Here is a 45,296-nt window from a genome sequence, read left to right as displayed (position 1 = left end):
CATGGATAGCCTCGGCTTCAAGACCGCAAAGGCATTTAGCCTCAGAGTTAGGTTTAAGAGTCAGTGTAATAAGTGATGCTGTCTGGTGAGACTTTACTATTTTAAAGCCTTCCCAGAATGAAGATAGGAAAGTATGATTCGGCATGAAAACGGTAGTTTGTGTATGATTTTTGTTTGGCGACTAAACCATATCACTTACTACCGTTTTTGTTTTTAGTTCCCGCTAATCCGCGATGAACCTTTTTTTATCTATGCCATTGAGGTTTTGTACTTACGCTCTCTGGCTTAGAGTGATGGAGACTAGGCTTGTTGCTTAGTCAGCTCTGCCGCTTCTTCTGCTTCAACGGCTGGTGTTGTTGGCTCACATTTATCAACGAACCAACCCATGTAAGAGGTCACGATAGTCACGATGATACAGATGAAGCTTAGCCACATGAATGGTGCGTACGACAGCGTCGCAACGCCTAGAATACTCGCCATGTAGATACCGTTGTCACTCCAAGGCACCATACCTGATGTCAAAGTACCACCGAACTCAGCGTTACGAGATAAGTTCTTACGCTTGTAACCTAGACGGTCGTAGTTCTTAGCACAGATTTTTGGTGTCAGGATCAGTGATACGTACATTGCAGAGCCAAACACGTTACCCATGAAAGCCGTACCGATTGTGCTAGTTGCTAGCGAACCTGCGCTGTTTACACGGCGTTCGAATACCTTCGCAATTGTCTCTAGCACGCCGACTTTATCTAGCAAGCCACCAAAGCCTAAACCAAATACGATAACCGCAACCGAACCCAGCATTGAAGACATGCCACCGCGGTTTAGGATTGAGTCAATGAAGTCCACGCCAGATGAGATAGAGAATGGTGCCCATGCAGTGTTGAATGCTGTTAGGAAGTCGATCTCTTGAATCATAACTGCCCAAATAATACCTAGCAGAGAACCAAAGCTGATTACCGGGAATGAAGGCATACGGAAAGCTAGTAGGCCTAATACGATCAGTACTGGAACAAATGAATATGGCGTGATGTAGAACTGAACTTCCATCGCTTTGATAACAGATTCTACTTGGCTCATGTCAACGTTACCGGCGTAGTGGAAGCCAAACGCGGTAAACATGATGCCAGTAATAACGTAGCTGATTAATGCTACAGGCAGCATGCCTTTGATATGTTCAACCACTTCTACGTTAGACATAGAAGAAGCCAAGATTACTGAATCAGAAAGTGGAGACATCTTGTCGCCGAAGTAACAACCTGACAGTACTGCACCTGCAGTAATTGGCGCTGGGACACCTAGACCTTGACCAATGCCCATCATCGCAATACCCGCTGTACCAGCAGCACCCCAAGAGGTACCAGTAGCCAACGCTGTTAGAGAACAGATGATCATGGTCGCCAAAAGGAAGATAGAAGGGTGGATAGCTTTTAGACCATAGTAAATGATGGTCGGTACGATCCCGCCAGAGATCCAAGTACCAACAAGAGCGCCAACGGCTAAAAGTATTAAAACTGCGCCTAAACCGTTAGATATTCCTTTTAGTGCTGCTTTTTCTAAGTCTTTGTATTGGTGTCCAAGACGAATACCAAGCACCATGATAATGAACCAACCAATGTACAAGGCAAGTTGGATTGGAAGGTCAAGCTTTGCTGTAAAGGAAAAAGCAAGGGATAGAAATAGTCCTAACGCGATGAATACCTGCATCAGGTTCGGTAGGCGAGTTTTACTCTGCTTCATAAAAGCCTCTTGTGATTTCGAGCATTTATAGTGCTTCATTATATTGTGGGGTACGAAATGGACACTACAGTAATTAGATTATTATATCGAAAAAATACGTCTAAGTTGTGATATTTGACTGCATATCGGACATGTTATGGTTTCATAATCTAAATTTTTGTTAAATTCATGATTGTTACATGTTTAATTCTGTTGCACGTTGTTTCCGTTTTGTGAAATAAAATGCCAATTAACCATGATTTAATAGAGGTAATTACTGTTTGTGATCGGGGTTTGATTGTTAGATTTAGCGCCATAAATAGCTGAATTTAACGGGGTTGGCGTTTCTATCAATAGAGTGGAGGCCGAATCTCTGTATTGAGATAACTTTGCGATTCATCGCGTTCACTTAAAAGAAACGAAAAAGTTACACTTTTTGACAAAAAGCGCTTGAGTTCTGTTTCTGAAAAACTTATAGATGGGGGAGAGCAATTTTTAATTTATACATGGAGAGTGAGAGATGAGAGTAGGTCTAGTTGGTTGGCGCGGTATGGTCGGTTCTGTACTGATGCAACGTATGGTTGAAGAGAAAGATTTCGACCTGATTGAGCCTGTTTATTACAGTACATCTCAGATTGGTATTCCTGCCCCTGTGCTAGGTGGTAAAGATGCGGGTCTACTTCAAGATGCTTTTGATATTGATAGCTTAAAGCAGCTTGATGCGGTTATTACTTGTCAAGGTGGCGATTACACATCAAAAGTTTACCCAGCGCTACGTCAAGCGGGTTGGAAAGGTTACTGGATTGATGCCGCTTCAACTTTACGTATGGATGCTGATTCAATCATCACTCTTGATCCTGTTAACTTGGCTCAAATCCAGCAGGGCATTCATAGCGGTACTAATACTTTTGTTGGCGGTAACTGTACAGTGAGCTTAATGCTTATGGCACTGGGCGGCCTATATGAGAAGGGCATGGTTGAATGGATGAGTGCCATGACTTACCAGGCGGCTTCTGGCGCGGGTGCTAAGAACATGCGTGAGCTTATCTCGCAAATGGGTGTGATTAACGATAGCGTGAGCTCTGAGTTAGCAAATCCTGCAAGTTCGATTCTTGATATTGATAAGAAAGTTGCTGATACCATTCGTTCATCGTCATTCCCAACAGATCAGTTTGGTGCCCCGCTGGCGGGTTCATTGATTCCTTGGATCGATGTGAAGCGTGAAAATGGTCAGAGTAAAGAAGAGTGGAAAGCGGGCGTTGAAGCGAACAAGATTCTTGGCCTAGATGGTCAGCCTATTCCAATTGATGGTACTTGTGTACGTATCGGCGCAATGCGTTGTCACGCTCAAGCACTAACGATCAAGCTTAAGCAAGACGTCCCAATGGATGAGATTGAAGAGATCATCGCAACTCACAACGATTGGGTTAAAGTGATTCCTAACGACCGTGACATTACGGCGCAAGAACTGACTCCAGCTAAAGTAACAGGCACTATGTCTGTACCAGTAGGCCGTCTACGTAAGATGTCTATGGGTAACGACTTCCTAAATGCCTTCACGGTTGGTGACCAACTGCTTTGGGGTGCTGCAGAACCACTACGTCGTACTCTGCGTATCATCCTAGCTGAGAAAGCGTAATCGAAAGCTCTTTCTATTCAAAAGTTAAAGCAGGCGCCACTGTTTGTGAATGCTTAGCTTCGTGAGAGACAAAAGCCGGTGTTAATACATCGGCTTTTTTGATCGCGGAAGGTTGATTAATTTCACTCGTAACTTCACTTAACTCTTCTTGTTGGAATGGGACAAGGAAGAGCTCCCCAATTCGTTCCTCACTCTTGAGGATGACGTTTTTCTTCTAATTTAAATTGCGTCATTCCCGATAGCGACGGAGGAGCGTAGTCGGGAATCTAGCTTTTGCTCAGTGAACCAACAACAAAAAGGGTGACGGTAAACGCCACCCTTTCTAGTCCCTTAATATCTCATTATCCGGTTCTCGAAACTGCTCTTAAATCCCTTCGCATCTCGCCACTCGAATCTCGTATCTACTCTTATATCCTTTCGCATCTCGCTACTCGAATCCCTTATCTGCTCTTAGCTCTCTTCAGTCACGACACGTTTGTCAGGGTCAGCTAGTTCACTGGCACAGTGCTTACAGTAGATGGCGTCAGGGTCGTGTCCTGAACGGTTGCAGTTCGGACATTTGACTAACTCCTTGTGAGAGTTCATTTCACTACTTAGCTCGGCGGTGATGATCCCAGTAGGTACCGCAAGGATAGAGTAACCCAGTAACATTGTGAGAGATGCGATAGCCTTACCAATCGCTGTTTGCGGCACCATATCCCCGTAGCCAACGGTGGTGATGGTGACGATTGCCCAGTAGATACTGTGGGGAATACTGGTGAATCCGTTTTCTGGCCCTTCAATCACAAATATCAAAGCGCCAAAGATAACGACTAAGATGCCGACTGTACTAAAGAAGATCAGAATCTTTCGTCTTGCCATCAATAGCGAACGCAACAGGATATTTGAATCTTGTAGATAGCGAACCAACTTCAGAATTCGGAAGATACGCATGACACGCAGCAATCTCACAACGCCCATAAACGAAGCTCCTGGGAAGAAGATCGCTAGGTAAGTAGGTAGAATCGCTAACAGATCAACAATCCCATAAAAGCTGGTGGCGTAAGATTTCGGTTTTGGAGAACAATAGAGCCTTAATAGATATTCGATAGTGAATAGGGCGGTGAAAGTGTACTCGATGTAACGAAGTTCTTGAGACCACTCTGTCATTACATTTGGAATGGACTCTAGAATAAGAACCAGAAGCGAAGCCAAGATTGCAATGATCAGTGATATATCAAACGCACGTCCGGCAGGTGTATGGGTACCAAAAATGATAACGTACAAATGATGCTTGAGTGGCTTGCGTGACATAAGGGGAGGTTCGTCTTCTATTAAATGCGTTAACCGTCATTATACAAGCTTCATAATAACGAGGCGAGTGAAAGCCAAATTGCTTTACTCGCCTCAGATGTGTTCCACATTAAATAGCCGCAGTTAAGTAACTATGTGCTGTTTGTGGTTATGCTAATCCCGGGAATAGGTTACGCAAGCCATTCGCAATGAACTCGATGCCAAGTGCACCAAGAATCAAGCCCATGATACGGGTGATAACGTTAATCCCGGTTTGACCTAAAAAGCGTACGATAACAGGCGCTGAACGGAACAGAAGCCAAGAGCAAGTTGCGAATGCGATAATGCTGATACCAATACCGATAGTATCGATTGCCGCTGGGTAACGCGATCCATAGACAATGGTCGAACTGATTGCACCTGGACCCGCCATTAAAGGCATAGCTAAAGGAACAACACCTATTTGTTCTTTACTGATGTACTCAGATTTTTCCTGCTTATTCTGCTTATCTTCACCTAACTTACCGCTCATCATCGAAAACGCGATGCTCAGTAACAGCAGTCCACCCGCAACACGGAATGAATCTAATGAAATGCTAAACATGTCGAGGAGCAACTGACCCGCAACTAGCGACACAATCAAGATAACAGCAACGGCAATATTGGCCTGAAAGGCTGTCCTGTTTCTCTCTTCTGGCGGCATATGAGCAGTAAGAGAAACAAACACAGGCATGATGCCGATTGGGTTTACGGCTGCAACAAGCCCAAGGAAGAATTGCATAAAGATTGCGAGTTCTAAACCTTGCATGGGAGCGATCTCCAAGTAACGTAAAGTAGGAAAGTGGGTTTGATCTGACCTCGGTCAGAGTGCGTAATGTAAGGGACAAATTCAATGAGAGCGAATGAAAAAAACTAACCTGAAAAGGGGGCTGTTTTTTAGAAAAACTAATTGAGTGTCATGTCTGTAATATCATTGTTACAAGGTGTCTTCTCGTGTTTCGTGTTGTAACTTAATTTGAACGTAATGTTATCTCACGCACGCTTTTAATAAAAATTATGACAGTTTCTAGCTCGTTGCAACGGTATGGATATACTCTCAGTAGCACAGTTTTAGCCGTATACATGTAAGTGAACTGATTAAAAATGAAACTTTTTTACAGTTTATGACACGAAGTAGAAAATAATTATCTGACTGCTTGTTTTTTGCTCGATAGTAAAGTGTGATTTAAATTCATATAAATCATTAGTTTATGGTTATTTTTGCGATTGCCTTACCACTAATTGGGTAATTCTTTTTGGGTAACTGATCTGGGTCAATTTTTTTCACACACTGAAATAATATACTCAGCCCTGAAAGCAATTTACTAAGAACGCTGTTTTAAAGGGTTTAAGGCAAGCAGCGAATTTAATAAAAAGTTTTTAATATTTATTATTTTAGGAGATCCACCATGCCTGTAACTAACTTAGCGGAACTTGATGCTCTAGTAGCTCGCGTTAAAGCAGCACAAGAAGAGTTTGCAACATTCTCTCAAGAGAAAGTTGATGCTATCTTCCGCGCAGCTTCTCTGGCAGCGAACCACGCTCGTATCCCACTAGCACAACAAGCAGTTGCTGAATCTGGAATGGGTATTGTTGAAGATAAAGTTATCAAGAACCACTTTGCTTCTGAATTTATCTACAACAAATACAAAGACGAAAAAACATGTGGCGTCCTAGAAGAAGATGACAACCTAGGCACAATGACTATCGCTGAGCCTGTAGGTATCATCTGTGGTATCGTTCCAACAACGAACCCAACTTCTACAGCAATCTTCAAATCTCTAATCTCTCTTAAAACACGTAACGGCATCATCTTCTCGCCACACCCACGTGCAAAGAACTCTACTAACGACGCAGCGAAACTGGTTCTAGACGCAGCGGTAGCAGCGGGTGCTCCAAAAGACATCATCGGTTGGATCGACCAACCATCTGTAGAGCTTTCTAACGCGCTTATGAAGCACGACGGTATCGCACTTATCCTTGCAACTGGTGGTCCAGGCATGGTTAAAGCAGCATACTCTTCTGGTAAGCCTGCAATCGGTGTTGGTGCTGGTAACGTGCCTGTAGTTATCGATGAAACAGCTGACATCAAACGTGCTGTAGCATCTATCCTAATGTCTAAAACATTCGATAACGGTGTTGTATGTGCTTCTGAGCAAGCTGCAATCGTTGTTAGCGATGTATATGAAGAAGTTAAAGAGCGTTTCGCTTCTCACAAAGCTCACGTTCTATCTAAAGCTGACGCTGACAAAGTACGTAAAGTACTTCTTATCGACGGTAACCTAAACGCTAAAATCGTAGGTCAACCTGCTCCAGCAATCGCTGAAATGGCTGGTGTTAAAGTTCCTGCTGATACAAAAGTACTTGTAGGTGAAGGTCTTGGTAAAGTTTCTTACGATGACGAGTTCGCTCATGAGAAACTGTCTCCAACTCTAGGTCTATTCCGTGCAGACGACTTCGAAGACGCTGTTGCTCAAGCGGTAACTATGGTTGAAATCGGTGGTATCGGTCACACATCTGGTCTTTACACTAACCAAGATACAAACGCAGACCGCATCCGTTACTTCGGTGACAAGATGAAGACTGCTCGTATCCTAATCAACATCCCGACTACTCATGGTGGTATCGGTGACCTGTACAACTTCAACGTTGCACCTTCTCTAACTCTAGGTTGTGGTTCATGGGGTGGTAACTCTATCTCTGAGAACGTAGGTCCTAAGCACCTTATCAACAAGAAAACTGTAGCGAAGCGAGCTGAAAACATGTTGTGGCACAAACTACCTAAGTCTATCTACTTCCGTCGTGGTAGCCTTCCAATCGCAATGAGCGACCTAGAAGGTAAGAAACGCGCATTCCTAGTAACTGACCGTTTCCTATTCAACAACGGTTACGCTGATGACGTAGTTAGCCTGCTTAAAGCACAAGGCATTGAAGTTCAAACTTTCTTCGACGTAGAAGCGGATCCAACACTATCTGTTGTTGAGAAAGGCGCTGAAGCAATGAAGAGCTTCCAACCTGACGTAATCCTAGCTCTAGGTGGTGGTTCACCAATGGATGCTGCGAAGATCATGTGGGTTATGTACGAGCACCCAGAAACTCACTTCGAAGAACTAGCAATGCGCTTTATGGATATCCGTAAACGTATCTACAAGTTCCCTAAAATGGGTAAGAAAGCTGAGCTTGTATGTATCACTACAACTTCAGGTACGGGTTCAGAAGTTACTCCATTCGCGGTTGTTACTGACGACAAGACTGGTGCTAAGTACCCACTAGCTGACTACGAAATCACGCCAAACATGGCTATCGTTGATGCTAACCTAGTAATGAACATGCCTAAGTCTCTAACAGCATTCGGTGGTTACGATGCAGTAACTCACGCTCTAGAAGCTTACGTATCTGTTCTTGCTAACGAATACTCTGATGGTCAAGCTCTACAAGCACTTAAGATGCTTAAAGAGTACCTACCATCAAGCTACGCGAATGGTGCAAACGACCCAATCGCTCGTGAGAAAGTACACAACGCAGCAACTATCGCTGGTGTAGCATTCGCGAACGCATTCCTAGGTGTTTGTCACTCTATGGCGCACAAGATTGGTGCTGAGTTCCACCTACCACACGGTTTGGCGAACGCACTACTAATCTCTAACGTTGTACGTTACAACGCGAACGATAACCCAACTAAGCAAACTGCGTTCTCTCAATACGACCGCCCACAAGCACGTCGTCGTTACGCTGAAGTAGCTGACCACCTAGGCCTAAGCCAAGAAGATGACCGTACTGCTCAGAAGATTGAACGTCTACTAGCATGGCTAGAAGAGTTGAAACTGAACCTAGATATCCCAACGTCTATCCAAGCGGCAGGTGTATCTGAAGCAGACTTCATCGCTAAGCTAGAAGAGCTAGCTGTAGAAGCGTTCGATGACCAGTGTACAGGTGCTAACCCACGTTACCCTCTAATCACTGAGCTGAAAGAAGTGCTACTAGCGTCTTACTACGGTAAAGCATTTGTTGAAGGTGAAACTTTCGAAGGTACTACAGTTATCCTTAAGAAAGCTGACCAAAAACCAGCTGAAGCGAAAGCAGCGCCAAAAGCTAAAAAAGAAAAAGCTAACGCATAAGTAAGACGTTAGTTATGAGATAAGTTTTCGCTAGCACGATACTTATCTATCGGGAAAAGATTAAAGCCCCAGTCGAGAGACTGGGGCTTTTTTTTGATCTTTGTTTTAAACTGGTACTGACTGTTTAGGGATTTAAACTTCGGCCGCAACCACGCGACCGCTAAAGTAATCGTTAGATATGATGTACTCGGCAGTTCTGGTGAGCTCGTCTTGAAGCTGGGCCCAGTGGCAACGGTTTAACTTTCCATCGGCATTGTGAATAGCGGGAACGACCCCCCCAACACGGATGTTAAATGGAGTTAACTCTTTGGCCCAACTGTGGGTAAAACCGGTAATCATAGAGTTGGCACTCTCTAAGCCTGACACATCATGAAAGTCATCGTGCGATATGACATTCACTATCACTCCTTCTTTGTCCTCTGCACGTAACCTTTCGGCACTGATTTGACCAAAGGCGAAGAGGGTGGATGCCATATTGGATAGGTCGTTGATAAAGCCACCAACCGGCTGATCGCCGATTAGACTAGGCATTGGAGAACTCACCCAATTATTCACCAATACGTCGGGTGTGGTATTGAAGGTGGTTTGGATGAAATCGAACACGTTCAGAATCGCTTGGCTGTCGTTGCTCTCAAGCGGGTAATGGTAAACAGAGTCAGAGAATCGGGCGCATTGTAAATAGGCTGATTGAAGGGCTTCCGTGTCGTTATCGCAGAGAATGACGGTGGCCCCAAGGTTTACAAAGTGGTTCGCTATCGTCCCTCCTAGGCGCGAGCCAGCAGATGTTACCAATATGATTGAGCTTTTTATTTCCATCCCAGTACCTAAGCAAATCGTCCGTGTCGGGTAAGGATGGGTCAAAATTCATACAATGGGTGTGAATTGGTTCAAACTAAGGTATGTGAATTGATAACTTTTTATGAACTTAGTGGAACGTCACATTTTGTAGTAACTTCAAGTAGTAATCGACATGTGTTGATTGAAGGGTGCCTAAGGCTGGTGGTTCATATAACTCTCGTGAATCATTCGAATAGCGCGAATTGAACAAAGCAGATAGAGATACAGAGATAAAGTGAGACTGAAGCTATACTTGAGCCTGAATTTGATATTTACGCTGAGCAGTAGATAACTCATTGTAAAGCGTCGCTGACGGAAGATCTGGGTGGTTTTTGTTGGCTAGCTTACGACGGTCGTGACCTGAAAGGTTTTGATAAACCTCTTCAGGCAAGTCACCAGTGTCTTCAGGCATAAATGCCAGAGCTTCAGGTTTTAAGTAATGGCAGAGTTTAGCGCTCACCAAGCTTGATTGGTGAAAGTGATTAGACTGTTGTGCTGAAATCTCATAAGACGATTTGTTTGAACGCAGTTGTTGTGGTTCGGCTACACCAAACTGTTTACGTAGGCGATCTTCCGTTGTCTCTGTAACTTCAATGGTGTCGATGGGCGTGCAATCTCGAACATCATTCGAAAACATAGATAACAGCAACGCGAAATCTGCACGGCGACCTTGCTCAACCGCTTGGCTGATCCCGATGCCGAACTTCAGTTCGTTGATGATTCCTGCTTTATCTAAAGTATGTACTTGCATGATGCCTCTCATTTGATACACCTTTAACGGCATAGAGTCGGCAAACTTTAGTCTTTAATTACAGGTAAGTAGGGAATTTATTTAGGGTGGGTAAGTGATCCTGAAAAATACTGAGTTAGCGGCTTTATATTCGAGTTACTCATGCTGCAGATACAAAAAAGCTCACGCCTAGGCATGAGCTTTTAATAGATAACTCGCTAAAAATAGCGTAGCTTAAGTAATAGATTACTTAGCTAGGTTCTCTTCTACGAAAGACCAGTTTACTAGGTTCCAGAATGCAGCCATGTAGTCAGGACGAACATTACGGAAATCGATGTAGTAAGCGTGTTCCCATAGGTCAACAGTTAGAAGTGGAGTAACACCTTCTTCTGTTAGAGGAGTAGCAGCGTTAGAAGTGTTAACGATGTCTAGAGAACCGTCAGCTTTCTTAACTAACCAAGTCCAAGAAGAACCGAAGTTGTTGATTGCTGAATCAGTGAATTTTGCTTTGAATTCTTCGAAAGAACCGAATGCAGCGTTGATAGCTTCTGCAACAGCGCCAGTTGGTTCGCCGCCTGATTGAGGAGCTAGACAGTGCCAGTAGAACGTGTGGTTCCAGATTTGAGCAGCGTTATTGAAAACACCACCAGTAGAAGTCTTGATGATCTCTTCTAGTGTTTTGCCTTCAAACTCAGTACCTGGGATAAGACCGTTTAGCTTAACAACGTAAGTGTTGTGGTGCTTACCGTGGTGGAAATCTAGCGTTTCTGCTGAGATGTGTGGTTCTAGCGCGTCTTTCGCGTAAGGAAGAGCTGGTAGTTCAAATGCCATTGCTCAATTCTCCATTGATATGAAAGAGTTAACTCTTTCGATTGCTTCCAGTGATATTATTATTCATGGCTCGCTATGCTGCCAACCATGGTCAATTTGCTGACTTGGTTTCTAGTTTAGCAAGTTTTTACTTTATTAAAAGCATATTTCATCACTTTTATGTGAATTGTTAGTCTAGCTTGTTAACCATTTTTTTTATATGGTTTTTATTCTTTTGGTTTGGGGTAGAATAAAGGCAATAAAAGCCGTAATCCATTAACGAGGAAGCAATGGAAACTATCGATAAAATCAAACAGCAAATTGAAGAAAACACTATTCTACTGTACATGAAAGGTTCTCCTAAGCTACCTAGCTGTGGTTTCTCTTCTCAAGCGTCTCAAGCTCTAATGGCATGTGGCGAAAAATTTGCTTACGTAGATATTCTACAAAACCCTGATATCCGTGCAGAGCTACCAGCTTACGCACAATGGCCAACTTTCCCACAGCTTTGGGTTGAAGGTGAGCTAATCGGTGGTTGTGACATCATTCTTGAGATGTTCCAAAAAGGCGAACTTCAGCCAATCATCAAAGAAGCAGCAGCGAAAGTTGCTGGCGATGACGCTGAGTAAGTTCTAGCCTTTTCGCTGAACAGTAAAATGAGGGGCCTTAATTAGGCTCCTTTTTTGTTGGAATTGATTGAGAGTCGACTCGATAAGGAACGAACAATGAACGTAAAACTTCATTATGTACATGATCCAATGTGCAGCTGGTGCTGGGGATACAAGCCAACACTGGAGTTACTAAAACAACAACTGCCTGCGAGCATTGAGTTTAACTATGTAGTGGGTGGCTTGGCTCCAGATTCTGATGAACCAATGTCAGAAGAGATGAAAGGCAAGTTGCAAGCTATCTGGAAGCAGATCGAAGCCAAATTAGGAACAGAGTTCAACCATGAATTTTGGACTGAGTGCCAACCGGTACGAAGCACTTACCCTGCGTGTCGTGCTGTTATTGCTGCGGGTTTCCAAGACCACTACGAGCAGATGCTTGAAGCGATTCAACACGCATACTACTTGCGTGCAATGCTGCCGCACAGCGAAGAGACACATAAGCAATTGGCTGAAGAGCTAGGCATGAATGTGCAGCAATTCGAGAACGATCTTGCAGGTAAGCTACTTGAGGGAGAGCTAGAAGACCAATTGAGCTTCAAACATGCGATGGGTGTGCATTCTTACCCAACTCTAATGCTTGAAGTTGACGGTATCTTTACTGAAGTTGACTTGGATTACCACTCATCAGAAACGACACTTAAGTCGATTAGAGAAGTTCTAGTAAAGAGCGCTCCTAGCGCTTAATTGACGATACTGAATCGTATTATTCAAACTACTTCAAAGGCTTGCTCGTAAGAGTAAGCCTTTTCTTTTATCCGAGGTATGTGGATTCACGAGGTAACCTGTCGGAGAAATCTCGGATACAAAAAAGACCGCACTAGGCGGTCTTTTTAAATTTTGAACATTGATTCTGACTATAGAACCCAGCTATAAGCTACAGAACCATAGCTGCAATCCAACCGAATACGATCAGTGGGATGTTGTAGTGTAGGAACGTCGGTACAACGGTTTCCCATACGTGCTCGTGTTGACCATCAGCATTAAGACCAGATGTTGGACCTAACGTTGAGTCAGAAGCCGGAGAACCAGCATCACCAAGCGCTGCTGCTGTACCAACTAGAGCAATAGTTGCCATTGGAGAGAAACCAAATGCTGCCGCTAGTGGAACGTAGATAGTTGCAAGGATTGGAATCGTAGAGAACGAAGAACCGATACCCATAGTTACCAATAGACCAACCACTAGCATAAGTAGTGCAGCTAGAGGTTTGTTGTCACCGATGCTTGTTGAAAGTGCTTCAACCAAAGATTCAACGCCACCAGTTTGCTTCATTACTGCTGCGAAACCTGCCGCGGCAATCATGATGAAACCGATCATTGCCATCATGTGTACGCCCTTGGTGAAGACATCTTGTGTCTCTTTCCAAGCAATTACGCCACCGAAAGTGAAGACCATGAAACCAGCAAGTGCACCGATGATCATTGAACCAGTCGATAACTGAACCGTTAGTGCTGCAACAATACCAGCCGCTGCTACTAGGATGTGCTTCTTGTTGATCTGCTTCGCTTCAGTTGAAACAACCGTGTGAGACGTTTCTTTGTATTGGCGAGGCTTACGGTAAGTGAAGAACACTGCCGTTAGAAGGCCGAAGATCATACCTGCAGCTGGTAGTAGCATTGCCATTGGAACTTGGCTCGCCACTACACTTTCAAGACCGTTGTCGTGAAGGTTCTTAAGTAGGATGTTGTTTAGGAAGATGCCACCAAAACCGATTGGTAATACCATGTATGGCGTAATCAGACCAAAAGTAAGCACACATGCAACCAGACGACGGTCTAGGTTCATTTTTGCGAATACGCCTAATAGAGGTGGGATTAAAATTGGGATGAAGGCAATATGTACCGGAATCACGTTTTGCGATGACATTGTCACTAGGATCAAAGACGCTAGGATGCCGTATTTAAGACCAGTCGATGCCGTGCTGTTCTCTCTGCCGTGAATGCGTTTAATGACGCTTTGAGCAAGTAGGTCTGTGATACCAGAACGTGAGATAGCAACAGCGAATGTACCAAGCATGGCATAGCTAAGTGCGATAGTTGCACCGCCGCCTAATCCACTTTCGAAAGCCGCGACTGCATCGTTCAAGCTCATACCAGAGGCTACGCCACCGATAATTGCACTGAACGTCAGAGCAACGACTACGTTTACGCGCATCAAAGCTAAAACAAGCATGATGCAAACTGAAATTACAACAGGATTCATATTATTCTCGGGATGTTGTGTTCTTTATTAAAGGTAATACGACAATACGTTTACCGATTCTATTTTTATTCTTCGTCAACAAGCGGCCAACCACCAAGGGCTTTCCATTTGTTTACTATGCCGCAAAATAACTCAGCGGTTTTTTGCGTATCATACAAAGCAGAGTGTGCTTCTTTGTTGTCAAAATCCATCCCTGCAGTGCGGCAAGCTTTAGCCAAAACGGTTTGACCGTAGGCAAGACCACTAAGAGCTGCAGTGTCAAAAGTAGCAAATGGATGGAAAGGGACGCGTTTAAGCTTACAGCGCTCACTTGCCGCATTGACGAAGTTTAAATCGAATGTAGCATTGTGAGCGACCATGATTGCACGGCTGCAATCTGAAGCTTTTTGTTCTTTTCTCACTAGCTTGTAGATTTCTTTAAGGGCTTCTTGTTCAGACACTGCGCCGCGTAATGGGCTAAATGGGTCTTTAATTCCGTTAAAGTCTAATGCTGCCTGCTCTATATTTGCGCCTTCAAAAGGCTCAATGTGAAAATGAAGCGTTGATGCTGGGTGCAGATCTCCGTTTTCATCCATTTTTAATGTAATGGCACAGATTTCTAATAATGCATCGGTTTCTGCGTTAAACCCTGCGGTTTCCACGTCGATGACCACTGGAAAATAGCCACGGAAGCGTTTTTTTAGGGTCAGAGCTTCGTTTTCTACAATCATGTTAGCCCAAATAAGTGTGATTAAGGCTGCATTATTGCAGATAATAGCAGTGATAAAAACTAGGAAAGGGCAATAAATCACAAATTACCAAGTGCGTTTCGGCTTGATAATTGCATATTTAAACTCAACAGAAATAGGCGGCAATTGGCTGCATTGTTAAACGAATTGCTTAAGAGATACTCCACTTTATGAAGAAACAACTCATAACAGGTTCAATGCTATTTTCGCTCCTTATGTCGTCATCAGTGATGGCACAAGAAAAGCGTTACGGAGCATCTCCTCAACAGTCGACATGGGAGATGGTGGCTAACACGCCACTAGAATGTCGCTTAGTGCATCCTATCCCTAATTTCGGTGATGCTGAGTTCTCATCTCGAGCGAGTAAAAAAATCATTTTAGATTTTGAACTGAAAATGCGCCGCCCGATGGGTGCGACTCGTAATGTTAGCTTGATCTCTATGCCACCACCTTGGCGCCCGGGCGAGAGTGCCGATCGCATGACAACCATCAAGTTCTTCCAGCAATTTGATGGTTACGTTGGCGGGCAAACGGCTTGGGGTATCTTGAGTGAGTTAGAGAAAGGGCGCTACCCAACCTTTAGTTACCAAGAGTGGCAGAGCAGAGATCAGCGTATCGAAGTGGCGTTATCGTCAGTGTTGTTCCAAGAGAAATACAATGTGTTCAGTGACTGTATCGCGAACTTGTTACCGTACAGCTTCGAAGATATCTCATTCACTATTTTGCATTACGACCGTAATAGCGATCAGCTAAACAAATCGTCACGTAAAAGGCTTAGTCAGATTGCCGAGTACGTTCGTTACAACCAAGACATTGACCTCGTTTTAGTCGCGACCTACACCGATTCGGCAGACAGCAAAGGCATTAGCCAAAACCTGTCAGAACGAAGAGCTGAGTCTCTAAGAGAGTACTTTAAATCTCTTGGTTTGCCGGAAGACCGCATTCAAGTGCAAGGTTATGGTAAGCGTCGTCCAATTGCTGATAATAGCTCGCCAATTGGTAAAGATAAGAACCGACGTGTGGTTATCTCCCTAGGTAGAACACAAGTCTAAGCTGGTAGCGAAAGGCCTTAAATGAAAAAGCCCGTCACTAAGACGGGCTTTTTGTGTCTGAAATCTAGCTAAATCAACTCGATATGTGCCTGTAGACGGATTTGCTTAGTTGAGGCGGAAGCGAGCGATCATTTCGCAGTTAGTCGCGGTATCGATTTTTTCCACCATAGAGGCAATTTTAGGGTTTGGATGGCGTTTCATGAAATCGATAAGTGCTTTTTTACAACAGCCAATAGAATCAATAAAGCTAGCACATTGTGTATTAGGACACTGAGGGATTAGAGTCAGTACTTTCTCTGAAGCTAATTGAAGATATTTAAGTTCATACTCGGTATCACCCGCCCAGCGCCAGAATTGCGCAAGGTTATGACAAGATATCACCGAGATCAGTAACCGCTCATCAGCCTCTATATCTGTACGCTCAGTGATCTCCTCACTTAGGTTCAGTGCCTGCTGATAATGAAGAATACTTCGTACAGGATCGTCGAGTTGCAATGCCGTGTCGGCGAGTAACGTGTGTTTTTCCCATTCGCTAATCATTGTATTACCTCACTAATCAATAGGGGTGATAATTTAAGTGATAATCATTATCAAGTAAAGTTTCATCAGTGAGATTGTTAATAATTATTGGTAAAGAATATCGATTGTGGGGGGAGTGATAAAAAAGAAGCGAGCATAGTGCTCGCTTCTCTATTCATTTCATCAGGCGTTCTAGCCTAATCTCGCAAAGGTATTTAGGAATTAACCTTCTAGACCAGCGCTTGCTTGTTTGTTTTGAATCAGTTCAATCATGTAGCCGTCAGGATCTTTAACGAATGCGATGTGTGTAGAACCGCCTTTTACTGGGCCTGGTTCACGAGTCACGTTACCGCCTGCTGCTTTAATTGCGTCACACGTTGTGTAGATATCATCAACACCGATAGCTACGTGGCCGAAAGCAGAACCAAGGTTGTATTCAGTCGTACCCCAGTTGTATGTTAGCTCAATCACTGCACCTTGCGACTCGTCACCAAAGCCAACGAAAGCTAGCGTGTATTCGTACTCTTTGTTTTCGTTCTTACGTAATAGCTGCATGCCCATTACGTTTGTGTAGAACTCGATAGACTTATCTAGATCACCTACGCGTAGCATGGTGTGTAAAATACGACCGTTTGACATGATTTGCTCCTAGCTTTAACTATGTTTACGTTTTTGTGATTCTGTTTTGTGCCGCCAGACAATTGCGACACTGTTTAGCCAATAGGCTTGTGGTCCTGGTTTATGAACTTAGACGTCGGTTTTCTCTTTGAACTCACACAGATCTTCAATAATACAGCTGCCACAGCGAGGTTTACGCGCGACACAAGTGTAGCGACCATGAAGAATAAGCCAGTGGTGGACATCCAGCTTGAACTCTTTTGGAACCACTTTAAGTAGCTTGGCTTCGACATCATCGACTGTCTTACCCATGGCGAACTTAGTGCGATTCGATACACGGTAGATGTGAGTATCAACGGCAATAGTTGGCCAGCCGAAAGCGGTGTTCAATACTACGTTGGCAGTTTTACGGCCAACACCAGGCAGGGCTTCCAGTGCAGCGCGATCTTCTGGTACTTCACCATTGTGAAGATCAAGCAGCATACGACATGTCTTAATGGTGTTTTCAGCTTTCGAATTAAACAGACCGATAGTCTTGATGTACTCTTTCAGACCATCGACACCTAGGTCAAAAATCGCTTGTGGAGTATTGGCAACAGGGTAAAGCTTATCTGTGGCCTTGTTCACGCTGACGTCCGTTGCTTGGGCAGATAATAGTACCGCAATCAGAAGTTCGAAAGGGCTACTCCAATTTAGCTCAGTCTCTGGCTTTGGATTGTTTTCCCTCAAACGCTCAAGTATTTGTACTCGTTTTACATTGTTCATAGCGACATTACTTTCAAATAGTTAGGGCGAACTCTGGAGTTGGTATTCAATAAACTCGAAAGTTCAGGCCGTATCATCGGTTACGCGCTCTTATGAGCGTCATTGTTATGTGTATTTGTTATATCTATTTTCTGCCGAGCGGTTGAGCAGCTCAGCTGAATTTTGTTGTTAAGCGTTGGTCACGCGAGCACGCTCAATAACAGGTTTTTCTGGCTTTGGTTGTTTCGATTTTGCTTGATGATCGATGATATTTTTCAACGCAATCAAGAAACCAACACCAATAAAGGCACCCGGTGGAAGTAGAGCTAGCAAGAAGCTGTTATCAAATTGGAAAATTTCGATTCTTAAGGCTGATGCCCAATCACCAAGTAGCAGATCTGCGCCATCAAATAGGGTTCCATTACCAATGATTTCACGCATTGCGCCCAATACCACCAATACAGATGTCATACCAAGACCCATCCAGAAGCCATCTTGAGCGGCAGGTAATACTTCATTTTTAGAAGCGAAGGCTTCTGCTCGACCAATGATGATACAGTTGGTTACGATCAGCGGGATGAAGATACCAAGAGATAGATACAGGCCATACGCGTAAGCATTCATCAGCAGCTGAACACACGTTACCAGCGATGCAATGATCATCACGAACACCGGAATACGTACCTCTTTTGGTACATGATTACGAACAAGAGAAACAGCAACATTCGAACCGACTAATACAAGTAGAGTCGCTATACCGAGCCCAAGTGCGTTGGTCACCGTTGAAGAGACAGCCAATAGCGGACATAACCCAAGCAGTTGTACTAGGGCAGGGTTGTTGGCCCACATGCCATTTTTGATTAGTGTTTTATGATCACTCATTATTCACCACCACAATTTAGAGGTTGAGCAAGCAATGCTTGGTTGTTTTGGTTGACGTATTGGACCGCTTGTTTGACAGATTTTACTACCGCTCTAGGGGTAATGGTCGCGCCAGTAAACTGATCGAAGTCACCACCGTCTTTACGAACCTTCCAACGGTCAAGATTAGAGTCCGTTACTTGTTTACCGGCAAAAGAAAGAATCCAATCACTCACACGTAGATCAATCTTATCACCCAAGCCTGGAGTTTCTTGATGAGAAAGTACACGAGTGCCTAAAATGGTACCGTCGATTTTCATGCCGACGATCACCTTAATCGCACCGTTATAACCGTCTGGTGCAATTGCCTCGATAGCAATCGCGCTTGGCTCACCATTGATTTTGGCGATGTAAGCGGGCATCGCTTTATCTGTACCAAGCTCTTCTGCTTGAACCAATGTACAAGACGAAAACAGTTCGTTGTCGTGAAGCTCGTGTGGGATCACTTGGTTCAGTACAGACAACAGCTGGGCTTGTTCTTGCTGTTTGATCTGATCTTTTGTTAGGTAGTGGGTTACCGCCACTAAACCTGTCGATGCACAGGCAAAAATCGCGAGCACAAGGCCGTTTTTCTTAATAGCATTTAGCATGATGTCCGCTCCTTTAGTGGCCGTATGTACGAGGCTTGGTGTAGTAGTCAATCAGTGGAACGCACATATTGGCTAACAATACAGCAAACGCAACGCCATCAGGGAAGCCACCCCAACTGCGGATAATAAACACTAACGCACCAATTAGCGCACCAAACACTAAGCGACCTTTAACAGTCGTCGAAGCTGAAACTGGATCGGTTGCAATAAAGAATGCACCAAGCATAGTCGCACCAGACAGAAGGTGAATGGTCGGAGAAGCGGTTTCACCAGGAGTCAGTACTAAGAACACTAAGCTAAACAGAGTAAGACTGCCGATGAAAGCTACTGGGATATACCACTGAATAATACGCTGTTTAATCAGCACTAAACCGCCGATTAAGTAAGCAAGGTTTACCCACTCCCAGCCTACGCCAGCTAACCAGCTGAATTGCGGTTGAGATAGTGCTTCTGAAGCCGTATTACCTGCCGTTAATGCCGTTTTGAATGCATCAAGTGGCGTCGCCATTGTGGTGCCATCAATACCAAGGCGTGCTTGTTGCAGAGACAAACCTTCGTTATTGAAGCCCGTGAATATCATCAAGAATGAGTCAATAAAGCTTGTTGATTCTGCCGTCAGGCTTGCGGGTGCATTCCAACTCGTCATTTGAACTGGGAAGGAAATCAGCAAAACAACGTAAGCAACCATCGCAGGGTTAAATGGGTTCTGTCCTAGGCCGCCGTACAAGTGTTTCGCGATAATAATAGCGAAGAACATACCAATGACGAGGATCCACCACGGAGAGTGTGGAGGAATGGCGACGCTCAGTAGCCAAGCGGTTACAACAGCACTGCAATCACGCAGCGCCATCACTGGCGGACGTTTTCTAAACAGCATTACGGCTGCTTCAAAGATAACAGCAAGTGCAATAGCAAATACTAACTGGATGAGGGTACCCCATCCAAAGAAGTAGGTTTGAGCTAGTAGACCTGGCAATGCACAAATAGCTACCCATTTCATTAGATCTGGGGTGCTTCTACGACTGTGTGCGTGCGGTGAGCTGGCGATAAAGAAGGCCACTACTCTTTCTCCTCATTGTTCTTTTTATCTAGCTCTTGCTGTGCTTTTCTTGCTTTAGCACGAGCAATAGCGGCAGCAACGGCTGCTTTTTTAGGATCGACTGGCTCTTGTTGAGTTTCAGTTTCAGTTTCAACTTCAATTGTGGGTTCAGGGGTTTCTTCTGTCTCAGCCTGTTGCGCTTGCTGTGCTTTTTTCGCTTTAGCACGCGCAATAGCGGCAGCAACAGCAGCTTTCTTAGGGTCGACAGCTTCTGGTTGAGTTTCAGCTTCAACTTCGAGTACTGGCTCAGGAGTTTCTACTGTCTCAGCTTGTGTCGCTTGCTGTGCTTTCTTAGCCTTAGCGCGAGCAATAGCGGCAGCAACGGCTGCTTTTTTAGGATCGACTGGCTTTTGTTGAGTTTCAGTTTCAACTTCAATTGCGGGTTCAGGTGTTTCTTCTGTTTCAGTCTGTTTCGCTTGCTGTGCTTTCTTCGCTTTAGCGCGAGCAATAGCGGCAGCTACAGCATCTTTCTTAGCGTCACCAGAGCTTTCAGCTGGAGCTTCAGAAGCAGCTTCCGCTTGTTGAGCCTTCTTCGCTTTAGCGCGAGCAATAGCGGCGGCAACAGCATCTTTCTTAGCATCACTAGAGCTTTCAGCCGGAACTTCAGAAGCAGCTTCCGCTTGTTGAGCCTTCTTCGCTTTAGCACGAGCGATAGCGGCAGCAACAGCATCTTTCTTAGCGTCACCTGAGCTTTCAACTGGAGCTTCAGCAGCAGATTCCGCTTGCTGAGCCTTCTTCGCTTTAGCGCGAGCAATAGCGGCAGCAACAGCATCTTTCTTAGCGTCACTAGAGCTTTCAGTAGGGGCTTCAGAAGTTGATTCCGCTTGCTGTGCTTTCTTAGCTTTAGCACGAGCGATAGCTGCAGCAACGGCGTCTTTCTTGCCATCACCAGAGCTTTCAGTTTGAGTGTCAGCAGCAGCTTGTTGGGCCTTGCGTTCTCGAGCTTGACGCTTACGTTCTTCACGTAGCTTCGACATTTCAGAGTTGTCTGGTTCAGCACCGTCTGCTTTCTGAGCAGCAGCTTGTTTCGCTTTTGCCTTAGCAATTGCAGCTGCAACCGCAGGCTTCACTGCTGGCTCTTCATTTGGAGCCTGATCAGCAGCGGCTTTTTGTGCTTTAACACGAGCAATCGCAGCAGCAATTGCATCGTCACCGTCTGCCGCTTTCATGTCTTTACGACGGTTATCCGCGGCTTTCTTGAAGCGGTTTTCGCGTTCTGCTTTGTCACGCTCCATACGAGCGTTTTTCTCTTCGAAACGAACCTTGGCGCGCTCTGCGGCCGTCGCTTCGTCTTTTCTTGTTTTGATTTCAGCTTTCGCTTGGCGATAGTACTGAACAAGAGGAATTTCACTTGGGCACACAAACGCACAAGCACCACATTCAATACAGTCTTTAATATTTAGCTCTTCGCACTTGTCCAGCTCATTGGCTTTCGCGTGCCATTGCAGCTGTTGAGGCAGTAGAGAGGCAGGGCAAGCTTCGGCACAAGCACTGCATCGAATACATTCCATTTCGTAAGTGCTTGGAGAAATCTCACGACGCGTTGGCGCTAAAATACAGTTCGACGTTTTAGTGATTGGCACATTGGCATGTGGCAAGGTGAAGCCCATCATAGGGCCGCCCAAAATCAAACGCGGCAGTTTTTTATCGGCTTTGTAGCCAAACTCTTCAAGCAACTCATGTACTGGCGTACCCAACAGCGCCCAAACGTTACGAGGTTGCTTAAAGGTCTTACCGGTTAAAGTCACGACGCGGTTAACGACAGGTTCGCCGTCGATTACTGCTCTCTTGATCGAATAAAGAGAGCCGACGTTTTGAACCAAAACACCTATGTCCGCAGGAATACCGCCAGCTGGAACCTCTTTATTGGTGAGGATCTTGATGAGCTGTTTCTCACCACCTGAAGGGTATTTGGTTGGGATAACACGAATGACGATGTCTTTGTCTTTCGCTGCAATCTCAAGTGCTTTTATCGCGTCTGGCTTGTTGTCTTCAATGCCGATAACCGTCAGCTTTGGTTGAAGAATGTGTTCAACCACTTCGATGCCTTTTAGTACTTCTTCGGCATGTTCTTGAAGCAACTTGTCATCAGAGGTGATGTAAGGTTCACACTCAGCAGCGTTGACGATCAAAATGTCGGTACGGCCAAGGCCTGACTGAAGCTTTTTCGCGGTAGGGAAGCCTGCACCGCCCATACCTGAAATACCAGCTTGGCGAATCACATCAAGCAGTTCGTCAGAAGTCTTTGTCGAAAAGTCTTCAACTGGGTGTTTTTCAATCCAAGTGTCTAAACCGTCAGGTTTAATAACCACACTGACTTCGCTTAAGCCCGAAGGGTGAGCGGTAGTTCTTGGTTCGATAGCGGTAATCACACCCGACGTTGGTGCGTGTACTGGTAACGTAAAACCCGTGTCCAAGGCTGTCAGTTGTTGGCCTTTTAGCACGGTGTCACCCGCAGCAACCAATAAGTTACCTGGCTTACCGATGTGTTGTTTTACAGGAAGGACGATTTCTTCTGGAAGCCTTGCATGAACGATATCAGTGGTATTGGACTGTTTCTTGTTTTCAGCAGGATGCACGCCGCCTGGGAAGGTCCAAATAGAGCCCGTGCGAATTTGTTCAATTAAAGAGATCATACTAACCCTATGCCTTAGGCTCTGACGCGGTCGCATCAGTTGCTTGGTTAGTGATATCCGTAACAGGAATGATGTTCATCTGCCATTTCCAATTTTCAGTCGTTGTTGCCACTGGAATCATTTCGATACAGTCAGTTGGGCACGGTGCGACACATAGATCACAACCTGTACATTCATCTTTGATAACTGTGTGTAGTGCCTTGGTTCCACCAACAATGGCGTCAACAGGACAGGCTTGAATACACTTGGTACAGCCGATACACATATCTTCATGAATGAAAGCAACGGTTTTTACTTTGTTATCTAAGTCATGAGCGGAGTCTTCAACTTCTACGCCCATTAAGTCTGCTAGCTTCTCAATGGTTGCTTGGCCGCCAGGAGGACATTTGTTGATCTTGTCTCCGTTAGCGATCGCCTCTGCGTATGGGCGACAACCTGGGTAGCCACATTGGCCACATTGAGTTTGCGGTAAAATGGTGTCGATTTGATCGACGATAGGATCAGCTTCTACTTTAAATCGGATAGAAGCAAAGCCCAAAATAGCGCCAAAAACAGCGGCTAAAACGGCTAGCGCAATGATCGCAATTAAAATGGTACTCATGCTTATTTCACCAACCCAGTAAAGCCCATAAATGCCAGAGACATTAGGCCTGCTGTGATCATCGCAATTGATGCGCCTTTGAATGGCATTGGAACATCAGCAACCGCAATACGCTCACGCATCGCAGCAAATAGGATCAGAACAAGAGAGAAACCCACAGCCGCGCCAAAACCATAGATGATCGACTGGATGAAGTTGTGGTTTTCATTGATGTTCAAAAGTGCCACACCTAATACCGCGCAGTTGGTGGTGATAAGAGGTAGGAAGATACCCAATAGGCGATAAAGAGTCGGGCTGGTTTTGTGAACGACCATTTCCGTAAATTGAACAACCACCGCGATAACCAAGATGAAGCTCATGGTACGCAGGTATTCAATACCCAGAGGGGTAAGGATGTAGGTTTCTACTAGGTATGCAGATACCGACGCTAACGTCAGAACGAAAGTCGTCGCGAGGCCCATGCCAATCGCAGTCTCCAGTTTCTTGGAGACTCCCATGAAAGGACATAGCCCTAAAAACTTCACTAGCACAAAGTTATTGACTAGCACTGTGCCAACCAACAACAAAAGGTATTCGGTCATAATGGATTAATTCTTGAGATTCCGATCCCGATATTATCCTGCTTTGCTCACCTAATAACAACCAAGGATCACTAGGGATTTAGACACTTGGTGAAAAAATCAACGAGTAAACGTTTGATTAAGATAGATCAGGTTAAGTATAGGTGGGTATTTGATGGGAATGAAAAATAAGATTAACCGAATGATAACTCATCAAATCAATCCTATTTTCTTTGTTGTAAAAAGTATCAGGAATCGAAAACACCAAGCCGAATAACTGTTCGTTTTATGAAGCTACGCTTTTAGTGCTCTGAGTATTCTTAACTGATGTTTCGAACCGAAGCTCTGCGCACCAGTATTGGCATAAACAACTTATGTTCTGATTGTTCTTTCGGTTCATCGCTTGCGAGTTGAAGAGATAATTTAACCGCTTGATTTGCCATGACTTGAATTGGGTAGCGAATGGTCGTCAATCTAGGGTAAATGAAGCGCGCAATGTGTCCATCATCAAACCCAATGACTGACATGTCTTCTGGAATTCGAATGCCGTTTTCTTGCAGCAGTGCCAAGCAGCCAGCAGCCATGTAATCGTTATAAGTGGCAATCGCTGTGATGTCGGTGTTTTTAGCCATTAGGTTAACCATGGCTTGTTCACCACCTAACTCATCAGGCTCGCCGTATTCGATGTATTCGTCACGAGGTTCAATACCATTGTCTTTCAGTGCATCCAAATAACCCGCTAAGCGATCATGAGCATCTTCAATGTTGTGACTCGAGCAGATGTAACCGATGTGCTTGTGACCGTTTTTAATCAAATATTCCGTCGCGATGTAAGAACCGCGGCGGTTGTCGAGAGCAATACAGCGGTTTTCGATGTCGGGAACAATTCGGTTGATGAGAACCAAGCCGGGCACTTCATTCGCCAGCTTTACCAATTCCTCGTCGCTAATGCCCTTGCTATGAACCACGAGTGATTCGCAGCGACTGTTGATCAGCAAGTTAATTGCATTTCGCTCTTTGGTCGCGTCATGATACCCACTGCCAATCAGTAACTGTTTTTCTTGTTCACTTGCCACGGTATCAATGGCTTTGATCATCGAACCAAAGAAAGGGGCAGAAACATCATTAACTAACACACCAATCGCGTTTGAAGACTTGCTGACCAGTGCACGAGCGTTGGCATTTGGGCGATAGCCAAGCTTCTCCATTGCCGCTTTTACTGCCGTAATGGCGGTTTCACTGGTGTGAGGCGCATTGTTGATCACTCGAGAGGTGGTCGCAATTGACACGCCTGCTTCTTTCGCAACATCTTTAATGGTAGCCATTCCGCTCTCTTATTCTAAATTTAACGCTGTGTGGTGATGATGGTTGGACATTTAACAACGGATACTTAGGCAATTCAAACACTAAACGCTAAATATGATGGGGTTTGAGGGTTTATTTGGGAGTGTTCGACAGTTTAAAAATGAAAAGCCAAGCTCTTAGGTAGAACTTGGCTTTATAGAGTCACATTGGCGTGTGAATTAAGCGAATCAGGACATCGTCAAACCAGGCGGATTCAGGCTGAGCCGCTGGCTTTAACTTTGCCTATGATGTGCTTTTTAGTATTACCTGATAACGGTATTGGTTTTCAGTGAGTTGGAATTCTTGATGAACACTTGGGCTCCAAGAGTCATCACCGCCAACGCCCATATGTTTATGATCAACACGTACGTAAATTTTCTCTTCTCGAGTGAGATCATTGGTGTGTTTGGCACTCGTCAATTGTTGCTGACTGTATTGACCGACACTGAATGAGAAATCGCCTTCGACAGTGATGTTCCCGACGTTCAAATACTTAGCACCACAACGCAAGCCACTGTCTGTTGGGAAGATATAAGGCGTGTGCATTTGATCTAGGGTCTGCTTGTGTAACCCAAATCGAGCAGCGGCTAAACGGTCAGGGTAGTTTTCAAATGGCCCTAAACCTTGCCATGCAATCGGTGTTTTATTCGCTGTTTCGATTGGTAAAGGCAGTTCCATTTCAAGACCAATACGTGGCATTGGTGGTAAATGGTCGGCTAGGGTGACATCAACCGCAATGTGCATTTCACTTTGATTGTTTAACGTGTAGAGCCATTTTGTCACAGCTTGGATTTGACCATTAAACTGGTAAGCGAACACAGAAGTCACTTGTACCGAATCCGCGAGCCCCTGCATGACAAAACTTGTACATTGACGTTCCCATTGACCAATTCCCGCGAGCTCCCATCGACAAGCCCATGCGTTCGGGTCGATGTTGTCTATTTCGCTGATGCCAATGTCGTTATCAAGTGGCGCGCGATAGAAATTATCTTCAGGGGCTTTGAGTACCTGAGGTTGTCCATCGACAATCCAGTTCGTGAGTAATCCGCTTTGTGTATCCCATTGCCATTGATGTGTTTCATCTAGGCTAGACACCATAACGTGAGTGTCGTTTTGTTTCACTTGAGGTGCGAGGGCGTTCTTCGGCTCAGGAATTTGTAATCCAGCTTGGTTACGCAAGGCAAACTGTTCAGTTGCACAAACATGGCCTTCTTCCGCCCATTGGGTTGCATGAGTCAGAGTGACATCTGTGTTGAGGTGATATTGAGCCTCTGTTTTTGGTGCGAACGTAAGATCAATTTCAAGAGCTTGTGAGCTGTCTGCAGCGATGGATAAAACTTGCTGGCCCGATTGAACCGCGATGCCATTTTCAAGCAATTGCCAGTTCAGTGTTTCATTGTCAGTCGCACGGAATAGGTTCTCATTGGTCACCGTTAGGCGGACTTGGTTTTCAGTTTGCTTATCCAAGGTCACGCTGATCATTCTTTGGCAGTATTTTGCTTCTTCCAAGGTTGGATGTACGCTGCGATCTGGGAAGATCAAACCATTGATGCAGAACTGACGATCGTTGATCGTGTCACCGAAGTCGCCACCGTATGCCCAGAAGTGTTCACCGTTTTCATCCCATTGGCTTAGACCTTGGTCAACCCAATCCCAGATGAAACCACCTTGCAGGCGAGGGTACTCTCTGAATGCATCCCAGTAATCGTTAAAGCTGCCTAAACTGTTACCCATTGCATGCGCGTATTCGCAAAGGATCAGTGGGCGTTGCTCATTAGGCAAAGAAACCCATTTCTTGATAGACCATTTCGGAACTGCATCGTCTTCGATAGTGCTGTTAACGCGTGCGTACATAGGAGCAATGATGTCGGTTGCTGTGGTGTTTGAACCGCCGCCTTCGTATTGAACTGGGCGAGAAGGGTCATACTGTTTTGACCATGCATACATCGCATTGTGGCTGCTGCCGTGTCCGGACTCATTCCCCAAAGACCAAATGATAATTGAAGCGTGGTTTTTATCGCGCATTACCATTTGTGTATAGCGACTCATATACGCGTGTGCCCATTGTGGATCGGCAGATAATCGGTTCATCGGCTGCATGCCGTGAGTCTCGATGTTTGCTTCATCACACACATATAAACCGTATTCATCACACAGTTCGTACCATCGAGGATGATTAGGGTAGTGAGCCGTGCGCACAGCATTGAAGTTGTATTGCTTCATTAAGCAGATATCACGGATCATATCTTCTTCCGTCATCACATGCCCAAGCTCTGGGTGATGTTCATGGCGATTCACACCACGGATCAATAGTGGTTTTCCGTTTAGCTTCAACTGACCGTCGGTCATTTCTACTTTTCGGAACCCGACTTGATAGGCTTCGCTTTCGATGTGATTACCCTGTTCATCCAGTAGAGACACAACAACACGGTAGAGACTAGGAACTTCTGCGCTCCATTTTTTTGGCCCTCGGACATGAAGAGTTTGGAATACCACATCATCATATGTTCCGCGTTCATCAATGCGGCGATTGTGTGGACGGTCGATAATCGGCTCGGTCACCGCGTTCTCGCCTTCAAACAATTGAACCTGTACTTGGAAGGTGTCTGGCGCAGTAATTTTTGTCACGATAGACAACGAACCATCGCGATAGCACGCGTCTAAGTCTGGAGTAATGAACACATCTTCAATGCACTGTTTTGGTTTTGCTAGCAAGGTAACATCACGGAAAATACCGCTTAGCCACCACATATCTTGGTCTTCCAGATAACTACCATCACACCAACGCATCACCATGACTGAAAGGGTATTGTCGCCAACGGTTAGGTGCTGAGTTAGGTCAAACTCGGCAGGCAAACGGCTATCTTGGCTGTAGCCAACCCAGTCACCGTTACACCAGAGATGAAAAGCAGAGTTGACACCATCAAAGATAATACGTTGTGTGTTTTCTAAATCTTGTTCCGTTAATGTAACTTGAGTGCGGTAACAACCAGTTGGGTTACCCGCTGGAACAAACGGTGGATTTACTTCAAATGGGTATTTTACGTTGGCGTAAATCGGCTTATCGTAGCCTTGAAGTTGCCAGTTAGCAGGAACGGTTATTTCGTCCCATTGCGAGTCATCAAAACTCGCTTCAATGAACTCACCGTTAACGTGTTCCGGAGCATCAAAGTATTTGAACTTCCATTGTCCATTAAGAGATTTACGTTGTGACTCAATGCCGTCTCGAGCGTGTTCGAGGCTGCGGTAGCTTGATAATGGGCTGTGCGCATTTAGGCAGTGGATATTCACAGACTGTGGGTTTTCCCAATCGCGTCTTTGGATGATGTTTGAAAATGCCTTCATGGTATTCCTACTCTTAAAGTGTTCAATATTGATAATTATTCTATTGAGTCACCACTTTCTTAAGCTGTGGTGACCGCTGTTCAAATGGTTTGTATTACGTGTTTCTTTTGCTACTCAGCGAGTTGTTTTAATAAATAATCTTTCGCTTGTGGCAAGCCCTGTTCAGCCGCTTGGTTAGCAACAAATGCGGCTTGTTTGACGTCGTTATTATCGAGTGCTTGATCAATTTCTTGTTGAACATCCAACCATTGTGCTTGTTGGTTCGTTTCGACAGGTGATGGCTGATAACCTAAGGTTTCCGGGTGAGTATTTGATGAAACACCAAGCTCAGCCAAGAGCGTCAAAACCGTACTGTTTGTAGATTTGCTCGCCGTAATATCAATGATCCCAACACTGCTAAATGTGGCGGTTAGAGGCAGTTGCTTATTGCCGATGATTTGCTGAGATTCTGAATACAGTTCTTCAGGGTGAATACGACTGATAGTGCTGTCTAATTTGGTGCTATCGGCACTAACCACAACATATTGTGCATTGTCTTGTTGAGGCATCAGTGAAATGGATACCTCAATTCTTTCTAGCCCTTGCATAGCGGTTGGGTAATAAGTGAAGTCGTTCGCGCTGTACTGGCCGAGCAGTTGCCATTGTTTATCAAAGATATAGATAGATGGAGCGAACAAGCCATCATCTTTTATGTATGAGCGTACTAGCAGTGATAGCGATTCTTGCTCGTCACTAATTTGATATGCGGTCGTTGGAAATCGTTGGTTATGTGCTGCTACGTTTTCATTCAGTGTTGAAGCGGACAGGGTCGGTAAATCACCGTCCATGATGACTTGCTGGTGGAATGGAATAGACAATTGAGTGACAGGGAGCGTGCTGAGTTGAGAGCAACATGCACTGCTATTGAAATCAGTATTGAGTTCTTGTTCTGGTATGCCGCTACATGCGCTTACAGTCAATGCCGCGACAATGACTACCAATGATTTTAATTTCATCTGATTACTACCTTTGTAAAGGGGGGAACCATTGGCTTCCCCATTAAATTTGCTATTCCAGTTTCAAGCGCCAACTCAATGGTTGAATTGACGCTTTGTTTCTGTGTTTACCACCAAGTTTCTACGTTGAAACCAAAGGTAATTTCATCGACGGTCTCTGCATTGATGCTCGTCGCCGTGCCATACACTTCGTTACCGCGGTCCCATTCGTTGTTGGATTCAGAGTACGTCGCAAAAATACGAATAGATGGACGAGCCCATACCCCTTTTCCAGCTTGGAACATTTGAGCCACGGTCACTTTATACATATCGTTGGTGCCCGAGCCGTTTTGAGCTTCTACCGTTTCGTAACCCACCTCTAATGCTGTCGACATGTAATCTGTCCAAGCATATTGAGGACGAGCTCCGACACTGAACCACTTCTCACCATCGTTGTTATCTAGGTTTTTGTCTTGATAAGCGATGGAGTACATCACTTGCACATCTTCACTGATATTCAAGTCACCGTGGTTAAATAGGCGCCAGCTAGAACCGTCGTGTTCCACGCCCGTGCTGTATTTTCTGTTTGAGCCACCTTCAGCACTCATTAACCCGCCTGCCAACGCATCGGTACCATATTGGAAAGCCAAGGTGTTTGAACCGTAGTTCCAAGCTTGACGGTAAAGAGCAGAGAGCATTGCGCCAGAAGTAGTAATGTCTTTATCGTCGTAGCTTGAGTTCTGCGTAGTTACGTAGTTTAGGCCGAGTGTTAGGTCCGCAGTTTCACTCAGTTCAATGCCACTTAAGCGGGCATCGATGTTATGAAGGCTGCGTCCATCGTCACTTGAAGAGTTTGGTGCCATCCAAGCTAAGTGAGCATCAGCAAAGCCGAGATCCCAATCTTCAATACCAAGACCGGTGCTGGATGTATCCCAGTACTTCACATCTATCATGTGGACTTCGTGGCGACGGTAAAAACGTTCACCTGCCCAAATTTTTGCGTTGGGTTGGCCGTCGATAAGCCCATGGCCTGCTGACCAAAGCTGAATCGTACTCACGTCTCCCCAGCTATCACCACTGCCTAGATAAATCGTGGTGTCAAAATAGGCGTCATTGTCACGCCATACATCGGCTTTAACTCCCGCTTCCCACCAATTTAGCTCATTACCTAAACGGTAGTTACCGTAACCCTGACCTGCTCGAATAACGTCGTTTCGTTCTCCTTTGCCGTCGTTATGTTGGTCATTGTCGGTGTAGATGTTGCCCCATTTTGCATAACCAAAATACGTTACGTTCTCCACTGCAGCGAAGCTGACTAATGGGGCGAGGGACAGAGTGAATCCTAATGCTTTGACTAGCATTTTTTGTTTCATGAAGTGTCTCCATTATTTTTTATTTATGGATATTTTTATGTTTGAGTCCTAACTCGATCGAGAGTGTAAATAAACCCTGGAAACGTTTTCATGATGAAGTTGGCATTTTTATGCTATTGATGGGTTTGTGATTATTTTGTGTGATTTTGATCTGATTATTGGGCTTGTAGAGGCGGTTTTACGCTAGATTTTGTGATTTTTAAGTGGAATCGTTTTCTTTGCTCAGTGCTATGCGGTGGTTTAGAGCGAGTGATGATGCTGTTGTTTGTCTTGAAAGTAGAGGTGAAGCGGGTGTGGGGTAGTTTGAGTGTCGGGTTGTTCGAGGGCTTTGGGGGAAAAGCAGCCCAGTTAATGATAACTGGGCTCGTGAGACAAGGAAGCAAGTATCAAAGCAAATGCAGCAGCAAGGCTACAAGCATTGTGTTCTGTACCGTCAAGCTGGAATGTAAAAGTTAGGACCCAGAGAGTCACTTCATAGATGTACTCGAAGATCTAAGAATACGAGTGTGATGTGATCAGTTCAAGAGGAAATGTATTTTAGCCTATGTGTTAATGGGATTTTTGATTTAATTTGCTGAATTTAAAGGATTAAATTGCCGTTAATTATCGTTTTATATTGCTTTATTTAGAGTGGAAAGTTCAATTCTACCTAGTGGTAGGCAATATGAGATGGAATGGTGGTCAATCTAAATCTTTGAATTAGGAGCTATTTACCAAAGTTATCAGTCTTAGATATTTACTGGAAACGTTTTCATGATTTCGAGTTTGATCACAGAAACTCTGGGCTCAATAACTATGATACGGGGTAATTAAACGCGTTAAGGTTAAAAAAATGACGAATAAATCCCTAATTGATATTACCGGTAAACACTCGCAACTGATTGTGGAACTTGGCGATTTTGCCGAAATTCTTCATTGGGGAGTCCCCGTTCGTGGTGATTTAGCCAACTACTGTGTTTCTCTTGAAAGGCCTGTTCCATATGGCCGCCTTGATAATGATGTTGCAATGTCACTGAGTCCCGAGCTCGGACGTGGCGTTTTCAGCAGCCCTGCACTAGAAGGGCACCGAGATGGAATGGATTGGGCGCCTGTTTTTTCTATTACAGACATTCGACAAACGCCATCGAGCTTACTCATTGAGAGTGAAGACCTACGAGCAGGCTTACGTTTAACAACAGAGCTATGTCTTGATGAACATGACGTCGTTAAATCCCGTCACACGCTAACCAATATTAAACCTGGGCTTTACCAGGTGAGTCGTCTGGCAAATACCTTGCCGTTACCTGCTAGAGCTAATGAGCTCATGACGTATTACGGCCGTTGGGTTCATGAGTTCCAAACGGTGCGTCAACCCTTACAACAAGGCGGGTATCAACAAGAAAACCGTCGCGGACGAACGTCTCATGAGCATTACCCAGCAATGGTTGTCGGTACATCCAACTTCAATGAAATGAACGGTGATGTGTGGGGGATTCACTTCGCTTGGAGTGGAAACCACAGATTACGTGCAGATGTAAAAGCAGACGGTCGTCGCTATGTGCAAGCCGAAGTGATTTATCTACCGGGCGAGATCGCATTGGATGAAGGCGAAACCTTAACAACGCCTTGGCTTTACGCGAGCTTCAGTGCTGCTGGCTTAAATGGAATGAGTCACCAATTCCATTCACACGTACGTCATTCAATTTTGCCGGAATCTTTCGTACAAAAACCTCGACCTATCCACCTGAATACATGGGAAGGTATCTATTTCGACCATGACCCTGATTACATTATGTCGATGGCTAGCCAAGCAGCTGAGATGGGGGTGGAGCGCTTTATCATTGATGATGGCTGGTTTAAAGGGCGTGATGGTGATAAAGCAGCATTAGGCGATTGGTTCTTAGATGAAGAAAAATACCCTAATGGTTTAAAGCCTGTCGTTGAACACGTGAATCAATTAGGTATGGAGTTTGGCTTGTGGTTTGAGCCAGAGATGATCAACAAAGATTCAGACTTATATCGAGCGCATCCTGATTGGTTGCTGGCGGTTGACGGCTATGATCAGCCGACAGGGCGCAATCAATATGTTATCGATCTCCAGAATCAACAGGCATTCGACTTCTTATTTGAGCGCCTTGACCATTTTTTGAGCCAATACAATATCGCTTACATCAAGTGGGATATGAATCGAGAAGTTGTACAACCTGCACACTTAGGTAGAGCGGCTGCTCACCAACAAACGGCTCGCTATTATGAGTTGGTCGACAAAGTGCGAGCGAAGCACCCAGCAGTCGATATTGAATCTTGTGCAGCGGGTGGTGGACGCATTGATTTTGAAGTCCTTAAGCGTACACAACGTTTTTGGGCATCTGATAACAATGACGCTCTGGAAAGGCAAACGATTCAACGTGGAATGAGTTACTTTTTCCCGCCTGAGGTGATGGGAAGCCATATCGGAGCAAGCCACTGCCACAGTACTCGTCGTCGCCATAGCATTGAGTTTCGTGGGCTCACGGCACTTTTTGGTCACATGGGTATTGAATTAGATCCTGTGAAAGAAGTCGAAGAAGAGAAACAGGGCTTTGAACACTATATTCGTTTACATAAGATGTTGCGTCCATTGCTGCATAGTGGGCGAACTTGGCGAATTCCGACAGACGATAACGCTCATCAAATACATGCGGTGGTGTCAGAAGATACATCAGAGGCTGTTGTCATGGTGGCACAACTGGCGATGCCAACTAATTCATTGAGTGGGCACTTACGAATCCCTGGGTTAGATCCGCAAAGTATCTATGAGGTGTCTGTGATAGACAAGCCTGCTAATTACAGCGACATCGTTAATTATCAACCACCTTGGACGGAATCTGGGTGCGAGCTGTCTGGAGCATGGTGTGCTGAGGTTGGTTTGACAATGCCAATCCTTGACGCTGAAACCGCGATGTTGATTAAGTTTGAGCGTATCGATTAACTCATATAGATAATTTTGAAATCCATGAACCGCACAAGGAGACTTGTGCGGTTTTTTATTGCCATGAACAACGTTACTTTGGCTTCGCAAAAATGAATCGAGCTCGTTTTTGGCAGTAAGAATCCATGTTGATAACAGGTCGTAGTATTCGCTTTCTGTAATCGTTCTCATAAAGGTGAGTATGTAATAGATGATTTTCATGACTTAAATCGCGCTTACTCTCTAAAAATAAGAGTGATTTATTGTTTGATCTCTCACTTTGATAATTGGACTGAAAACGTTTCCATGAAGTGGTTGTTGATCACAGTATCAATTAAGGCGAATGGTTACATTAGCGTCGGACTTGATACTTGAGTGTTTTAAGAAGCGACCAAAGAGTGGCTCTAAAACGGAACTTAAGTGGATGAATTATTATAAATAAAAGGTGAGCGTTTCAACGTCTGTTAGGAGATGGGGTTACGTGCCTGAAGGAAATATTATGTCTGATCAAATTACTCTACAAACCAAATTATCTTATGGACTTGGGGCTCTCGGTAAAGATTTTGCCTGTGCTCCGATCTACATCTTCCTGATGTTCTATTTTACGGATGTTGCTGGGCTTTCAGCGGCGTTCGTGGGTACCATCTTTTTAGCCGCTCGTATCGTCGATGCGGTGACCGACCCAATGATGGGCGTTATCGTTGATAACACACGCTCTAAGTTTGGTAAATTCCGACCTTGGATTGTGATTGGTACTCTATTAAATGCGGTAGTGCTCGTTGGTCTTTTCAGTACGCACATGTTTGAAGGCACTACGTTATACATTTATGCGGCGGCTGCTTATATCTTATGGGGTCTTACTTACACCATTATGGATATTCCATACTGGTCTATGATTCCTGCGCTATCAAGTTCTCGTCAAGAGCGTGAAAAGCTTGTGGTTTGGCCGAGACTGTTTGCTAGCTTAGCGTGGTTTATTACGGGTACTTACGGTTTACACATTGTTGGTAAGTTAGGTGATGGTGACCAAGGACAAGGCTTCTTCAACGTTGCTATGTTGATTGCGGTATTGTTCGTGATGAGCGCGTTCTTGATTGCTCGTAATGTAAAAGAAAAATCAGCACCAGCGAACGCTAAACCTGCTGAACGTTTCAGCTTCAAAGATGTACTGGTTATCATTGGTAAAAATGACCAACTAAAAGCGCTTATCGGTACGGTATTGTCGTTCCAAATTGCTAACTTGTTGGTAGGTGGTTTTGCTATTTACTACTTCTCTTACGCATTAGGCAACGCAGACTTGTTCCCAGTTTATATGATGGTTGCAGGTATTGCTGAAGTTGCAGGTGTGTTCTTGTTCCCTCGTATCGCTTCTGCGCTGCCACGTAAACATCTATGGGTTATCGCTTGTGGTTTCCCTGTGTTGTCTTGTATCACGCTGCTAATCATGGGCTTCATTGCTCCAGGTAACGCGATTTTAATTGGTATTGCTGGTGCGGCAATTAAGTTTGGTGTGGGCATCGCGAACGCACTTCAAACGGTTATGCTAGCGGATGTTGTGGATTACGGTGAGCATAAAACAGGTCGTCGTAGCGAGAGTGTTATTTTCTCTGTTCAAACTATGCTTGTGAAGTTTGCAGGCGCAGCGGGTGGTTTCATCGTGGGTATCGGCTTATCAATCGTCGGTTACGTACCAAACGTGGAACAGTCTGACAGCACAATTATGGGTTTACAATTTATGATGGTAGGACTGCCTGCCATTCTAATGACGGTAAGCGCTCTTGTTTACAAGCGTTACTACCATCTACATGAAGGTTTTGATAAAGAACAAGCGGATCAAGAGACACAGGTGAATGCTGTTACTGCTGAAGCATAAGCACACTGTTTAATCTAGAATAAAGCTCAGTTTAGTCACTAAGCCCAAACGCCTCCTTGTGAGGCGTTTTTTTATGGGTGTTAGCTAATCAAAGTTGTGCCTGTCGAGCTGTTGTTTCGACTAAAACGCAAAAAGCCGCATCGAGTGATGCGGCTTCTTAAATTTGGTCGTCTTGTCGATACTTGAACGCGGGCGGGTGGGACGGTCCGACGTTTCGGCTGAGACATTAACTTGGAACAAGTTAGTCGCAGTTAAAACGAAAAAAGCTCAATCTTTCGATTGAGCTTTTTTCTAAAATTTGGCTCCCCCTGCGGGACTCGAACCTGCGACATACGGATTAACAGTCCGCCGTTCTACCAACTGAACTAAGGGGGAATTGCTTGTTAGCGACGCGAATTTTAATAAGAGTCCTATTTTCTGTCAATAAAAAATCACAGAAAAAAATCAGATAAAAAACTTTACTTTCTTGAATGCCTTATTGGATTTGGCTTTGCTTTAGTTATCCACCAAAATTGTGGATAAGTGTGTGTGTGAAACTTTAACAACAATAGCTTGGATAAATCTGAAAATGTAAAAAATCGATCTAACTTGATGTATTTAAAGGGGTGTTTGCAATTTATTACGATTGTATAATTTTTCTTGATTACAAAGGGAACAGTAAAACAAGCGGTATTTTTAGATTTTTTGGGGAAAAGTAGTGGATTAAAAATCGAGTAATTTAGCTGAGGAAACTTTGCAGGGGCACGGATAATACCAAGTTCTAAAATTAAAAGCTATAACTGATCTCTAATCTTAAGATGCATTTCTCCAGATAATAGTTGCATCGACACTCCTCCTAGAGTAACAATGACCTGATTAAAAAAACAGTATGGAAATGGCGACCTATGAGTAAACTTTTTGATTTGGTATCGGACTACAGTCCGTCCGGTGACCAGCCGACTGCGATTACCCAATTACTAGATGGACTGGATTCTGGTCTTGCACATCAAACTCTATTAGGGGTAACGGGGTCGGGTAAAACCTTTACGCTTGCTAACGTCATTTCCCAATCTCAAAGACCAGCAATCCTATTAGCGCCGAATAAGACGTTGGCTGCTCAACTCTATGGTGAAATGAAGTCTTTCTTTCCAAATAACGCTGTTGAGTATTTCGTTTCTTACTATGACTACTACCAACCAGAAGCCTATGTTCCAACCACGGATACATTTATTGAGAAAGATGCGTCTGTAAACGCTCATATTGAACAAATGAGGCTCTCGGCGACTAAGGCCCTATTAGAAAGAAAAGATGCCATTATCGTTGCGTCTGTTTCCGCTATCTATGGTTTGGGTGACCCTAAGTCTTATTTGAAAATGATGCTTCACTTGAGCCGTGGAGAGATCATGGATCAGCGCGATATCTTGCGTCGTTTGGCCGAACTTCAATATTCCAGAAACGATGTAGCGTTTGAGCGTGGTCAGTTCCGTGTTCGTGGTGAAGTGATTGATATCTTCCCGGCTGAATCCGACCAAGATGCAGTACGAATCGAGATGTTTGATGATGAAGTCGACTGTATCAGTATCTTCGACCCGCTAACTGGCGCTATTAAACAAAGAGATTTGCCACGCTTTACGGTATATCCAAAGACGCACTACGTGACACCGAGAGAAAAAATCCTTGAAGCGATCGAGAACATCAAAGATGAGCTGCGAGATCGTGCCCAATACCTGAAAGACAATAATAAACTTCTCGAAGAGCAACGCATCTCGCAAAGAACTCAATTTGATATCGAGATGATGACAGAGCTTGGTTTCTGCTCGGGCATTGAAAACTACTCACGTTACTTGAGTGGTCGTGCTGAAGGTGAAGCGCCTCCAACATTGTTCGACTACTTGCCTGATGATGGTCTGCTGATCATCGATGAGTCACACGTTACCGTGCCGCAAATCGGCGCGATGTATAAAGGTGACCGCTCTCGCAAGGAGACCTTGGTTGAATTTGGTTTCCGTCTGCCTTCTGCGCTAGACAACCGACCAATGAAGTTCGATGAGTTTGAATCGATTGCCCCACAAACGATTTTTGTTTCAGCAACGCCAGGTAATTACGAGCTTGAAAAGTCCGATGGTGAGGTTGCTGATCAGGTTGTTCGTCCAACGGGCCTGTTAGACCCTATTATTGAAGTAAGGCCAGTAGCGACTCAGGTGGATGACTTGTTGTCTGAAATCAGAATACGTTCAGATAAAGATGAGCGTGTATTAGTAACAACGCTAACCAAGAGAATGGCAGAAGACCTAACTGAATATCTCACAGAACACGGTGTGAAAGTGCGTTACTTACACTCAGACATCGATACTGTAGAGCGTGTAGAGATTATTCGAGATCTCCGTTTAGGCGAGTTTGATGTGTTAGTGGGTATTAACTTACTTCGTGAGGGCTTGGATATGCCTGAGGTATCGCTGGTGGCGATTCTGGATGCTGACAAAGAAGGTTTCTTGCGTTCTGAACGCTCTCTGATCCAAACGATCGGTCGTGCAGCTCGTAACCTTGAAGGTAAGGCGATCTTATACGGTGACTCAATCACTAAATCGATGAAAAAGGCGATTGATGAAACAGAGCGACGTCGAGAGAAGCAGCAGGCTTATAACGAAGAGCAAGGTATTACGCCACAAGCTCTGAAGCGCAACATTAAAGATATCATGGAGTTGGGTGATATCACGAAGTCGAAGCAACAGCGTCAATCTAAACAGGTGCCATTGTCTAAGGTGGCAGAGCCTTCACAGAGCTATGCTGTGCTGACGCCACAACAACTCGATAAAGAGATCAGTAAGCTGGAAGCGGCGATGTACCAACATGCTCAAAACTTAGAGTTTGAGTTGGCGGCACAGAAACGTGATGAAATTGAGCAGCTGAGAAAGCAGTTCATTACCAATAGCTAAACGTTATTTCGGTCAAACCTTCCTTTTGATGGTGCTCTAGACAAAAAAACAGCCAGTAGGAATTGTTCTACTGGCTTACGTTTGTGAACACTAAGTCCACTAACAACGTCAGTTGGCTAGGTGACCCGAAGGTCATCTGAATGACTGCATCCTTCATGCCATATAGATAAGATATTGATTGTTTGAAGTCGGTATAGAAATACAATACAAATATTGTGGCCAATTTGCATAATGCAAAGCGGAATGCGACTATAATAAGAAATGCAAATTATAAATGGCTAGGATATGCAATCAAAAACGCTAGATAACAAATCAAAGTATTTGTTGATGGTAGAGGATACCGCCTCGGTAGCAGCTTTGTACCGCTCGTATCTTACACCGCTCGAAATTGATATCAATATTGTCGGCACTGGCCGCGATGCAATTGAGAGTTTGAATCATCGAATCCCTGACCTAATTTTATTAGATCTACGTCTACCTGATATGACGGGTATGGACGTGCTATTTGCGGTTAAACAAAAGTATCCCGAGGTGCCTGTTATCTTCATGACAGCTCACGGTTCGATTGATACCGCAGTTGAAGCGATGCGTCATGGTTCTCAAGACTTCCTTATCAAACCGTGTGAAGCTGACCGTTTACGTATTACGGTCAACAACGCAATACGCAAAGCGACGAAATTAAAGAACAGTTCAGAGCACCCTGGAAACCAGAACTATCAAGGTTTCATCGGCAGTAGCCAAACTATGCAGCAGGTGTACCGAACTATTGATTCTGCCGCATCAAGTAAAGCGAGTATTTTCATTACTGGTGAAAGTGGTACCGGTAAAGAGGTGTGTGCAGAAGCTATTCACGCCGCGAGTAAGCGTGGTGATAAGCCGTTTATCGCAATTAACTGTGCTGCCATTCCCAAGGACTTGATTGAAAGTGAACTGTTTGGTCACGTGAAAGGGGCATTTACAGGGGCGGCAACAGATCGTCAAGGCGCTGCTGAACTGGCTGATGGCGGCACCTTGTTCCTTGATGAGCTCTGTGAAATGGACCTTGAGTTGCAAACCAAGCTTTTGCGCTTTATCCAGACAGGCACCTTCCAAAAAGTGGGTTCTTCGAAGATGAAAAGCGTGGATGTTCGCTTTGTTTGTGCGACCAACCGTGACCCATGGAAAGAAGTACAAGAAGGGCGCTTTAGAGAAGATTTATACTATCGTTTGTATGTAATTCCTCTGCACTTGCCGCCATTGCGTGAGCGTGGTGAAGATGTCATCGAGATTGCATACTCACTGCTAGGCTACATGTCAGTGGAAGAGGGCAAAGCGTTTGTGCGTTTTGCTCAGGAAGTGCTGGATCGTTTCAATCAATATGAGTGGCCGGGTAACGTTCGTCAGCTGCAGAACGTATTGCGAAATGTCGTGGTATTGAACAACGGTAAAGAGATAACGCTTAATATGCTGCCACCACCGTTAAATCAACCGATTGAAAATAGCCTACGCTTGAAAGAGAAGCAGAGTGAAGACATTACGGTAAAAGATATTTTCCCACTGTGGATCACTGAAAAAACAGCTATCGAGCAGGCGATTAAAGCGTGTGATGGTAATATTCCGCGAGCGGCTGGTTTCTTGGATGTGAGTCCGTCAACTATCTACCGTAAGTTGCAAGCGTGGAACGCAAAACAGTAATCACCAAACGATAAGACATAACAATGACCAAAGTATTGAATCAGCAAAAAGTTGATGAGCTTGCCGGTGAAATCGGGCAAGAGAATGTTCCGGTGTTACTGGAGATCTTTTTAGGTGAGTTGAAAGGCTATTATGAGCACCTAGAGATCAATAAGGAGTCAGATACTTCAAAGTATTTAGCGGATATCAGCCATGCCCTAAAGAGCAGTGCTGCGAGCTTTGGTGCTGACTCTCTGTGTAGCTTCGCTATTGGTTTAGACAGCAAAGTAAAACAGTCACTTCCAATTACTGATGGCGATTTTGAAGATATGCAGTCACTGTTGCTTTCAACGTACACTGAGTACCAGCAGTTGATGACGGATCTCTAAAGCAGAGAACGACTACAGAAACTAAAAAAGGAGCATCGTGCTCCTTTTTTGTTTGTCGTTTGAGCTGAGGTTATGTTTTAAGCCAGTTGAGCTTCGATTGCTTGTTGTAGTTTCACGCGATCATGACGCCAATCTCGATTTGCAGATGCAAGATCCGTGGTGACACAGTTCCATTGCCCTTCAAGCTCGGGATGTGGCTCATTACCAAGAACAATGTCTATCTTGCGTGCTTTGCAGGTACGTTCACACCACTCAAGTTGCTCCTCAAGTGTCATTTTACCCGCTGGGCCGTGCTCTGGTGATAAGTTTTCGACGAAGATCAGCTTAGCATGGGTATTGTCGGAAATCGCTTTACCAATTTCTGGCAGCAGAAGTGGTGGCATCACACTGGTCAAAAAGCTGCCTGGCCCAAGCACGATGCAGTCCGCTTGTTCTACAGCAGCCACCGCTTCTTTTGTAGCAGGTACTTCTGGCGACAGGTCCATCATGCGCAGTTTCTCTGTCATGTCATCGACATTGGTTTCGCCGGTAACCCAGTGCCCATCCATCGACAACGCGGTAAGGTCTGACGGATGCTCAGTCATTGGGACAATATTGACATCGACCTTCAACATATTACGAATTAGGTTAATTGCTTCTAGCGGGCGAACGGAAAGGTTGTCTAATGCGGTTAGCATTAGGTTGCCTAAGTTATGGCCATCGAGTTCGCCTTGTCCACGAAAACGATATTCAAACATCATAGAGCTAATAGAGGGTTCTGTGATCAACTGGTTAATACAGTTTCGGGTATCACCCCATGCAATGCCGCCTTGGCAATCTCGAATGCGTCCGGTGGAACCACCGTTGTCAGTTGTAGCAACTATGCCGGTTGCGTTACTACCAAAATCTTTTAATGCCGCCAGCATACGACCTAAGCCATGGCCACCACCGATTGCGACCACTTTCTTTGAAGTGTAAATGTTCATTTTTTATTCTTGTTAGAGGATTACCAACTATAATTTAGGTTAAATGCTTCTCGCCAGATACTCAACAAGAGTTATTTTGAGCGTTTGACACGTTTTTTTTGCCGATGTGACTCGTTTTTTGTCATCAGAGCTAGATTCACGTACAAATATTAAGTATTTTATTACTCAGCTACTGCGCGTTCGAATATAACGTGCAGTTGCCATAACTCCGAGCTCTCGCATGCTAAGTCGCACAGTGGTATTTGCTGTACCGATACGCATTAAGAGCCAGTGACATGTTGTCACAAGGGCTTAATTGGAAATGATTATGCCTCCCGTGTTTGGAAAGGTGTTCCGTGGCGCAACAATTCGAAGATAGATTCCATCGCAAGTTTTATTACTTGCGCTTGTCGGTTACAGACGTCTGTAACTTTAAATGTACTTACTGCTTGCCGGATGGTTATAAACCGTCAGGGCAAAAAAACTCGTCTTTTTTAAGTGTTCCCGAGATCAAACGTGTCGTTAAAGCGTTTGCAGATTGTGGCACCTCAAAGATCCGCATTACAGGCGGAGAGCCGAGCCTGCGTAAAGACTTCCCTGAAATTATTCAAACCGTTGCCAACACTCCCGGTATCAAAAAAGTTGCTACGACAACTAACGGCTACCGTATGGAGAAACAAGTAGGGCAGTGGCGTGATGCTGGTTTAACTCACATTAACGTAAGCGTAGATAGCTTAGATCCGCGCATGTTCCATCAGATCACTGGTGAGAATAAGTTTACTGAGGTAATGCGAGGCATTGATAAAGCGTTTGAGGTTGGCTTTGAACAAGTCAAAGTAAACGTAGTATTGATGAAAGACCTCAATAGCCAAGAGTTACCTGCCTTCCTTAATTGGATCAAAGACAAACCGATTCAACTGCGTTTTATCGAGCTGATGAAAACCGGCGAGATGGACGAGTTGTTTGATAAACACCATGTGTCAGGCGTTGCGATTCGTAACCAACTTATTGCTAATGGTTGGTTGCTTAAAGTGAGAGCCGTTAATGATGGCCCTGCGCAAGTGTTCGTTCACCCAGACTACAAGGGGGAAATTGGTTTGATCATGCCTTACGAGAAAGACTTTTGTGAGAGTTGTAACCGACTGCGCGTTTCTGCGACCGGTAAGCTTCACCTATGTCTGTTTGGCGATCACGGTGTTGAACTGAGAGATTTGATTCAAGAAGATCAACAAGAGCAAGAGCTCATCGATCGAATACAGGCTCAGCTACAAACCAAGTCCGTTAGCCACTTCTTACATGATGGCAACAGCGGTATGACTCCAAACTTGGCGTCAATCGGCGGTTAACCCGCATACACTCAAACGTATTTTATCGCTCAGCTTATTTAGGCTGAGCGAGCCAGTCTAATCATTGAAAAATTTATATAGGTGAACAAATGGGTCACGCAGAAAGCAAATTTCAAGCAGCAAACATTGCAGTACTAACAGTTTCAGATACACGTACAGAAGAAAACGATACGTCAGGTGGTTACTTAGCTGAGAATGCTAAAGAAGCAGGCCACAACGTAGTTGATAAGCAAATCGTTATCGATGACATGTACAAGATCCGTGCGATCGTATCAAAGTGGATCGCTGATGAAAGCGTACAAGCGATCATGATCACTGGCGGTACTGGTTTCACTTCTCGTGACAGCACTCCTGAAGCGCTTAAGCCACTGTTCGACAAAGAAGTAGAAGGCTTTGGTGAGCTATTCCGTCAAGTGTCTTACGAAGAGATCGGCACCTCGACAATTCAATCTCGCGCAATTGCGGGCTTTGCTAACCACACGGTTATCTTTGCAATGCCGGGCTCTACAGGCGCTTGTCGCACAGGTTGGACTAAGATCATCAAGCAACAGATGGATGCTAGCCACCGCCCTTGTAACTTCATGCCACACCTTTCTGTATAAGGCGGTTTTAGCATGAGCCAATTTACACACATTAACGCGTCTGGCGAAGCGAACATGGTCGATGTATCGGCTAAGGCTGAAACGGTACGTGAAGCAAGAGCTGAAGCATTTGTTCAAATGTCGGCAGAAACGCTGCAACTGATTGTCTCTGGTAGCCACCACAAGGGTGATGTTTTCGCTACGGCACGTATTGCGGGTATTCAAGCGGCTAAGAAGACGTGGGATCTAATTCCACTTTGTCACCCTCTACTATTAACGAAGGTAGAAGTGCAGCTTGAAGCTATCGAGTCTGAAAACAAGGTTCGCATTGAATCTGTTTGTAAGCTTGCAGGCAAGACGGGCGTAGAAATGGAAGCGCTAACGGCTGCTTCAGTTGCTGCGTTGACCATTTACGATATGTGTAAAGCTGTTCAGAAAGACATTGTTATCGAGAATGTACGCCTGCTAGAGAAGACAGGTGGTAAATCAGGTCACTTTAAGGTGGAATCATGATTACAGTACTTTTCTTTGCGCAAACTCGTGAACTTGTTGGCGTAGACAGCGTTGAAGTGGATGCTCAGTTTAAGACGATTGAGGCGATTCGTAGCCACCTTGTTACGCAAGAAGGCAAATGGGATATCGCATTGGAAGAGGGCAAGCTTCTGGCTGCTCTTAATCAATCAATTGTGCCTCTGACGACTGAAGTGAAAGACGGTGACGAAGTTGCGTTCTTCCCACCTGTAACTGGAGGCTAGTCATGGATTCAAGAGTAGTAGTGACTTCTGAGGACTTCTCTGTTGCTGATGAGTACGCGTTTCTCTCTGAAGGAACCTCTGCAGGTGCTGTAGTAACTTTTGTTGGTAAAGTTCGCGACATGAACCTTGGCGACAATGTGATTGGTTTGTCTTTGGAGCACTATCCAGGCATGACAGAAAAGTCGCTGAGCGAGATCTGTGACCAGGCTGAAGCGCGTTGGCCTATCCAGAAGATGCGAGTTATCCACCGTGTCGGTGACCTAGATATTGGCGACCAGATTGTTTATGTTGGCGTCTCTAGTGCACACCGTGGTGCCGCATTTGAAGCGTGTGAGTTTGTTATGGACTTCTTAAAAACGAAAGCACCTTTTTGGAAAAAAGAACGCACTACTGAAGCAACTCGTTGGGTTGATTCCCGTGACTCTGATGCGAAAGCGGCGGAGCGCTGGGAGAAGTAATCTCTCTTAAAGTGATGTTGCTTCAACATTTACTCATTTGTATATGAGACAGTCAAAAGCCGACCATTTTGATGTGACCCCGTAAAGTTGGACATTTCTGTTAAGCGGCTTTCAAGGCCTGAGTTCGATATTCTATCGGAGTCAGGCCTTTTAGTTTCACTTTTATACGTTTGGTATTGTAGTACTCGATGTATTCTTTAATTTGCTCTATCAGAGCATCTGCATCTTCAAAGCTTTGGTTGTGATACATCTCTGTTTTGAGTAAAGCAAAAAAGTTTTCAGCAACCGCATTATCCAAGCAGTTACCTTTTCTCGAC

38 protein-coding genes, 1 tRNA gene and 1 riboswitch are annotated in these 45,296 nt (G+C 44.7%); of the genes, 15 read left to right on the top strand and 24 right to left on the bottom strand.

The genetic code is table 11. From position 1 onward, the window contains the following. Positions 1-300: 300 nt before the first annotated feature. The gene (gene nhaC / locus L1D55_RS19530; protein WP_239918524.1) at positions 301-1,737 is read right to left on the bottom strand and encodes a Na+/H+ antiporter NhaC; all 1,437 of its coding nucleotides are present in this window, start codon (positions 1,735-1,737) and stop codon (positions 301-303) included. A gap of 499 nt (positions 1,738-2,236) precedes the next feature. Between nhaC and asd the strand changes: the two genes are divergently transcribed. After that, on the top strand, positions 2,237-3,355 hold the full coding sequence (gene asd, locus L1D55_RS19525; RefSeq protein WP_008223285.1) for an aspartate-semialdehyde dehydrogenase: 1,119 nt from the start codon (positions 2,237-2,239) through the stop codon (positions 3,353-3,355). 450 nt (positions 3,356-3,805) lie between these two features. On the opposite strand, the gene L1D55_RS19520 is transcribed toward asd, so the two are convergent. Both L1D55_RS19520 and L1D55_RS19515 read right to left on the bottom strand, forming a co-directional pair. Next, positions 3,806-4,648: an ion transporter gene (locus L1D55_RS19520; RefSeq protein WP_171366575.1), complete on the bottom strand. Its 843-nt coding sequence runs from the start codon at positions 4,646-4,648 to the stop codon at positions 3,806-3,808. 148 nt (positions 4,649-4,796) lie between these two features. Continuing rightward, complete coding sequence (locus L1D55_RS19515; RefSeq protein WP_004740682.1) at positions 4,797-5,435, bottom strand: YchE family NAAT transporter; 639 nt, start codon at positions 5,433-5,435, stop codon at positions 4,797-4,799. A gap of 640 nt (positions 5,436-6,075) precedes the next feature. Between L1D55_RS19515 and adhE the strand changes: the two genes are divergently transcribed. Continuing rightward, a complete protein-coding gene (gene adhE / locus L1D55_RS19510; RefSeq protein ID WP_239918523.1) occupies positions 6,076-8,784 on the top strand; it encodes a bifunctional acetaldehyde-CoA/alcohol dehydrogenase in 2,709 nt (902 codons plus the stop codon). A 132-nt stretch (positions 8,785-8,916) separates the two neighbouring features. Here adhE and L1D55_RS19505 read toward each other — a convergent pair whose 3' ends face one another. From L1D55_RS19505 to sodB, 3 genes are all read right to left on the bottom strand, one after another. Then, the gene (locus L1D55_RS19505; protein ID WP_239918522.1) at positions 8,917-9,600 is read right to left on the bottom strand and encodes an SDR family oxidoreductase; all 684 of its coding nucleotides are present in this window, start codon (positions 9,598-9,600) and stop codon (positions 8,917-8,919) included. A gap of 268 nt (positions 9,601-9,868) precedes the next feature. Next, positions 9,869-10,372, bottom strand: coding sequence for a VC2046/SO_2500 family protein (locus tag L1D55_RS19500; protein ID WP_275665340.1), 504 nt, complete (start codon positions 10,370-10,372; stop codon positions 9,869-9,871). 225 nt (positions 10,373-10,597) lie between these two features. Next, the gene (sodB, locus tag L1D55_RS19495; protein WP_239918520.1) at positions 10,598-11,182 is read right to left on the bottom strand and encodes a superoxide dismutase [Fe]; all 585 of its coding nucleotides are present in this window, start codon (positions 11,180-11,182) and stop codon (positions 10,598-10,600) included. 269 nt (positions 11,183-11,451) lie between these two features. Here sodB and L1D55_RS19490 point away from each other — a divergent pair, with 269 nt between their 5' ends. Together L1D55_RS19490 and L1D55_RS19485 are read left to right on the top strand one after the other, a co-directional pair. Further along, positions 11,452-11,790 (top strand): Grx4 family monothiol glutaredoxin, encoded by a 339-nt coding sequence (locus L1D55_RS19490; RefSeq protein WP_004741702.1) that lies wholly within the window; start codon positions 11,452-11,454, stop codon positions 11,788-11,790. 96 nt (positions 11,791-11,886) lie between these two features. Beyond that, positions 11,887-12,516, top strand: a complete 630-nt coding sequence (locus L1D55_RS19485) for a DsbA family protein (protein WP_239918519.1) — start codon at positions 11,887-11,889, stop codon at positions 12,514-12,516. A 190-nt stretch (positions 12,517-12,706) separates the two neighbouring features. Here L1D55_RS19485 and L1D55_RS19480 read toward each other — a convergent pair whose 3' ends face one another. Both L1D55_RS19480 and rnt read right to left on the bottom strand, forming a co-directional pair. Next, positions 12,707-14,032: a Na+/H+ antiporter family protein gene (locus L1D55_RS19480; RefSeq protein ID WP_239918518.1), complete on the bottom strand. Its 1,326-nt coding sequence runs from the start codon at positions 14,030-14,032 to the stop codon at positions 12,707-12,709. Positions 14,033-14,097: 65 nt separating this feature from the next. Further along, a complete protein-coding gene (gene rnt, locus L1D55_RS19475; RefSeq protein ID WP_004741699.1) occupies positions 14,098-14,742 on the bottom strand; it encodes a ribonuclease T in 645 nt (214 codons plus the stop codon). Positions 14,743-14,930: 188 nt separating this feature from the next. Between rnt and L1D55_RS19470 the strand changes: the two genes are divergently transcribed. Further along, entirely contained in the window at positions 14,931-15,812 is an 882-nt protein-coding gene (locus L1D55_RS19470) for an OmpA family protein (protein ID WP_128159882.1), read from the top strand. Positions 15,813-15,917: 105 nt separating this feature from the next. Here the strand turns inward: L1D55_RS19470 and L1D55_RS19465 are convergent, their stop codons facing one another. From L1D55_RS19465 to L1D55_RS19405, 13 genes are all read right to left on the bottom strand, one after another. Next, complete coding sequence (locus L1D55_RS19465; RefSeq protein ID WP_004741697.1) at positions 15,918-16,352, bottom strand: DUF2753 domain-containing protein; 435 nt, start codon at positions 16,350-16,352, stop codon at positions 15,918-15,920. Positions 16,353-16,553: 201 nt separating this feature from the next. Beyond that, complete coding sequence (gloA, locus tag L1D55_RS19460; RefSeq protein ID WP_239918517.1) at positions 16,554-16,970, bottom strand: lactoylglutathione lyase; 417 nt, start codon at positions 16,968-16,970, stop codon at positions 16,554-16,556. Positions 16,971-17,078: 108 nt separating this feature from the next. After that, on the bottom strand, positions 17,079-17,714 hold the full coding sequence (nth, locus tag L1D55_RS19455; RefSeq protein WP_004741695.1) for an endonuclease III: 636 nt from the start codon (positions 17,712-17,714) through the stop codon (positions 17,079-17,081). A 168-nt stretch (positions 17,715-17,882) separates the two neighbouring features. After that, positions 17,883-18,575 (bottom strand): electron transport complex subunit E, encoded by a 693-nt coding sequence (locus L1D55_RS19450; RefSeq protein ID WP_004741694.1) that lies wholly within the window; start codon positions 18,573-18,575, stop codon positions 17,883-17,885. Further along, positions 18,575-19,204, bottom strand: coding sequence for an electron transport complex subunit RsxG (rsxG, locus tag L1D55_RS19445; protein ID WP_239918516.1), 630 nt, complete (start codon positions 19,202-19,204; stop codon positions 18,575-18,577). The genes L1D55_RS19450 and rsxG overlap by 1 nt, the downstream gene beginning before the upstream one ends. Positions 19,205-19,217: 13 nt before the next feature. Then, positions 19,218-20,264, bottom strand: coding sequence for an electron transport complex subunit RsxD (gene rsxD, locus L1D55_RS19440; protein ID WP_239918515.1), 1,047 nt, complete (start codon positions 20,262-20,264; stop codon positions 19,218-19,220). After that, complete coding sequence (gene rsxC, locus L1D55_RS19435; protein ID WP_239918514.1) at positions 20,264-22,939, bottom strand: electron transport complex subunit RsxC; 2,676 nt, start codon at positions 22,937-22,939, stop codon at positions 20,264-20,266. Before rsxC ends, rsxD begins: the two co-directional genes overlap by 1 nt. A gap of 7 nt (positions 22,940-22,946) precedes the next feature. Next, a complete protein-coding gene (rsxB, locus tag L1D55_RS19430; RefSeq protein WP_004734040.1) occupies positions 22,947-23,540 on the bottom strand; it encodes an electron transport complex subunit RsxB in 594 nt (197 codons plus the stop codon). A gap of 2 nt (positions 23,541-23,542) precedes the next feature. Beyond that, positions 23,543-24,121: an electron transport complex subunit RsxA gene (gene rsxA, locus L1D55_RS19425; protein WP_004734039.1), complete on the bottom strand. Its 579-nt coding sequence runs from the start codon at positions 24,119-24,121 to the stop codon at positions 23,543-23,545. 299 nt (positions 24,122-24,420) lie between these two features. After that, complete coding sequence (locus L1D55_RS19420; protein ID WP_239918513.1) at positions 24,421-25,425, bottom strand: substrate-binding domain-containing protein; 1,005 nt, start codon at positions 25,423-25,425, stop codon at positions 24,421-24,423. Positions 25,426-25,687: 262 nt separating this feature from the next. Next, the gene (locus L1D55_RS19415) at positions 25,688-28,789 is read right to left on the bottom strand and encodes a beta-galactosidase (RefSeq protein WP_239918512.1); all 3,102 of its coding nucleotides are present in this window, start codon (positions 28,787-28,789) and stop codon (positions 25,688-25,690) included. A gap of 110 nt (positions 28,790-28,899) precedes the next feature. Further along, positions 28,900-29,784 (bottom strand): MalM family protein, encoded by an 885-nt coding sequence (locus tag L1D55_RS19410; protein WP_239918511.1) that lies wholly within the window; start codon positions 29,782-29,784, stop codon positions 28,900-28,902. Positions 29,785-29,891: 107 nt separating this feature from the next. Next, on the bottom strand, positions 29,892-31,136 hold the full coding sequence (locus L1D55_RS19405; RefSeq protein ID WP_136973539.1) for a carbohydrate porin: 1,245 nt from the start codon (positions 31,134-31,136) through the stop codon (positions 29,892-29,894). A gap of 832 nt (positions 31,137-31,968) precedes the next feature. On the opposite strand from L1D55_RS19405, the gene L1D55_RS19400 reads away from it, so the two are divergent. Both L1D55_RS19400 and melB read left to right on the top strand, forming a co-directional pair. Then, positions 31,969-34,086, top strand: a complete 2,118-nt coding sequence (locus L1D55_RS19400; protein WP_239918510.1) for an alpha-galactosidase — start codon at positions 31,969-31,971, stop codon at positions 34,084-34,086. 478 nt (positions 34,087-34,564) lie between these two features. After that, on the top strand, positions 34,565-35,938 hold the full coding sequence (gene melB, locus L1D55_RS19395; protein ID WP_123301229.1) for a melibiose:sodium transporter MelB: 1,374 nt from the start codon (positions 34,565-34,567) through the stop codon (positions 35,936-35,938). Between the two features lie 299 nt (positions 35,939-36,237). On the opposite strand, the gene L1D55_RS19390 is transcribed toward melB, so the two are convergent. Next, positions 36,238-36,313: transfer RNA gene (locus L1D55_RS19390), tRNA-Asn, on the bottom strand. Between the two features lie 509 nt (positions 36,314-36,822). On the opposite strand from L1D55_RS19390, the gene uvrB reads away from it, so the two are divergent. The 3 genes from uvrB to luxU all read left to right on the top strand — a co-directional run bounded on the left by uvrB (position 36,823) and on the right by luxU (position 40,895). Further along, on the top strand, positions 36,823-38,853 hold the full coding sequence (gene uvrB / locus L1D55_RS19385; RefSeq protein ID WP_239918509.1) for an excinuclease ABC subunit UvrB: 2,031 nt from the start codon (positions 36,823-36,825) through the stop codon (positions 38,851-38,853). Between the two features lie 285 nt (positions 38,854-39,138). Next, entirely contained in the window at positions 39,139-40,527 is a 1,389-nt protein-coding gene (luxO, locus tag L1D55_RS19380) for a quorum-sensing sigma-54 dependent transcriptional regulator LuxO (RefSeq protein ID WP_032553998.1), read from the top strand. A 23-nt stretch (positions 40,528-40,550) separates the two neighbouring features. Then, a complete protein-coding gene (gene luxU, locus L1D55_RS19375; RefSeq protein ID WP_004737341.1) occupies positions 40,551-40,895 on the top strand; it encodes a quorum-sensing phosphorelay protein LuxU in 345 nt (114 codons plus the stop codon). Positions 40,896-40,972: 77 nt separating this feature from the next. On the opposite strand, the gene L1D55_RS19370 is transcribed toward luxU, so the two are convergent. Continuing rightward, positions 40,973-41,860, bottom strand: a complete 888-nt coding sequence (locus L1D55_RS19370; RefSeq protein WP_239918508.1) for a YvcK family protein — start codon at positions 41,858-41,860, stop codon at positions 40,973-40,975. A 194-nt stretch (positions 41,861-42,054) separates the two neighbouring features. After that, positions 42,055-42,207: riboswitch (molybdenum cofactor riboswitch) on the top strand. Between L1D55_RS19370 and moaA the strand changes: the two genes are divergently transcribed. The 5 genes from moaA (at position 42,196) to moaE (ending at position 44,979) form a co-directional block, all read left to right on the top strand. After that, the gene (gene moaA, locus L1D55_RS19365) at positions 42,196-43,185 is read left to right on the top strand and encodes a GTP 3',8-cyclase MoaA (RefSeq protein ID WP_004737343.1); all 990 of its coding nucleotides are present in this window, start codon (positions 42,196-42,198) and stop codon (positions 43,183-43,185) included. Its footprint overlaps the riboswitch before it by 12 nt. An 89-nt stretch (positions 43,186-43,274) precedes the next feature. Beyond that, the gene (gene moaB, locus L1D55_RS19360; protein ID WP_004737344.1) at positions 43,275-43,787 is read left to right on the top strand and encodes a molybdenum cofactor biosynthesis protein B; all 513 of its coding nucleotides are present in this window, start codon (positions 43,275-43,277) and stop codon (positions 43,785-43,787) included. 12 nt (positions 43,788-43,799) lie between these two features. Further along, entirely contained in the window at positions 43,800-44,279 is a 480-nt protein-coding gene (gene moaC, locus L1D55_RS19355; protein WP_004737345.1) for a cyclic pyranopterin monophosphate synthase MoaC, read from the top strand. Beyond that, entirely contained in the window at positions 44,276-44,521 is a 246-nt protein-coding gene (moaD, locus tag L1D55_RS19350) for a molybdopterin synthase sulfur carrier subunit (protein WP_004737346.1), read from the top strand. The genes moaC and moaD overlap by 4 nt, the downstream gene beginning before the upstream one ends. Positions 44,522-44,523: 2 nt before the next feature. Beyond that, a complete protein-coding gene (gene moaE, locus L1D55_RS19345) occupies positions 44,524-44,979 on the top strand; it encodes a molybdopterin synthase catalytic subunit MoaE (protein ID WP_239918507.1) in 456 nt (151 codons plus the stop codon). 100 nt (positions 44,980-45,079) lie between these two features. Here moaE and L1D55_RS19340 read toward each other — a convergent pair. Beyond that, positions 45,080-45,296, bottom strand: a 217-nt coding sequence (locus tag L1D55_RS19340; RefSeq protein ID WP_152966870.1) for an IS3 family transposase, incomplete at its 5' end; no start/stop codon positions are given.

The organism is Vibrio sp. Isolate22, assembly GCF_022398115.1.
Classification (GTDB): Bacteria; Pseudomonadota; Gammaproteobacteria; order Enterobacterales; family Vibrionaceae; genus Vibrio.
The sequence above is the reverse complement of the archived record's forward strand: the minus strand, read 5'-3'. Positions and strand labels throughout refer to the sequence as shown.

Excerpts from the sequence above, each read along its gene's own strand:
- nhaC (WP_239918524.1), bottom strand. The coding sequence starts at position 1,737 with ATGAAGCAGAGTAAAACTCGCCTACCGAACCTGATGCAGGTATTCATC.
- asd (WP_008223285.1), top strand. The coding sequence starts at position 2,237 with ATGAGAGTAGGTCTAGTTGGTTGGCGCGGTATGGTCGGTTCTGTACTG.
- L1D55_RS19520 (WP_171366575.1), bottom strand. The coding sequence starts at position 4,648 with ATGTCACGCAAGCCACTCAAGCATCATTTGTACGTTATCATTTTTGGT.
- L1D55_RS19515 (WP_004740682.1), bottom strand. The coding sequence starts at position 5,435 with ATGCAAGGTTTAGAACTCGCAATCTTTATGCAATTCTTCCTTGGGCTT.
- adhE (WP_239918523.1), top strand. The coding sequence starts at position 6,076 with ATGCCTGTAACTAACTTAGCGGAACTTGATGCTCTAGTAGCTCGCGTT.
- L1D55_RS19505 (WP_239918522.1), bottom strand. The coding sequence starts at position 9,600 with ATGGAAATAAAAAGCTCAATCATATTGGTAACATCTGCTGGCTCGCGC.
- L1D55_RS19500 (WP_275665340.1), bottom strand. The coding sequence starts at position 10,372 with ATGCAAGTACATACTTTAGATAAAGCAGGAATCATCAACGAACTGAAG.
- sodB (WP_239918520.1), bottom strand. The coding sequence starts at position 11,182 with ATGGCATTTGAACTACCAGCTCTTCCTTACGCGAAAGACGCGCTAGAA.
- L1D55_RS19490 (WP_004741702.1), top strand. The coding sequence starts at position 11,452 with ATGGAAACTATCGATAAAATCAAACAGCAAATTGAAGAAAACACTATT.
- L1D55_RS19485 (WP_239918519.1), top strand. The coding sequence starts at position 11,887 with ATGAACGTAAAACTTCATTATGTACATGATCCAATGTGCAGCTGGTGC.
- L1D55_RS19480 (WP_239918518.1), bottom strand. The coding sequence starts at position 14,032 with ATGAATCCTGTTGTAATTTCAGTTTGCATCATGCTTGTTTTAGCTTTG.
- rnt (WP_004741699.1), bottom strand. The coding sequence starts at position 14,742 with ATGATTGTAGAAAACGAAGCTCTGACCCTAAAAAAACGCTTCCGTGGC.
- L1D55_RS19470 (WP_128159882.1), top strand. The coding sequence starts at position 14,931 with ATGAAGAAACAACTCATAACAGGTTCAATGCTATTTTCGCTCCTTATG.
- L1D55_RS19465 (WP_004741697.1), bottom strand. The coding sequence starts at position 16,352 with ATGATTAGCGAATGGGAAAAACACACGTTACTCGCCGACACGGCATTG.
- gloA (WP_239918517.1), bottom strand. The coding sequence starts at position 16,970 with ATGTCAAACGGTCGTATTTTACACACCATGCTACGCGTAGGTGATCTA.
- nth (WP_004741695.1), bottom strand. The coding sequence starts at position 17,714 with ATGAACAATGTAAAACGAGTACAAATACTTGAGCGTTTGAGGGAAAAC.
- L1D55_RS19450 (WP_004741694.1), bottom strand. The coding sequence starts at position 18,575 with ATGAGTGATCATAAAACACTAATCAAAAATGGCATGTGGGCCAACAAC.
- rsxG (WP_239918516.1), bottom strand. The coding sequence starts at position 19,204 with ATGCTAAATGCTATTAAGAAAAACGGCCTTGTGCTCGCGATTTTTGCC.
- rsxC (WP_239918514.1), bottom strand. The coding sequence starts at position 22,939 with ATGATCTCTTTAATTGAACAAATTCGCACGGGCTCTATTTGGACCTTC.
- rsxB (WP_004734040.1), bottom strand. The coding sequence starts at position 23,540 with ATGAGTACCATTTTAATTGCGATCATTGCGCTAGCCGTTTTAGCCGCT.
- rsxA (WP_004734039.1), bottom strand. The coding sequence starts at position 24,121 with ATGACCGAATACCTTTTGTTGTTGGTTGGCACAGTGCTAGTCAATAAC.
- L1D55_RS19420 (WP_239918513.1), bottom strand. The coding sequence starts at position 25,425 with ATGGCTACCATTAAAGATGTTGCGAAAGAAGCAGGCGTGTCAATTGCG.
- L1D55_RS19415 (WP_239918512.1), bottom strand. The coding sequence starts at position 28,789 with ATGAAGGCATTTTCAAACATCATCCAAAGACGCGATTGGGAAAACCCA.
- L1D55_RS19410 (WP_239918511.1), bottom strand. The coding sequence starts at position 29,784 with ATGAAATTAAAATCATTGGTAGTCATTGTCGCGGCATTGACTGTAAGC.
- L1D55_RS19405 (WP_136973539.1), bottom strand. The coding sequence starts at position 31,136 with ATGAAACAAAAAATGCTAGTCAAAGCATTAGGATTCACTCTGTCCCTC.
- L1D55_RS19400 (WP_239918510.1), top strand. The coding sequence starts at position 31,969 with ATGACGAATAAATCCCTAATTGATATTACCGGTAAACACTCGCAACTG.
- melB (WP_123301229.1), top strand. The coding sequence starts at position 34,565 with ATGTCTGATCAAATTACTCTACAAACCAAATTATCTTATGGACTTGGG.
- uvrB (WP_239918509.1), top strand. The coding sequence starts at position 36,823 with ATGAGTAAACTTTTTGATTTGGTATCGGACTACAGTCCGTCCGGTGAC.
- luxO (WP_032553998.1), top strand. The coding sequence starts at position 39,139 with ATGCAATCAAAAACGCTAGATAACAAATCAAAGTATTTGTTGATGGTA.
- luxU (WP_004737341.1), top strand. The coding sequence starts at position 40,551 with ATGACCAAAGTATTGAATCAGCAAAAAGTTGATGAGCTTGCCGGTGAA.
- L1D55_RS19370 (WP_239918508.1), bottom strand. The coding sequence starts at position 41,860 with ATGAACATTTACACTTCAAAGAAAGTGGTCGCAATCGGTGGTGGCCAT.
- moaB (WP_004737344.1), top strand. The coding sequence starts at position 43,275 with ATGGGTCACGCAGAAAGCAAATTTCAAGCAGCAAACATTGCAGTACTA.
- moaC (WP_004737345.1), top strand. The coding sequence starts at position 43,800 with ATGAGCCAATTTACACACATTAACGCGTCTGGCGAAGCGAACATGGTC.
- moaD (WP_004737346.1), top strand. The coding sequence starts at position 44,276 with ATGATTACAGTACTTTTCTTTGCGCAAACTCGTGAACTTGTTGGCGTA.
- moaE (WP_239918507.1), top strand. The coding sequence starts at position 44,524 with ATGGATTCAAGAGTAGTAGTGACTTCTGAGGACTTCTCTGTTGCTGAT.